Annotated in this window: 51 protein-coding genes and 3 pseudogenes (2 of these 54 running past the window's edge); 20 read left to right on the top strand and 34 right to left on the bottom strand. The window is 59.3% G+C overall.

Annotated features, from left to right (window positions below; translation table 11 throughout):
• From J2W17_RS06365 to copC, 3 genes are all read right to left on the bottom strand, one after another.
• A protein-coding gene (locus tag J2W17_RS06365; RefSeq protein ID WP_373459961.1) for an OprD family porin crosses the window boundary here: on the bottom strand, nt 1–85 show its 5' end (the start). 1,211 nt of this gene lie to the left of the window's left edge; only the first 85 of its 1,296 coding nucleotides appear in the window; its start codon is at nt 83–85; the stop codon falls past the left edge of the window.
• Between the two features lie 241 nt (nt 86–326).
• Entirely contained in the window at nt 327–1,184 is an 858-nt protein-coding gene (gene copD, locus J2W17_RS06360; RefSeq protein WP_307330904.1) for a copper homeostasis membrane protein CopD, read from the bottom strand.
• Between the two features lie 3 nt (nt 1,185–1,187).
• A complete protein-coding gene (gene copC, locus J2W17_RS06355) occupies nt 1,188–1,553 on the bottom strand; it encodes a copper homeostasis periplasmic binding protein CopC (RefSeq protein WP_307330901.1) in 366 nt (121 codons plus the stop codon).
• A gap of 146 nt (nt 1,554–1,699) precedes the next feature.
• Between copC and J2W17_RS06350 the strand changes: the two genes are divergently transcribed.
• Nucleotides 1,700–2,320 (top strand): TetR/AcrR family transcriptional regulator, encoded by a 621-nt coding sequence (locus J2W17_RS06350; protein ID WP_154848784.1) that lies wholly within the window; start codon nt 1,700–1,702, stop codon nt 2,318–2,320.
• Nucleotides 2,321–2,371: 51 nt separating this feature from the next.
• On the opposite strand, the gene J2W17_RS06345 is transcribed toward J2W17_RS06350, so the two are convergent.
• The 6 genes and pseudogenes from J2W17_RS06345 to hydA all read right to left on the bottom strand — a co-directional run bounded on the left by J2W17_RS06345 (nt 2,372) and on the right by hydA (nt 9,473).
• Nucleotides 2,372–3,430 (bottom strand): RHS repeat-associated core domain-containing protein, encoded by a 1,059-nt coding sequence (locus J2W17_RS06345; protein WP_307330896.1) that lies wholly within the window; start codon nt 3,428–3,430, stop codon nt 2,372–2,374.
• 264 nt (nt 3,431–3,694) lie between these two features.
• Nucleotides 3,695–3,914, bottom strand: a pseudogene (locus J2W17_RS06340) (4Fe-4S dicluster-binding protein); the annotation flags it as partial.
• A gap of 45 nt (nt 3,915–3,959) precedes the next feature.
• Entirely contained in the window at nt 3,960–4,964 is a 1,005-nt protein-coding gene (locus J2W17_RS06335) for an RHS repeat-associated core domain-containing protein (protein WP_307330893.1), read from the bottom strand.
• 272 nt (nt 4,965–5,236) lie between these two features.
• Nucleotides 5,237–6,511 (bottom strand): NAD-dependent dihydropyrimidine dehydrogenase subunit PreA, encoded by a 1,275-nt coding sequence (gene preA, locus J2W17_RS06330; protein ID WP_307330890.1) that lies wholly within the window; start codon nt 6,509–6,511, stop codon nt 5,237–5,239.
• Entirely contained in the window at nt 6,512–7,879 is a 1,368-nt protein-coding gene (locus J2W17_RS06325) for an NAD(P)-dependent oxidoreductase (RefSeq protein WP_307330998.1), read from the bottom strand.
• A 154-nt stretch (nt 7,880–8,033) separates the two neighbouring features.
• On the bottom strand, nt 8,034–9,473 hold the full coding sequence (gene hydA / locus J2W17_RS06320; RefSeq protein ID WP_307330887.1) for a dihydropyrimidinase: 1,440 nt from the start codon (nt 9,471–9,473) through the stop codon (nt 8,034–8,036).
• Nucleotides 9,474–10,021: 548 nt separating this feature from the next.
• Here hydA and J2W17_RS06315 point away from each other — a divergent pair.
• From J2W17_RS06315 to J2W17_RS06300, 4 genes are all read left to right on the top strand, one after another.
• Entirely contained in the window at nt 10,022–11,506 is a 1,485-nt protein-coding gene (locus J2W17_RS06315) for an NCS1 family nucleobase:cation symporter-1 (RefSeq protein ID WP_307330884.1), read from the top strand.
• 183 nt (nt 11,507–11,689) lie between these two features.
• A complete protein-coding gene (locus J2W17_RS06310; RefSeq protein ID WP_307330881.1) occupies nt 11,690–12,973 on the top strand; it encodes a Zn-dependent hydrolase in 1,284 nt (427 codons plus the stop codon).
• 192 nt (nt 12,974–13,165) lie between these two features.
• Nucleotides 13,166–14,662, top strand: a complete 1,497-nt coding sequence (locus tag J2W17_RS06305) for a helix-turn-helix transcriptional regulator (protein ID WP_307330878.1) — start codon at nt 13,166–13,168, stop codon at nt 14,660–14,662.
• Between the two features lie 191 nt (nt 14,663–14,853).
• A complete protein-coding gene (locus tag J2W17_RS06300) occupies nt 14,854–15,105 on the top strand; it encodes a DUF1652 domain-containing protein (protein WP_307330875.1) in 252 nt (83 codons plus the stop codon).
• Nucleotides 15,106–15,542: 437 nt separating this feature from the next.
• Here J2W17_RS06300 and J2W17_RS06295 read toward each other — a convergent pair whose 3' ends face one another.
• The 6 genes from J2W17_RS06295 to J2W17_RS06270 all read right to left on the bottom strand — a co-directional run bounded on the left by J2W17_RS06295 (nt 15,543) and on the right by J2W17_RS06270 (nt 20,466).
• Nucleotides 15,543–16,310 (bottom strand): SDR family oxidoreductase, encoded by a 768-nt coding sequence (locus tag J2W17_RS06295; RefSeq protein ID WP_307330872.1) that lies wholly within the window; start codon nt 16,308–16,310, stop codon nt 15,543–15,545.
• Nucleotides 16,311–16,354: 44 nt separating this feature from the next.
• Nucleotides 16,355–17,422, bottom strand: a complete 1,068-nt coding sequence (locus J2W17_RS06290) for a phosphotransferase family protein (protein ID WP_307330869.1) — start codon at nt 17,420–17,422, stop codon at nt 16,355–16,357.
• A gap of 145 nt (nt 17,423–17,567) precedes the next feature.
• Complete coding sequence (locus tag J2W17_RS06285) at nt 17,568–18,533, bottom strand: 2-hydroxyacid dehydrogenase (RefSeq protein ID WP_307330865.1); 966 nt, start codon at nt 18,531–18,533, stop codon at nt 17,568–17,570.
• 202 nt (nt 18,534–18,735) lie between these two features.
• Entirely contained in the window at nt 18,736–19,173 is a 438-nt protein-coding gene (locus J2W17_RS06280; protein ID WP_307330862.1) for a hypothetical protein, read from the bottom strand.
• A gap of 101 nt (nt 19,174–19,274) precedes the next feature.
• The gene (locus J2W17_RS06275) at nt 19,275–19,796 is read right to left on the bottom strand and encodes a DUF4822 domain-containing protein (protein ID WP_307330859.1); all 522 of its coding nucleotides are present in this window, start codon (nt 19,794–19,796) and stop codon (nt 19,275–19,277) included.
• A 286-nt stretch (nt 19,797–20,082) separates the two neighbouring features.
• A complete protein-coding gene (locus J2W17_RS06270; RefSeq protein ID WP_307330856.1) occupies nt 20,083–20,466 on the bottom strand; it encodes a tautomerase family protein in 384 nt (127 codons plus the stop codon).
• 268 nt (nt 20,467–20,734) lie between these two features.
• Here J2W17_RS06270 and J2W17_RS06265 point away from each other — a divergent pair, with 268 nt between their 5' ends.
• The gene (locus J2W17_RS06265) at nt 20,735–22,015 is read left to right on the top strand and encodes a serine/threonine transporter (RefSeq protein WP_307330853.1); all 1,281 of its coding nucleotides are present in this window, start codon (nt 20,735–20,737) and stop codon (nt 22,013–22,015) included.
• Between the two features lie 322 nt (nt 22,016–22,337).
• Here the strand turns inward: J2W17_RS06265 and acnB are convergent, their stop codons facing one another.
• Nucleotides 22,338–24,938 (bottom strand): bifunctional aconitate hydratase 2/2-methylisocitrate dehydratase, encoded by a 2,601-nt coding sequence (gene acnB, locus J2W17_RS06260; RefSeq protein ID WP_307330995.1) that lies wholly within the window; start codon nt 24,936–24,938, stop codon nt 22,338–22,340.
• Nucleotides 24,939–25,345: 407 nt separating this feature from the next.
• Between acnB and J2W17_RS06255 the strand changes: the two genes are divergently transcribed.
• On the top strand, nt 25,346–25,816 hold the full coding sequence (locus tag J2W17_RS06255; RefSeq protein WP_307330851.1) for a DUF1289 domain-containing protein: 471 nt from the start codon (nt 25,346–25,348) through the stop codon (nt 25,814–25,816).
• Nucleotides 25,817–25,915: 99 nt separating this feature from the next.
• Here the strand turns inward: J2W17_RS06255 and J2W17_RS06250 are convergent, their stop codons facing one another.
• Nucleotides 25,916–26,779, bottom strand: coding sequence for a universal stress protein (locus J2W17_RS06250; protein ID WP_307330848.1), 864 nt, complete (start codon nt 26,777–26,779; stop codon nt 25,916–25,918).
• A gap of 159 nt (nt 26,780–26,938) precedes the next feature.
• Between J2W17_RS06250 and J2W17_RS06245 the strand changes: the two genes are divergently transcribed.
• Entirely contained in the window at nt 26,939–27,553 is a 615-nt protein-coding gene (locus J2W17_RS06245) for a tRNA-(ms[2]io[6]A)-hydroxylase (protein ID WP_307330844.1), read from the top strand.
• A gap of 77 nt (nt 27,554–27,630) precedes the next feature.
• Here the strand turns inward: J2W17_RS06245 and J2W17_RS06240 are convergent, their stop codons facing one another.
• From J2W17_RS06240 to J2W17_RS06220, 5 genes and pseudogenes are all read right to left on the bottom strand, one after another.
• Complete coding sequence (locus J2W17_RS06240) at nt 27,631–29,130, bottom strand: trypsin-like serine peptidase (RefSeq protein ID WP_307330841.1); 1,500 nt, start codon at nt 29,128–29,130, stop codon at nt 27,631–27,633.
• A gap of 205 nt (nt 29,131–29,335) precedes the next feature.
• A pseudogene (locus J2W17_RS06235) lies at nt 29,336–29,825 on the bottom strand (GFA family protein).
• Nucleotides 29,826–29,972: 147 nt separating this feature from the next.
• Nucleotides 29,973–30,590: a DNA-3-methyladenine glycosylase family protein gene (locus J2W17_RS06230; protein ID WP_307330837.1), complete on the bottom strand. Its 618-nt coding sequence runs from the start codon at nt 30,588–30,590 to the stop codon at nt 29,973–29,975.
• A gap of 29 nt (nt 30,591–30,619) precedes the next feature.
• The gene (locus J2W17_RS06225; RefSeq protein ID WP_307330834.1) at nt 30,620–31,702 is read right to left on the bottom strand and encodes a bifunctional transcriptional activator/DNA repair enzyme AdaA; all 1,083 of its coding nucleotides are present in this window, start codon (nt 31,700–31,702) and stop codon (nt 30,620–30,622) included.
• A 175-nt stretch (nt 31,703–31,877) separates the two neighbouring features.
• Nucleotides 31,878–32,498, bottom strand: coding sequence for a LysE family translocator (locus J2W17_RS06220; RefSeq protein WP_307330831.1), 621 nt, complete (start codon nt 32,496–32,498; stop codon nt 31,878–31,880).
• A gap of 167 nt (nt 32,499–32,665) precedes the next feature.
• Here J2W17_RS06220 and J2W17_RS06215 point away from each other — a divergent pair, with 167 nt between their 5' ends.
• The gene (locus tag J2W17_RS06215; RefSeq protein ID WP_307330827.1) at nt 32,666–33,253 is read left to right on the top strand and encodes a LysE family translocator; all 588 of its coding nucleotides are present in this window, start codon (nt 32,666–32,668) and stop codon (nt 33,251–33,253) included.
• 5 nt (nt 33,254–33,258) lie between these two features.
• On the opposite strand, the gene J2W17_RS06210 is transcribed toward J2W17_RS06215, so the two are convergent.
• Nucleotides 33,259–34,092, bottom strand: coding sequence for an AraC family transcriptional regulator (locus J2W17_RS06210; RefSeq protein ID WP_307330824.1), 834 nt, complete (start codon nt 34,090–34,092; stop codon nt 33,259–33,261).
• Nucleotides 34,093–34,127: 35 nt separating this feature from the next.
• Nucleotides 34,128–34,238, bottom strand: a pseudogene (locus J2W17_RS06205) (VOC family protein); the annotation flags it as partial.
• Nucleotides 34,239–34,589: 351 nt separating this feature from the next.
• Here J2W17_RS06205 and J2W17_RS06200 point away from each other — a divergent pair.
• The 4 genes from J2W17_RS06200 (at nt 34,590) to J2W17_RS06185 (ending at nt 38,507) form a co-directional block, all read left to right on the top strand.
• A complete protein-coding gene (locus J2W17_RS06200; RefSeq protein WP_307330821.1) occupies nt 34,590–35,045 on the top strand; it encodes a (2Fe-2S)-binding protein in 456 nt (151 codons plus the stop codon).
• Between the two features lie 24 nt (nt 35,046–35,069).
• Complete coding sequence (locus J2W17_RS06195; RefSeq protein WP_307330818.1) at nt 35,070–37,238, top strand: xanthine dehydrogenase family protein molybdopterin-binding subunit; 2,169 nt, start codon at nt 35,070–35,072, stop codon at nt 37,236–37,238.
• Between the two features lies 1 nt (nt 37,239).
• On the top strand, nt 37,240–37,818 hold the full coding sequence (locus J2W17_RS06190; RefSeq protein ID WP_307330815.1) for a hypothetical protein: 579 nt from the start codon (nt 37,240–37,242) through the stop codon (nt 37,816–37,818).
• Nucleotides 37,819–37,892: 74 nt separating this feature from the next.
• Nucleotides 37,893–38,507 carry a GGDEF domain-containing protein gene (locus tag J2W17_RS06185; RefSeq protein WP_307330812.1) on the top strand — a complete coding sequence of 205 codons (615 nt, stop codon included), beginning with the start codon at nt 37,893–37,895 and terminating at the stop codon, nt 38,505–38,507.
• 130 nt (nt 38,508–38,637) lie between these two features.
• Here J2W17_RS06185 and fabI read toward each other — a convergent pair whose 3' ends face one another.
• The 8 genes from fabI to gloB form a co-directional block, all read right to left on the bottom strand.
• A complete protein-coding gene (gene fabI / locus J2W17_RS06180; RefSeq protein WP_077749640.1) occupies nt 38,638–39,432 on the bottom strand; it encodes an enoyl-ACP reductase FabI in 795 nt (264 codons plus the stop codon).
• Between the two features lie 22 nt (nt 39,433–39,454).
• The gene (locus J2W17_RS06175) at nt 39,455–41,065 is read right to left on the bottom strand and encodes an ABC transporter ATP-binding protein (RefSeq protein ID WP_307330806.1); all 1,611 of its coding nucleotides are present in this window, start codon (nt 41,063–41,065) and stop codon (nt 39,455–39,457) included.
• A gap of 1 nt (nt 41,066) precedes the next feature.
• A complete protein-coding gene (locus J2W17_RS06170) occupies nt 41,067–42,086 on the bottom strand; it encodes an ABC transporter permease (protein ID WP_307330803.1) in 1,020 nt (339 codons plus the stop codon).
• A 1-nt stretch (nt 42,087) separates the two neighbouring features.
• Nucleotides 42,088–43,161 (bottom strand): microcin C ABC transporter permease YejB, encoded by a 1,074-nt coding sequence (locus J2W17_RS06165; RefSeq protein ID WP_064677970.1) that lies wholly within the window; start codon nt 43,159–43,161, stop codon nt 42,088–42,090.
• 4 nt (nt 43,162–43,165) lie between these two features.
• Nucleotides 43,166–45,007: an extracellular solute-binding protein gene (locus J2W17_RS06160; protein WP_307330799.1), complete on the bottom strand. Its 1,842-nt coding sequence runs from the start codon at nt 45,005–45,007 to the stop codon at nt 43,166–43,168.
• Nucleotides 45,004–46,836 carry an extracellular solute-binding protein gene (locus tag J2W17_RS06155; protein WP_307330795.1) on the bottom strand — a complete coding sequence of 611 codons (1,833 nt, stop codon included), beginning with the start codon at nt 46,834–46,836 and terminating at the stop codon, nt 45,004–45,006. The genes J2W17_RS06160 and J2W17_RS06155 overlap by 4 nt, the downstream gene beginning before the upstream one ends.
• Before the next feature lie 397 nt (nt 46,837–47,233).
• Entirely contained in the window at nt 47,234–48,664 is a 1,431-nt protein-coding gene (locus J2W17_RS06150; RefSeq protein ID WP_307330792.1) for a transglycosylase SLT domain-containing protein, read from the bottom strand.
• A 99-nt stretch (nt 48,665–48,763) separates the two neighbouring features.
• Complete coding sequence (gene gloB / locus J2W17_RS06145) at nt 48,764–49,531, bottom strand: hydroxyacylglutathione hydrolase (RefSeq protein ID WP_307330789.1); 768 nt, start codon at nt 49,529–49,531, stop codon at nt 48,764–48,766.
• Between the two features lie 66 nt (nt 49,532–49,597).
• Here gloB and J2W17_RS06140 point away from each other — a divergent pair, with 66 nt between their 5' ends.
• The 5 genes from J2W17_RS06140 (at nt 49,598) to J2W17_RS06120 (ending at nt 54,891) form a co-directional block, all read left to right on the top strand.
• Nucleotides 49,598–50,356 (top strand): class I SAM-dependent methyltransferase, encoded by a 759-nt coding sequence (locus J2W17_RS06140; RefSeq protein ID WP_307330786.1) that lies wholly within the window; start codon nt 49,598–49,600, stop codon nt 50,354–50,356.
• A gap of 93 nt (nt 50,357–50,449) precedes the next feature.
• The gene (gene rnhA, locus J2W17_RS06135; RefSeq protein ID WP_008028618.1) at nt 50,450–50,902 is read left to right on the top strand and encodes a ribonuclease HI; all 453 of its coding nucleotides are present in this window, start codon (nt 50,450–50,452) and stop codon (nt 50,900–50,902) included.
• A gap of 194 nt (nt 50,903–51,096) precedes the next feature.
• Complete coding sequence (gene dnaQ, locus J2W17_RS06130; RefSeq protein WP_307330775.1) at nt 51,097–51,855, top strand: DNA polymerase III subunit epsilon; 759 nt, start codon at nt 51,097–51,099, stop codon at nt 51,853–51,855.
• 151 nt (nt 51,856–52,006) lie between these two features.
• Complete coding sequence (locus tag J2W17_RS06125; protein WP_307330772.1) at nt 52,007–54,262, top strand: Orn/Lys/Arg decarboxylase N-terminal domain-containing protein; 2,256 nt, start codon at nt 52,007–52,009, stop codon at nt 54,260–54,262.
• 14 nt (nt 54,263–54,276) lie between these two features.
• Nucleotides 54,277–54,891, top strand: coding sequence for a GNAT family N-acetyltransferase (locus J2W17_RS06120; protein ID WP_307330769.1), 615 nt, complete (start codon nt 54,277–54,279; stop codon nt 54,889–54,891).
• Here the strand turns inward: J2W17_RS06120 and J2W17_RS06115 are convergent.
• Nucleotides 54,857–55,750, bottom strand: a complete 894-nt coding sequence (locus tag J2W17_RS06115; RefSeq protein ID WP_307330766.1) for a LysR substrate-binding domain-containing protein — start codon at nt 55,748–55,750, stop codon at nt 54,857–54,859. The two genes, J2W17_RS06120 and J2W17_RS06115, sit on opposite strands and share 35 nt — an antisense overlap.
• An 88-nt stretch (nt 55,751–55,838) precedes the next feature.
• The gene (locus J2W17_RS06110) at nt 55,839–56,099 is read right to left on the bottom strand and encodes a hypothetical protein (RefSeq protein ID WP_307330763.1); all 261 of its coding nucleotides are present in this window, start codon (nt 56,097–56,099) and stop codon (nt 55,839–55,841) included.
• A 173-nt stretch (nt 56,100–56,272) separates the two neighbouring features.
• Between J2W17_RS06110 and J2W17_RS06105 the strand changes: the two genes are divergently transcribed.
• Both J2W17_RS06105 and J2W17_RS06100 read left to right on the top strand, forming a co-directional pair.
• Complete coding sequence (locus tag J2W17_RS06105; RefSeq protein WP_150767660.1) at nt 56,273–56,833, top strand: NADPH-dependent FMN reductase; 561 nt, start codon at nt 56,273–56,275, stop codon at nt 56,831–56,833.
• A gap of 150 nt (nt 56,834–56,983) precedes the next feature.
• On the top strand, nt 56,984–57,228 hold the 5' end (the start) of the coding sequence (locus J2W17_RS06100) for an arsenic transporter (RefSeq protein WP_307330755.1). The gene runs 1,039 nt beyond the window's last position; 245 of the gene's 1,284 nt are visible here — the first part of the coding sequence; it begins with the start codon at nt 56,984–56,986; its stop codon lies off the right edge, out of view.

Here is a 57,228-nt window from a genome sequence, read left to right as displayed (position 1 = left end):
TGAAGCTGATGAGTACCAGGGTATGACGGCGTGCGATGGCAGGACGAGGGGTGCTGACGGAGGAATTGCGGACGAGCTTGCTCACTGTGACGCTCCCGTTTACTTTTTTGTTTTTATTATTGTCATACGTCGTCGTACAACATGGGGGCGATTATTTGCGAGGATTTAAAGTGTTGTCAATCAGAAATTATACGATGACTTAACGACTTTGGTCGTATGTCGGGTGGAACCCTGTAGGTGCTGGCTTGCCAGCGAAGAGGCCCTTGGATTGTGCATTGATCTTGAGGCCGCCTTCGCTGGCAAGCCAGCTCCTACAGGGGCGCATTTCAATTCATGATCATCGGCGGCAGGGTTCCAAGCAGTGATACCGCCGCTACGGCGCCAATCCCCAGCAACCATTCCATGATCACGCTTGTTTTCAGGGTTGCCAGCCGTTGTTCGCAATCCTTGATCCGCAGTCGGTTGAACAGCGCCAGGCCAGACATGGCGGCGACCAGCACAACCTTGATCAGCAGAATCAGTGCGAAACCGGACAGCAGTGGCGTAGGCCAAAACTGCCCGGTCAGTACCCGTACATTGATCAGCCCTGTGATCACCAGCCCCGCCACCAACGCATAACCGACACCGCTGAAGCGTTGCAAGATCGCCTTGACGGAGTGTGTATCCGGTCGCAGGAGGATCATCGCCAACACCATCAAACCGCCAAGCCAGGCGCCGACGCAGGTCAGATGGATGATCTGGTTGAGGATCAGCAACCGGCCTTCATTGCCGTCGAGCATGGCGCCATGGCCCACCGGGGCCAATGTTGCCAGCAACAGGCCACTAAAGACGATTCGCCAGGGGAGGTTGTCGCGCAGCGGCGTCAGCAGCAACGCCAGCAACAGCAGATTGGCCAGCAAATGCCAGCGCCAGACCTGGCCGAAAAACGTCTTGCCCAACACCAGCCCCAGGGTCGACGGATCGAATGCCGCCGCCCAGCTGCCGGCCATGCTGGCGGTGATCAGCAGCAACCAGCCGACGCCGCTGAACAACGCCACCACGGCAAGCCACCGGCTGACCCGCGCCAGAGGCCGATCCAGCGCGGTTTCACGGCCCAACAACAAAGGCTTGAATACCCAGGCCCCAAACAGTATCAACACCACGGTGAAATGCAGGAAACGGCACAGCACCATCGCACTGATCATGAATTACTGGCCAACCTTGAAGCTGTAGGCGCCTTCGCTTTTGTGGGTGTCGACCGACACTGCATGCCACTCGACTTTGTACGCACCGGCTGCCAATGGCGCAGCCGGGGTCACGACCAGGGTCTTTTTATCGCTGCCTTCGGTAGCCAGGCTTTTCACCGCAATGTTGGCGCCGTCCTTGCGCAGGGTGACCTTGGTGAAGGTCGCTTCGATGCCTTCGGAAAACACCAGGCGCAGTTCCGCCGGTGCGCTCACCGTGCTGTCCGCGGCCGGAGTCTGGCTTTTCAGATGGGCATGGGCCAACACCGATGAGGCGGCGAACAGGGAGCCGAGGAGGGCGGCGGTGGTGAGGGCGTTCTTGAGCAGCATCGTGGATACCTCAGAGGCAGGTTCGAAGAGGCGGGCAGTTTACCTGCATGAGCATGAAACCGGGCGTAGGAAGATTCGTTTTCCCCTGTCGCCCCGCGGTAGAGCGGATGCTAGTCTTGAGCAACGCTGGGTGTCAGGGAGCCCTCATGGGCAATCACAAGATCGAGATTCGCCGCAGTAACGTCGAGAAAATTCTGCTGGGAGCCGAGAAGGTCTTCGCCGAAAAAGGCTTCGGCGGCACCGCCATGGCCGACATCGCCGCCGAGGTGCAGCTGCCACGTTCCAACCTGCATTATTACTTCAGCACCAAGAGCGAGCTGTACAGCGCCGTACTGTTCGACCTGCTCGAAGTCTGGAAGCAGGACGCCCTGTGCTTCGAGATGTTCGACGACCCACGAGTCGTACTCAGCAGCTACATCCGCGCCAAAATGAACCACTCCCGCAGCCGGCCCTACGGCTCCAAAGTCTGGGCCAACGAAATCATCCACGGCGCGCCAACCCTGGGTGAGAAACTGGATGCGAGCCTGTACGACTGGGCCAAGATGAAAGAAGCGAAAATCCGCCAGTGGGTGGAGGATAAACGCATTTTGCCGGTGGAGCCTTCGAGCTTGCTGTACATGATTTGGGCGTCGACTCAGCATTATGCGGATTTTGATCATCAGGTGAATATTTTGAATGATCATCAGCCGTTGTCGGACATGCAGTTCGAGCGGGCGGTGCAGACGGTTACGGGGGTGATATTGCGGGGGATTGGGTTGGAGCCGTAGCCGTCGCCGTCGTAATTGGATAAGAATATCCGCGGATCCTTTGGCGCAGAATTACTGCCGGATTTCTTGAAGAGCTTTCTGTATGTAATAGTCCTTCACACTGTTTTTTTTGATTTGCAGTAACAAGTCTCTCCCTATTTCTCTCTCGATTTTTCTGAGGGCATCGGACTTACTAGAATAGTAACGTGTTTTATTAGCCAGCAAGTCTTCAGCCTGTTGCATGGTAGCTACCGTCCTAAAGCCAGGACGATTCAAATTATAGTCATATGAGGCTTCGAAATTCGCCAGGTCTTGCTGCCGCGATGATAGTGCAGCATCACTACTATTGAGCGTTAAGCCTGAAGGTATAGGGTTGATGTCGACCAACTCAGAAGTTGATGTCGAAGCGCTGGGCGCTGATCGTGCAACGGTAGGGTCTGGTGCTTCTAGCAGATTCACTAGCATGGGGTTGCGCCTTGCCAGGTTACTTTGGCCAATAGTGGTTGCTGTTGGTTTAATTGTTCTAAGCGATTTGGGGGCGTTGATTGTCGTTGGGGGCAGGAGAGATGCCGTATGGCGGGCGATCCATCGAGCGAGTTTGGAGTTCCCTGTTGGGTCGGAGAAGTTGATCGGATCACCCCCGCAATAGGCATACGGATTAACTCCTCCTTTACCAAAAGGACTCAACTCATCCGGGCTGTTAAAACGCATCAACATCGGATTAAAAGCCCGCGTACCATTGCCCAATAAATAGTGACCGGTTATGACATCAGGACACTCACCATTAAATCCAAGCAAACGGCTTAAGCCGCTTTCTGCTGGGTGGTGGCCGTAGGCGGTATAGGCCAGTTGCTGCGGGTTTGTATCCCCGAGGGTCTGCAGCGGCGAATGGGCCTGGTCGGTTGCCAGCAGTGTGGTCGCGGTGACGCCGGCTGTGTTTTGTTGCTGCGCCAATGGCCGAGCTTGATGGCGGAAGATGGTTCGTTGCGCCTGCTCTCCCAGTTCGGTAGTCAGGTGATCTTGCTGGTAGAAGCGCTGGGTGCCGGTGCGTTCCAGAACCCCCACGCCTATGAGGCGATCCAGTGGGTCGTATTGATAGCGGCACAGTATCTTCAATGATGCGGTTGACATGGTGCGGTCCTTCGCTGGCGAATTGGTTGGGTGTCAGCTTCGGAGATATGGGGCGTTTCGTCTACTAGCAGAACTGATAGGTAGGAGAGCGTCGGGTGGGGTTGGAGCTTTGAGAGTTTTTTGGTGATGCTGCCGGCCTCTTCGCGGGCAAGCCCACACACAGGGTTCGTTGGTGTACATGGAATTTGTGTACACCTGAAATCACTGTGGGGCTTGTCGGATCGCCGCACCGCCGCGAAGGCGTCCGCTCAGGCACCGACGAATTCAGGTGGCAACATGGTAAGGATTCCTCGGATCATGATTCCAATCCAGAAACGGCTTGCCGTTCTCCATCGGCACCATCTCGATGCAATCCTGCACCGGGCAGGTGATCTGGCACAGGTTGCAGCCCACGCATTCCTCATTGGGTACTTCATATTTTATACGTGCCGTCCGGCTGCGTGAGACGGGACACCGCCAAGTGAGAGGCGTTCTCGAGGAAAATTGTCTGTGCAATGTATCGGGAATTCCCCTGTCCTCGAGCACTGAGTTACTGTCGGACTAGTTTGTTGACAGATTGAGATTCATGATAGGTCACGCTTTCGTTCTTGATATGCAATATTACGCCTTTCGATTTTTCGCTAATGAGCCGCTTGTCGTTAGCAGTTTTAGCCCTAGCCGCTTGCTTTCTATTGCGAAGCAGCAAGCCAATATTTTCCATGCTGGCGACAGTCTTGAAGCCGGGGGTAGATTTAAGTTGATCATATTTTAGACCGGCATCAATCAGATCTAACTCTCCAGGAGCCAGGATAGCTCTATTCGCTGGAAGAGGAGTTTTAGGAAGAGGGAAGTTTAGTTGCGCTAGGTCTGGAGTGATCATGTTGACCGTAGGTATTTTTTGTGAGGTGGAAGCGATCGCCTGGCTAGTTTGGCTGGTGATGGAGGCGGTTGTTGGCTTGATCGCGGTAAGTGCCTTCTGTGCAGGAGTAATGTGAGTGTTGGCAAGTGCCTTTATTAACTCTTTGATGTTGCCTGTCGTATCAAAAAAATTGATCGGATCTCCGCCGCAATAAGCGTATTGATTAATCCCGCCGTTACCAAAAGGGCTTAACTCATCCGGACTGTTGAACCTCATCAATACTGGATTAAAAGCTCGCTTGCCCTGACCTAATAAGTAGTGACCCGTAATCGCATCGGGGCGCTCACCATTAAATCCAATCAAGCGGCTTAAACCGCTTTCTGCCTGGTGATGGCCGTAGGCGGTATAGGCCAGTTGCTGCGGATTTGTTTGCCCAAGGGTTTGCAGCAGCGTATGGCCGTGGTCAGTTACCAGCAGCATGGTATCGGTGACGCTGGCAGTGCTTTGTTGCTGAGCCAGCGGGCGGGCTTCGTGGCGGATCATGGTTCGTTGCGTCTGCTCTCCCAGCTCGGTGGTCAGGTAATCCCCCTGGTAGAAGCGCTCAGTGCTGGCGCGCTCCAGAAGCCCCACGCCCATGAGGCGGTCCAACGGGTCGTATAGATAGCGGCACAGTATCTTCATGGATGAAGCCGGCATGGTGGGATCCTCGCTGGTGAAGTATATGAGTGTCAGCATCGAAGATATTGTGGGTGTCGTCTACTAGCAGAACTGATAGGTTGGTGGGTGTTTTGGGCGGGGATTGGGTTGGAGCTTTGAGATTTCGGTGGGGCTGCTGGCCTCTTCGCGGGCAAGCCCGCCCACAGTGGTTTTATGGTGTATACAAATCCCGAGTACACCAAAAATCTGTGGGAGCGGGCTTGTCGGATCGCCGCACCGCCGCGAAGGCGTCCGCTCAGGCACCGACGAATTCAAGGGGCAACATGATACGGATTGCGCGGATCATGATTCCAATCCAGAAACGGCTTGCCGTTCTCCATCGGCACCATCTCGATGCAATCCTGCACCGGGCAGGTGATCTGGCACAGGTTGCAGCCCACGCATTCATCCTCGATTACTTCATATTTACGCGTGCCATCCGCTTGCTTGAGGCTGGCAACGGCCTGGTGTGAAGTGTCTTCGCAGGCGATATGGCAGCGACCGCATCCGATGCAGGCTTGCTGATCGATCTTCGCAATGACCTGATAGTTCATGTCGAGGTACTTCCAGTCCGTGGTGTTGCTCACCGCACGTCCTGAAAAATCGGCGACGCTGGCATAACCCTGACTGTCCATCCAGCGTGACAAGCCATCCTTCATCTCGTCGACGATCCGAAAACCATGCAGCATCGCCGCGGTGCATACCTGCACTGCACCGCTGCCCAGGGCGATGAATTCCGCCGCGTCGCGCCAGCTGCCAATCCCGCCGATGCCGCAGATCGGCAGGCCCTGGGTCTGCGGATCGCGGGCGATTTCGGCGACCATGTTCAGCGCGATCGGCTTGACCGCCGACCCGCAATAACCGCCGTGGGTGCTCTGGCTGCCGACGGCGGGATTAGCGACCATGCGTTCCAGGTTGACGCTGGTGATCGAGTTGATGGTGTTGATCAGCGATACCGCATCGGCGCCGCCACGATGGGCGGCGCGGGCGGCGACGCGGATGTCGGTGATGTTCGGCGTGAGCTTGACGATGACTGGCAGCGAGCAATACGTCTTGCACCAGCGGGTAACCTGCTCGACATACTCCGGCACCTGGCCGACCGCTGCGCCCATGCCCCGTTCCGGCATGCCATGGGGGCAGCCGAAGTTCAGTTCGATGCCGTCGGCACCGGTGGCTTCCACCAGCGGCAAGATGGATTTCCACGACTCTTCGACACAGGGCACCATCAGCGAGACGATCAGTGCGCGGTCCGGCCAGTCCTTCTTGACCTGGGTGATTTCCCGCAGGTTGATCTCCAGGGTCCGATCGGTGATCAGCTCGATGTTGTTGAAACCCATCACTTCACGGTTGGGTCCGAAGTGTGCGGAGTAACGCGACGACACATTGACCGCCGCCGGGTCTTCACCCAGGGTTTTCCAGACCACGCCGCCCCAGCCGGCCTCGAAGGCACGGACCACGTTGTAGGCCTTGTCGGTCGGTGGCGCGGAGGCCAGCCAGAACGGATTGGGGGCTTTGATGCCGGCGAAGACTATCGAAAGATCGGCCATTTACGCAGCCTCCACGTTGAGCATGAGTTGGGCGTTGATGGTTTCGGCAGCCAGTTTGCCGTGCTGCACGGCCTGCACGGTGAGGTCCTGATCGAGGCTGGTGCAATCGCCGCCGGCATATACCCCGGGGATGCTGGTGCGAAGCTGTTCGTCGACCAGGATGCGCTCGCCCTGGCGTTTGAGTTCACGGGCCAGCGGGTCGGCGAGGGCAGCGGCGTCAAAGGCCTGGCCGATGGCTTTGAAAATGGCGTCGGCGGCCAGTTCGAAGGTTTCCCCTGTGGTTTGCAGGCGGTCTTCCACCAGGTGGGTGCGGGCGAAGCGCATGCCGCGCACCTGGCCATGGTCGTCGAGCAATACTTGTTCCGGTTGTGCCCACGTCAACAAGCGCACCTGATTGGCCTTGGCGATGTCCTGCTCGTGGCCGGTGGCGCCCATGTCCTCGACACCTCGGCGATACACCAGATTGACGTCGCGAGCACCGAGACGGGCCATTTGCACGGCCATGTCGATGGCGGTGTTGCCGGCTCCGAGGACGATGCAGCGATCGGCAAGGGGCAGCTGGCTCAGGTCATCGGCCTGGCGCAGTTCGCGGATATAGTCGGTGGCGGCAAGCAGGCCTGGTGCGTCTTCGTGCGCTAACCCGAGTTGCTTGCTGGCCGCCAGCCCGAGGCCGAGGAACACCGCATCGAATTGTTGATGCAGCTCACTCAAGCTCAGGTTCTCGCCCAGTCTTTGCCCGTGACGGATGTCGATGCCACCGATCTGCAGCAGGAATTCCAGCTCCTTCTGCGCGTAATCGTCCACCAGTTTGTACTTGGCTATCCCGTATTCATTGAGGCCGCCGGCTTTTTCCCGCGCCTCGAAGATCACCACGTCATGCCCGTGCATGGCGCTGCGGTGGGCGCAGGACAAGCCGGCGGGACCGGCACCGACCACGGCGATGCGCTTGCCGGTGGCTGCGGCACGCTGGAACGGGTGTGCGTCAAAGTGCGCGTTGTCCACCGCGTAACGTTGCAACAGGCCGATCAGTACCGGGGCGCATTCATGGGCGTTGTTGCGCACACAGGCTTGCTGGCAGAGGATTTCCGTCGGGCACACCCGCGCGCAACTGCCGCCGAGGATGTTGGCCGAGAGAATTTTCTGCGCGGCGCCCTGCACGTTGTCCTGGTGGATGTTGCGGATGAACGAGGGAATGTCGATCTCGCTCGGGCAGGCATTCACGCAGGGCGCGTCGTAGCAATACAGACAGCGCGAGGCTTCCAGATGGGCCTGGCGGTCGTTGAGTGGCGGCGCCAGGTCGGTGAAATGGCCGGCGAGGGCGGCCGCATTCTCATAGGGATGCGGGAGGTGGTTCAGGGTCTTGATCACGGTGTTGGCCTCACGGTTATTTGAGGTGCTGCCTCTGGTGGGCATTGGTTTTTCGTTGTCTGTGCCGACGCCTTCGCTGGCAAGCCAGCTCCTACAGTTGATCTGCGACGCCCCTGTAGGAGCTGGCTTGCCAGCGAAAGGCCGAAGGCCGCTCTCAGCGTTTCACTGCAATCGGCTGATTCAACTCAGCCCGCTTGCTCAGCAACTCAAACACCGCCGGATACGCCGGCCGTTCGATATACCGTCCGGCCCCACGCTCGGCCCGCAAGTCGCCATCGGCCCAGACCACCCGGCCCTGGCTGATGGTGTGGCTCGGCACGCCGCGCACGGTCTTGCCTTCGAAGATGTTGAAGTCGACCTGCTGGTGATGCGTTTTCGCCGAAATCGTCCGCGTACCCTCAGGATCCCACAGCACCAGATCGGCATCGGCACCGACCCGTATCGCGCCTTTGCGCGGGTAGAGGTTGAAGATCTTCGCGGTGTTGGTGGAGGTCAGTGCAACAAAGTGCTGCATCGACAAACGCCCACTGTTCACCCCTTCATCCCAAAGCACCGCCATGCGGTCTTCGATCCCGGCGGTGCCGTTGGGGATCTTGCTGAAGTCATCGCGCCCGGCGGCTTTTTGCTCGGCGCAGAAGCAACAGTGGTCGGTGGCGGTGGTGTGCAGGTTGCCCGACTGCAAGCCGTTCCAAAGTGCTTGCTGATGACCGAGAGGACGGAAGGGCGGGCTCATCACGTAACCGGCGGCAGTCTGCCAGTCCGGGTGTTGATAGACGCTGTCGTCCAGCAGCAGATGCCCGGCCAGCACTTCGCCGTAGACTTGCTGGCCCTTGCTGCGGGCGTAGGTGATTTCGTCGAGGGCTTCCTTGGTCGAGACATGCACCAGGTACAAGGGTGTGCCCAGGGTTTCGGCGATACGGATCGCCCGGCTCGCCGCTTCACCTTCAACCTGCGAAGGACGCGACAGCGGATGCGCTTCAGGGCCGGTCATGCCCTGGGCCATCAACTTGCGTTGCAGGTGATAGACCAGTTCGCCGTTTTCCGCGTGCACGGTCGGCACCGCGCCCAACTCCAGGCAGCGTTCGAAACTTGCCACCAGGGTGTCGTCGGCGGCCATGATTGCGTTCTTGTAGGCCATGAAATGCTTGAAACTGTTGACGCCATGCTGGCTGACCAGTTCGCCCATTTCTTCACGAACCTGCTCACTCCACCAGGTGATCGCGACATGGAAGCCGTAATCCGATGCCGACTTCTCGGCCCAGCCGCGCCACTGATGGAACGCTTCCATCAGCGACTGCTGCGGATTGGGAATCACGAAGTCGATGATCGAAGTGGTGCCACCGGCAAGCCCCGCCGCCGTACCGCTGAAAAAATCCTCGCTGGCCACGGTGCCCATGAAGGGCAGTTGCATGTGCGTGTGCGGGTCGATGCCACCGGGCATCAGGTATTGGCCGCTGCCGTCGAGCACTTCGGCGCCCGCCGGTACATCAAGGTTGTCACCGATGGCTTTGATCACGCCGTCGGCGCAGTACACGTCGGCACGAAAACTTTCATCATGGGTAATAAGGGTGGCGCCACGGATCAACAGAGACATTCCGAGTTCCTCGCAGGCAATGACCGACTGATGCCGGTTCTAAATGTTTTATATGAAGCGGAGACCAACAGGTGTATTCCTGTCAGTGCTGTCAAGAATAGACGCTAGCTGCAGTTTGGGGATTGGGCAAGAATATTTTTATAAGCTTATATATTTTTTAACATGTTGATATTTAAAGATAAAATAACAAATTCACTGAAATGGTGAGGTGCCTCACCATTTTGACGCACTTGACAGGTTCTGAAAATGAACGAGATTTCTATGTGAAATCAGTCGCTTGAGGGATGGGCTATGGTTGATGCGCCACCTTGGAAGAAACAGCTGCACCAGATTGAGTCCCGACAGTTTCCGGACAACTTGTCAGATAGTCAGCCTGAGTAGCATGGCAAGTAAACGGGAATTCATATTCTGATAACTAAAAATGATGTACATCAGTTACTTACAATTTTTATGGAACTGCCCGATGCGCAGACGGGGTGCCAGGCACAGTTATTGATGCCATCAGCCCCTGATGAGCAAACAATAATTCAAAGAACAGTGGAGCGGCCATGCAACAGATCAGATCGCAAGTGACCGAGCGCGACGGCTTGTTCGAGCTCGAAGCCGGCAGCGATGTTCTCGACAGTCCCCGTTACAACCACGACATGGCACCGACCAAGGTGCGCGAGCGAACCTGGAACAAATGGCACATCACCGCCTTGTGGGTCGGCATGGCCATCTGCGTGCCGACCTATACCCTGGGCGGGGTGCTCACCGCCTACTTCGGCCTGAGCGTGGGCGAGGCGCTGCTGGCGATCCTGTTTGCCAATATCATTGTGCTGATCCCCCTGACGCTTAACGCGTTCCCCGGCACTAAATACGGCATTCCGTTTCCGGTGCTGCTGCGTTCGTCCTTCGGCATCCTCGGCTCCAACATTCCATGCCTGATCCGCGCGTTGGTGGCCTGCGGCTGGTTCGGCATCCAGACTATGTTCGGCGGCCTGGCGATTCATCTGTTCCTGGGGTCGGTGTTCGAAGGCTGGAAGTCACTGGGCGGTACCGGCGAAGTCATCGGCTTCATGGTGTTCTGGGTGTTGAACCTGTGGGTGGTGATCCGTGGCGCCGAATCGATCAAGTGGCTGGAAACCCTGTCTGCGCCGCTGTTGGTGCTGGTCGGTGTGGGGCTGCTGGTGTGGGCGATGCCGAATGTGTCGATGACCGAGTTGCTGGCGATCCCGCCCAAGCGCCCGGAAGGGGCGAGCGTGGTCAGTTACTTCGCCGCCGGGCTGACGGCGATGGTCGGGTTCTGGGCCACACTCTCGTTGAATATCCCGGACTTCAGTCGCTACGCGAAAAGCCAGAAGGACCAGATTGTCGGGCAGATCATCGGCTTGCCCCTGACCATGTTCCTGTTCGCCTCCCTCGGTGTGGTGATGACGGCCGCCTCCGTGAAACTGGTGGGCGTCACCGTCTCCGATCCGGTCACCTTGATCGGGCATATCCAAAGCCCGGTGTGGGTCGCGCTGGCCATGGCGCTGATCATCATCGCCACGCTGTCGACCAACACCGCAGCCAACATCGTTTCGCCGACCAACGACTTCCAGAACATTGCGCCCAAGGTCATCAACCGGACCAAGGCGGTGATGCTCACCGGTCTGGTCGGGCTGGTGCTGATGGCGCATGAATTGCTGAAAAAGCTTGGGCTGATTGTTTCCGATCTGAGCCTGGAAACGGTCTATTCCAACTGGTTGCTGGGTTACTCCAGTTTGTTGGGGCCGATTGCCGGGATCATGGTGGTGGACTATTTCCTGATCAAGAAGCAGCAACTGGACCTGGCCGGGCTGTATCGCGATGACGTTTACCCGGCGTGGAACTGGTTCGGGTTTATCGCTTTCGGTGTCCCGGTGGTGTTGACGTTGTTGTCGCTCGGCAGTGATGCGTTCAGCTGGTTCTACAGTTATGGCTGGTTTACCGGGTCGGCACTGGGCGGGCTGATTTATTACGGGTTGAGTGTGATGCGGCCGAGTCCGACTGCAGTGAAATCTGCGGTGTGAGGGAGGGCCCCTTCGCGGGCAAGCCCGCTCCTACAGTTGGCCGGGGTTTACTCACTATTTGTGTCCGACACCAATCCCCTGTAGGAGCTGGCTTGTCGGGTCGCCGCATCGCAGCGAAGGCTGCCTCCAGAACAGCAAAAATTTGCCTGAAAAAACCTATAATAACTGCCTGAGGAGATCACCATGAACGCAGCCGTAGACGTTCTGCAGTCCACCCATCAGCACATCAACCGCGACCGTCTATGGCAGTCGCTCATGGAACTGGCCAAGCTCGGCGCCACGGTCAAGGGTGGTGTCTGTCGCCTGGCGCTGACCGACCTCGACCGCCAGGCCCGGGATATTTTCGTGCGGTGGTGCGAGGAGGCCGGGTGCACCGTCAGCATCGACGCCGTTGGCAACATCTTCGCCCGCCGCCCCGGACGTAATCCGGACTTGCCCCCGGTCATGACCGGCAGCCACATCGACACCCAACCCACCGGTGGCAAGTTCGATGGCTGCTTCGGCGTGCTGGCCGGCGTAGAAGTCTTGCGCACCCTCAACGATCTGGGGGTGGAAACCGAAGCACCGCTGGAAGTGGTGGTCTGGACCAACGAAGAAGGCTCGCGCTTCGCCCCCTGCATGATGGGCTCCGGTGTGTTCGCGGAAAAATTCACCCTGGAAGAAACATTGGCCAAGGTCGACGCCGAAGGTATCACTGTCGGCGAAGCGCTGAACGCCATCGGGTATGCCGGCCCACGCAAGGTCAGCGGGCACGCGGTGGGCGCCTATTTCGAAGCGCACATCGAGCAAGGCCCGATCCTTGAAGACGAACACAAGACCATTGGTGTCGTCATGGGCGCCCTCGGCCAGAAATGGTTCGACTTGAAACTGCGCGGCGTCGAAGCCCACGCCGGCCCGACACCGATGCACTTGCGCAAGGACGCCCTGGTCGGCGCCTCAATCATCGTCGGCGCCGTCAACCGCGCTGCTCTTGGCCACCAACCCCATGCCTGTGGCACCGTCGGTTGCCTGCAAGCCTATCCCGGCTCGCGAAACGTCATCCCCGGTGAAGTGCGCATGACCCTCGACTTCCGCCATTTGGAGCCGGCACGCCTGGACTCGATGATCGCCGAGGTCCGCGAGGTGATCGAAACCACCTGTCAGACCCACGGCCTGACTTTCGAGCTGACGCCCACTGCCGATTTCCCGCCGTTGTATTTCGATAAGGGTTGTGTGGAAGCGGTACGCGGTGCCGCCCAAGGGCTGGGCCTGTCGCACATGGACATCGTCAGCGGAGCAGGGCACGACGCAATCTTCCTCGCCGAACTCGGCCCGGCCGGGATGATCTTCGTGCCTTGCGAAGGCGGCATCAGCCATAACGAAATCGAAAACGCCGCCCCGGATGATCTGGCGGCTGGATGTGCGGTGTTGTTGCGGGCGATGCTGGCGGCGTCCGCTGCCATTGCATCCGGAAAACTGTCGGCCTGAAAAGCGAAGATCGCAGCCTGCGGCAGCTCCTGCATGGGCCAAGGATCTACTGGGTCAATGCAGGAGCTGGCGCAGGCTGCATTGACCTGTTCCCGGCATCCTCGGTGAACAGCCTCAGCACGATCAGGCTCGTCTGTGGTCGTAATCTTCACAGGCAGCGCGTAATCGCGCAGTCACACCCGTGGAGATGCAATGAGCCAGGACGTCCTGAGCACCGAAACCAATCGCCGGCAGTTGCAGCAAATCATCGCGGGGCTGTCCGACGGGGTGATTCTGTTGGAGCTCGACCAGACCATTCTCTGGGCCAACGAGGCCGCGTTGGCCATGCACGGTGTCAGCCGGATGGGTGAGCTGGGCGGCGATGCCAGGGAATACGCCAGTCGCTTCACTTTACGCTATCGCAATAATCATCCGGTCCCGGCCGACAATTATCCAATCGCCCGCGTGGCTCGCGGCGAGACCTTCAGTGACGTATTGGTCGAGGTGATGCCGACTGGGGACGAAGAGCGTTCCTGGGTGCACAGCGTGCGCAGCATGGTCCTGACAGACACTGCGGGCGATCCGGAGTCGCTGGTGTTGATCATGGACGATGTTACCGAATGGGCCAGCGCCGAGCAGCGTTTCGAAAAAACCTTTAACGCCAATCCGGCTCCTGCGGTGATCTGCCGTCTCAGCGATTTGCGCTACATCAAGGTCAACCCCGGCTTCCTCGACATGACCGGCTATGCCCGCGATCAGGTTATCGGCATCACGACCTATGAACTGGACGTGCTGGATGGCGCCGAAAACAAGGACCTGGCCAAACAACGATTGCGCGAAGGAACGACCATTGGGCAAATGTCGGCGCAGCTGCAAGTGTCCGACGGTGGCTACAAACAGGTCATCGTCGCCGGCCAACCCCTTGAGCTCAATGACGAAGCCTGCATGTTGTTTTCCTTCGTCGACATGGAGCCGCGACACAAGGCCGAAATTGCCCTGCGCCAGAGCGAGGAGCGTTTCGCCAAGGCGTTTCGCCTGACCCCGGTGCCGATCCTGGTGTGTAGCGCCCATGATCAGATGGTGATGGACGTCAATAAAGCGTTTCTGGATACCTTTGCGTACCCCGGTGAAGAGGTATTCGGCAAGACCATCGCGCAGATCGATTTCATCCATGACAAGGGCACACGGACCCAGCTGTTTGCGGCGTTGGAAAAAACCGCAAGCCTGGATCGCATCGATGTTCGTGTCCGTAAAAAAGGCGGCGAATTGATCGATTGTGCGGTGTCGGCCGATACCGTGGCCATTCAGGATGGCCTGTGCTACCTGCTGGTATTGATGGACGTCACAGAGCGTAAACGCACGGAGCTTGAACTGGTATCGGCCATTGAAGAGGTGATGAAAGATGCGTCCTGGTTCAGTCGCATGCTGATCGAGAAACTCGCCAATGTGAAGAACGTCAGTTCGCCGACACTGCCCAGCGTCTCCTTCACTGACTTGACGGCCCGGGAGCGTGATGTGTTAGGCCTGATCTGTGAAGGGCTGGCCGACAAGGAAATCGCGGTACGGCTGAAACTGGCGACCAACACGGTGCGCAATCATGTGTCGATGGTTTATTCCAAGCTGGATGTGCACAGTCGCAGCGAGGCGATTGTCTGGGCACGCGAACGTGGGTTGTTCTCCAGCGAGAGGCGGCCAAAGCGGCATCGTTAAGGTGCAAATGCACTAGCTGGGACGGTGCAAATGGAGGTTCTGGCCAGAGGCGACAGTTCGTAGCCTGTAAGGGTGCGATACGAGTCTTCGGAGTGTTATCGCGTCCCCTTTGGATATTCAAGGAACAGTCACATGGGCCATCATACGTTCGAGGGTGCGGTCTCCCTTGCGCCACTGCACGGTGAATCGCAATGATTTATCTGACGCAATTGCGCTCTGAACTGGAGCGCAGCTTTTCGCCATTGGCCTGCGAATGCAATCTGTCAGGTGATAGTTCGCTGACGGTGAAGCTGTATCATCCGGTGTCCGGGCAAGTGGATCTGGTGGTCAGCGGATTGAGCGTAGCGGCGCTGCGTACGCCCGAGGCGGTTGTCGCCTTGATCGAAGAGTTGCGCTATGAACTGGAGAGCAACGGCCTGCATCGTTCTGATCCGGTGGTATAGGAAACGCTCGGTTTACTGGCGTTGGCGGGCGACTGGGCTATAAGGGATACGAGGGTATTTTTTCTGTGACCGGTCCGCGGATTTGCGGTGGAGTTCCAGTGTCGCGGAAATGTGTCGATCACTTACCGCGGGTCAGCCTATGAAAAGTCTTGGGAAACGCATCGTCGCGCCACTGTCGTTCGCATTCTTTACAGCGATTCTGGGGGGCTGCGCCAGTCCGCCGCCACCCCCTCCCGCCGCACCGCCACCACCCCCTGAACGCACGTGCCAAACCTCGGAAAACACCGAGGTACAGGGCGATATGAGGGCGCAAGGGCAGGTGACCCGTCACACAACGCTTACTCGTTGCATCACGCAGTAGGCGCCGCTGTGTTTGCGGGTACCGCCAGTGACAGGTGTCACTGGCGGTTTCGCTCAAGGCGCCTCGAGCATTCGAATCAGGACAGGTAGCCGCCATCCACGTTCAGCGCTACGCCAGTGGTGTAACTGGACGCGTCGCTGGCCAGGTAAAGCACCGCCCCTGCCATCTCACTCGGGTGCGCTACGCGCTTGAGGGGAATCTGCTGCAGCGCGGTGTTCAGGATCGACTCGTTTTTCACCAGCGCCGAAGCGAACTTGGTGTCGGTGAGCCCTGGCAACAGCGCGTTGCATCGAATGCCGAACTGCGCGCATTCCTTGGCGAACACCTTGGTCATGTTGATCACGGCGGCCTTGGTCACCGAGTAGATGCCCTGGAAAATCCCCGGCGAGACGCCGTTGATCGAAGCCACGTTGATGATGCTGCCGCCACCGTTCTCGCGCATCAGCTTGCCGGCTTCCACCGACATGAAGAAGTAGCCGCGGATGTTGACGTCCACGGTTTTCTGAAAGGCGCCGAGGTCGGTGTCCAGTACATTGCAGAACTGCGGGTTGGTCGCGGCGTTGTTGACCAAAATGTCCAGGCGCCCGAACTGTTCCTTGATGCCGGCGAAGACCTGGCTGATCTGTTCCATTTCACCGATATGGCAAGCGATGGCGGTGGCTTTGCCGCCGGCAGCGATGATGGCGTCAGCCACGTGCTGGCAGCCATCGAGTTTGCGGCTCGAAACGATGACGTGGGCGCCTTGCTGTGCCAGCAGCTTGGCAATGGCTTCACCGATACCGCGGCTGGCACCGGAAACGAAAGCGATCTTGCCGTCGAGGTCGAACAACTGTGTCTTGGACATGGGATTCCCTTATGAAAAATCTTGTTATTGGGCCAGGTGCGTAGTCAAAGACTGGATGTGTGAATGACCTGCAGGCTCATCTGTTCCAGCAGTTTGTTCATATGAATGAACTGCGCGAAACGTTTGTCCTGGGTCTGACCATGGAAGAAGCGGTAGTAGATCTGTTGCACGATACCGGCCAGGCGGAACAGGCCGTAGGTGTAGTAGAAATCGAAATTGTCGATCTCGATACCTGAACGTTGGGCGTAGTAATCGACGAATTCGCGGCGGGTCAGCATGCCCGGGGCGTGGCTTGGTTGGCGGCGCATCAGTTGCACCGGCGCCGGGTCGTCGGCTTCGATCCAATAGGCGAGGGTGTTGCCCAAGTCCATCAACGGGTCACCGAGGGTGGTCAGTTCCCAGTCGAGCACGCCGATGATCTGCATCGGATTGTTCGGGTCGAGGATCACGTTATCGAAGCGGTAATCGTTGTGCACGACGCTCGACGTTGGGTGATCGGCCGGCATTTTGTCATTGAGCCAGGCCTTGACCGCCTGCCATTGCGGCGCGTCCGGAGTCAGGGCTCTTTCGTAGCGTTCGCTCCAGCCTTTGATCTGTCGTGCGACGTAGCCTTCAGGTTTGCCGAGGTCGCCCAGGCCGTGGGCGTTGTAATCGACCTGATGCAGCTCGACTAACTTGTCGATAAAGCTCTTGCACAGGGTTTCGGTCCTGGCCGAATCCAGGCCCAGCTCCGGCGGCAGTTCGGCGCGCAGGATGATGCCCTTGACCCGTTCCATCACATAGAACTCGGCGCCGATCACCGATTCATCTGTGCAGTGCACGTAGGCCTTAGGACAGTATGGGAAGCCGTTCCGGAGCTGATTGAGAATCCGGAACTCCCGGCCCATGTCGTGGGCAGACTTGGCCTTTTGGCCGAACGGAGGCCGACGCAGGACGAACTCCTGTCCGGGGTATTCCAGCAAATAGGTGAGGTTGGACGCGCCGCCAGGGAACTGGCTGATGGCAGGCTGACCACTGAGGCCCGGAATATGGGCCTTGAGGTAAGGATCGATCACCCTGGCATCGAGTTCTTCGCCGGAGCGGATACGGGTGGACTGGTCAGTAAGCGCCATGCTTATCCCTTCTGCTTATTCTGGAGGCCTTAAACTATTGGCTAATCTAATGCGCAGGCCTGACACCCACAACCACGAACAGCCCTTATAGGCGAGCGTGTTGCCGGGCAATCATTGCTTTTGATACACCTGTTTGAATGATCGCCTAAAGCGCTGCCTTGGCATGGCTGGCCGGCAGATCGATCGGCGTGAGTACCGGGTTTCCGGAAAAGAACGCCACCAGATTGCGACCCACCAACTCCACGGTTCCCTGGGTGGCCTCGGGAGACAAACCGGCGACATGCGGCGTCAGGATCACGTTGGCCAATGTTTTGAATGCATCCGGCACATGAGGTTCGGCATCGAAGACATCCAGCGCGGCACCGGCAATTCGTCGCTGTTCCAATGCGTAGATCAGATCCGCGGTGACGATGACACTGGCCCGTGCGATGTTGACCACGAAGCCTTTGGGGCCCAGGGCATCGAGCACCTGTTTGTTGATTAGGTGTTTGGTACCCAGGCCCCCGGGGGTGGCGACGATCAGAAAATCCGATGCACGCGCCAGCTCGGTTGGCGTCGAACAGAAGCTGTAGGGTACGTCGCTGCGATGCTGGCGGTTGTGGTAGCTCACCGTCATGTCGAAGCCGTGCGCCGCGCGTTTGGCAATGGCCATGCCGACAGCGCCGAGACCCAGGATGCCCAGGCGTTTGCCCGCCAGGGAAGGGCGCATGATTTTTGGCCACTCGCCGCGGCGCACGGCAGCGTCGCAGCGGGGGATGTCGCGTACCAGTGCCAGGAGCATGGCCATGGCGTGGTCGGCCACCGATGACGCGTTGACCCCGGCGCCGTTAGTCACCGTGATACCCCGGTCGGCGGCGGCTTGCAGGTCGACCTGTTCGTAGCCGGCGCCGATGACGCAGATGATCTTGAGATTGGGCAGGGCGACGATTTCATCGGCATACAGCCCCAATGGACCGCGAGTCAGCACCGCATCGATCTGACCGCCGTGGCGGGTGATGGCCGCGGCGCGCTCGGCGGGCGTCGGGGCCAGAATCAGGTGAAAGCCCTGGTGTTCGAGAATCGGCAGGTAATCATTGATGGTTTCAACCAGTACCAGAACGGTTGCGGGCATTACTCTGCTCCTGTGATCGTTACGTGTCGAGTGTGAAAACCAGTTTCAGGGTGCTGATTCCCAAGCGGATTGGCAATGGTCGTCATTGCTGTGGCGACATTTTTCAGTCTGGACCGCTTCCTGAAAGAAGCAAATTCACGCTTCAGGGCCGCCGTCACGTCAAAGTGCAGCACACTGCAAATACAGTGTGCTGCCGCAGGCGTCACTGAGCAGCTTGTGTTTGTTGTGCCTTGGTTTGTTCCGCCAGTGCGATCGCTTTGAAATCATAAGTCGGATAGAACTCGGTTCTGTAACTTCCCCACGCCGTATTTTCGAGTGCAAGGTTTACTTCTGCCAGACGGGAAGCCGGAAGGCGCAGTGTGACGACTTGTCCGATACCCATCATGATATTCCAGCTGACAACCTCTACCCCAGCGGGTGGAAAGGCCTTATAGAATCCTTGCCTGGCCAGCTGGGCCTTTAATTCGCTCAATGGTCGTGACTGATCGTGCTTTAGGAAGACGGTCAGCATGACGGCATTGTCTGGCGTGGACACGGCATTTTTTGCAGGGGAGGGCGTTGTGGATTGCGCATTGGCAACGGAGAAAGCCGAGGAGAGCAGTAGCGTAGATAACAGAAATATCTTGAGCGTTTTATGCATGTTTAAACTCCATGTTTTTTCAGGTGGCAAGCTATATTTCCCGCCCCGACGCTACTCGTGTGCAATGAATGGAATCGCTTGTGCTCGGCGGGCCGACGGGTTCAGTTGGTATTGGTGTCGGGTTTGATGGCGGACTTTGTAACTACTGTTCCGGTATAGGGCGCATGCACGACATAGATGCGCACCGGAGGATTGTTTTCCTTCATGTCGCGAGGCACTTCGCGAGAATAGGTGAACTCATTGGAGCTCAGCGTTTCCAATCGCCTGACTACGGTTTTGGTCGTCCCCATATCGGGCACTAAAACGTGGGTTTTCTGATCGCCAGTGACAAAAAAGTATCCGCCACCTCCATTGTCGTACTTTGATTCTCCCGTGTCGGTGTAAAAGAACTCATAGCGATTGCGTTCGGGGTCCCATGTCGATATTCCGACCACCCCGGGATATTTCTCTTTGACATCCGTTTGTGGCGCACCCTCGATATAGACCTTGGTTGTCAGCCACCTGGGAGAGGAGGCCAGGTCCTGAATATCGGCAGTGGCGGAGGTTTGTTGCGCAAAGACGCTGAGGGGGCACAACATGGCCGCGGCAAGCAAGAGCGTAGACGTAATATTGTTTTTTTGCATGCGTATAACTCCATGATTGATGGGTAAGTCGCGCGCTATTAATCATTCAGCATTCAGCATTCAGCATTCAGCATTCAATGCCTGAAAAATATAAGCTGGAAATGAGGGTTGTTCAAGGGTGGGTAGTTGCTTGTAACAAATCAGTATATCTGGCGTTTAAGAAATGATTTGCCGGATTTACTTATCGATACTTCGCCTGTAGGAGCTTTCCGATGCGTAATATTGCAAGATGAGCAATATCGTCATTCAGTAATCGCTCCTGTTAGCTCCGACAGGCATGCGCAGATCAGAGTGCATACTGGGCAACACCATTGCCAAACGACCAGTTCTCTTTCTTCACTTCCACCAGATTGACGAAAACATCTTCCAGTCGAACCCCCAATTGCGCATTCAAGGTGTCAGCAATGGTTTTATAAAGCAGTTTTTTCTGTTCGATGGTGCGGCCTTCGCTCAAGGTGATTTGTATCACCACCAGGTTATCGGAGCGGTGGATGCCCAGGTACCCGGGATCGAAGATGAAATGCTGTTCATCGTGCTCGGCCAGGATCTGGAAATTATCGTTCTCCGGCACGCCGATGGCGCTGTGCATGGCGGCGTAGATCAATTGCCCGACACGTTTGACGTAGGCAGGGTCTTGATGCTTTTTGATGTCGACGCGAACGAGTGGCATGGCTTGTCTCCGCGATGAGGGTTGCCGGACGGAACCTGAATGAACATACATCAGGGTGAACGGTTGGCAAATGGATTGTGGCTCGCCTGCAGGAGGGGCAAAGTCGCCCGATTAACTGATCCGAATCACCATTCCTCAGCTAAGTCTTTGCTTCTGTTCATAAATCCCGGACAATCGCGCCCCTGTTTCGGCCAGGGCGCTGCCTGTCGGATTTTTCCGACTCGCCCTGACCGGGTAGCCAGTGACCGGAATGCGGAGATCCCACCGGATGAATGATCAGGCCAATAGCGTCGACGAACGCTATGTAGCGGCGACACCAGCAAGTCTTACCCGCTGGAATCGCCATGACACCACCTGGATGCTGGGCCTGTTTGGCACGGCCATCGGGGCTGGCACGTTGTTTTTGCCAATCAATGCAGGGCTGGGCGGCTTCTGGCCGTTGCTGATCCTGGCAGTGTTGGCCTTCCCGATGACGTTTTACGCACACCGTGGCCTGACCCGCTTTGTGCTGTCCGGGCGCGAAGGCGCGGACATTACCGAAGTGGTGGAAGAGCACTTCGGGATCAGGGCCGGCGCGCTGATCACCTTGCTTTACTTCTTTGCGATCTTTCCGATCCTGCTGATCTACAGTGTGGCCCTGACCAACACCGTGGGCAGTTTTCTCGAGCATCAACTGCACATCATGCCACCGCCGCGCGCCGTACTGTCGCTGGTGCTGATCCTCGGCCTGCTGGCCGTGGTGCGTTGCGGCGAGCAAGCGATCGTCAAGGCCATGAGCCTGATGGTCTATCCGTTCATCGTGGCACTGCTGTTTCTCGCGGTGTTCCTGATTCCGCACTGGAACGGCGGCATCCTGGCCACCGCTTCCACACTGCCTGAACCCTCGGCGTTGTTGCACACCCTGTGGCTGGCGATTCCGGTGATGGTATTTTCGTTCAACCACTCGCCGATCATCTCGGCGTTTGCGGTGGACCAGAAACGTCGTTACGGCGATCACGCCCAGGAGCGCAGCTCACAGATCCTGTCCCGGGCCCACGGCTTGATGGTGGTGATGGTGCTGTTCTTCGTGTTCAGCTGCGTGCTGACACTGTCGCCGGCGCAACTGGCCGAGGCCAAGGCGCAGAACCTGTCGATCCTGTCCTACCTGGCTAACCACTTCAGCAATCCGACCATCGCCTTTGCGGCGCCGTTGATTGCGTTCGTGGCGATTTCCAAGTCGTTCCTGGGGCACTACATCGGTGCCAGTGAGGGTCTTAAAGGTCTGATCGTGAAGAGTGGCAAGCGCCCGGCACCGAAGACGCTGGATCGCATGACCGCGGCCTTCATGCTGGTGGTGTGCTGGATTGTTGCCACGCTGAACCCGAGCATCCTGGGCATGATCGAAACCCTCGGTGGTCCGATCATTGCGGCGATCCTGTTCCTGATGCCGATGTATGCGATTCGCAAGGTGCCGGCGATGGCGCGTTATCGCGGTCAGGCGTCCAACGTCTTCGTGACTGCGGTGGGCCTGGTGGCAATCTCGGCGTTGATCTATTCACTGAGCGCCTGAGCTCAAATTTACCTGGCGCACTGAATACTCTGTGGGAGCGGGCTTGCTCGCGAATGCGGTCTTACCGTCAACGAGGATGTTGAATGGGATGGCCTCTTCGCGGGCGAGCCCGCTCCCACATTTGTTCTGTGTGATGCATGGATTGTGCGCTCACGCAAATCCTTGTGGGAGCGTGGCTTGCCCGCGATGAACGATAACGCGGTCTTGCAGTTGTTTCGCGTGATGGCCATCGCGGGCAAGCCTCGCTCCCACTGGTAAACCAGGCCATAAAAAAAACGCCGCTCATCTCACGATGGGCGGCGTTTTTTATTGCGTTGCAGCGTTAGGCTTGAACGACCGGGATATTGGCGTTCGCAGCCGCTTCGCGGAACTCGGCGATCTGGTCGAAGGACAGGTAGCGGTAGACATCGGCCGCCATGCTGTCGATCTTGCCGGCGTATTCCATGTACTCCTCGACGGTCGGCAGACGACCAAGGATCGAAGCTACGGACGCCAACTCGGCCGAAGCCAGGTAGACGTTCGCGCCGTCACCCAGACGGTTCGGGAAGTTACGGGTCGACGTCGACACGACAGTCGAGTTCGGCTCTACGCGTGCCTGGTTACCCATGCACAGCGAGCAACCCGGCATTTCCATGCGTGCGCCAGCCTTGCCGTAGATGCCGTAGTAGCCTTCTTCGGTCAACTGGTGAGCGTCCATCTTGGTCGGCGGCGACAGCCACAGACGGGTTGGCAGCTGACCCTTGACCTGTTCCAGCAACTTGCCGGCGGCGCGGAAGTGACCGATGTTGGTCATGCACGAACCGATGAACACTTCGTCGATCTTCTCGCCAGCCACGCTGGACAGCAGACGGGCGTCGTCCGGATCGTTCGGCGCGCAGAGCACAGGCTCCTTGATGTCGGCCAGGTCGATTTCGATGACTTCAGCGTATTCGGCGTCAGCATCGGCAACCATCAGCTCAGGGTTGGCGATCCAGGCTTCCATCGCTTGGGCACGACGTTCCAGGGTACGCGCATCGCCGTAGCCTTCGCCGATCATCCAGCGCAGCAGGGTGATGTTGGAGCTCAGGTACTCGGTGATCGACTCTTTCGACAGCTTGATGGTGCAACCGGCAGCCGAACGTTCGGCCGAGGCGTCGGACAGTTCGAAAGCCTGTTCGATGCTCAGGTTGTCCAGGCCTTCGATTTCCAAAATGCGGCCGGAGAAGGCGTTCTTCTTGCCTTTCTTCTCGACGGTCAGCAGGCCAGCCTGAATCGCGAAGTAAGGAATGGCGTGTACCAGGTCACGCAGGGTGACGCCCGGTTGCATTTTGCCTTTGAAGCGCACCAGGATCGATTCCGGCATGTCCAGCGGCATTACGCCAGTGGCTGCGGCGAACGCAACCAGACCGGAACCGGCCGGGAACGAAATGCCCATCGGGAAACGGGTGTGGGAGTCACCACCGGTACCGACGGTATCCGGCAGCAGCATGCGGTTCAGCCAGCTGTGGATGATGCCGTCGCCTGGACGCAGGGACACGCCGCCGCGAGTCATCATGAAGTCAGGCAGGGTGTGGTGGGTGGTCACGTCGATCGGCTTTGGATAAGCCGCGGTGTGGCAGAACGACTGCATCACCAGGTCGGCCGAGAAGCCCAGGCACGCCAGGTCTTTCAGTTCGTCACGGGTCATCGGGCCAGTGGTGTCCTGGGAGCCGACGGTGGTCATTTTCGGTTCGCAGTAGGTGCCTGGACGCACACCGGCTACGCCGCACGCCTTGCCGACCATTTTCTGCGCCAGGGTGAAACCCTTGGTGCTTTCGATCGGGGCATCCGGTTTCTTGAACAGGTCGAACGCTGGCAGGCCCAGTTCGGCGCGAGCCTTGTCGGTCAGGCCACGGCCGATGATCAGCGGAATACGACCGCCGGCACGGACTTCGTCCAACAGCACAGGGGTCTTCATTTCGAAGGTGGTGATGACTTCGTCGGTACCGTGCTTGCAGACTTTGCCAGCGTGCGGGTACAGGTCGATCACGTCGCCCATGTTGATGTTGGTCACATCGAATTCGATTGGCAGTGCGCCGGCATCTTCCATGGTGTTGTAGAAGATCGGAGCAATCTTGCTGCCGAAGCAGAAGCCACCGGCGCGCTTGTTCGGCACGTAGGGAACGTCGTCGCCGAAGAACCACAGCACCGAGTTGGTGGCCGATTTACGCGACGAACCGGTACCGACCACATCACCGACGTAGGCGATCGGGAAGCCGCTGTTGCGCATTTCTTCGATCTGCTTCATCGGGCCGATGGAGCCTTGTACGTCCGGCACGATACCGTCGCGGGCCATTTTCAGCATGGCCAGGGCGTGCAGCGGGATGTCCGGGCGGGACCAGGCATCAGGAGCAGGGGACAGGTCGTCGGTGTTGGTTTCGCCGGTGACCTTGAATACGCGCAGGCTGATCTTGTCGGCCAGCACAGGGCGGTTCTTGAACCACTCGCCGTCGGCCCAGGACTGCAGGACCCCTTTGGCGTGAACGTTGCCGTTCTTGGCTCTTTCAGCGACATCGTGGAAAGCATCGAACATCAGCAAGGTGTGCTTGAGTTCTTTGGCCGCCACTGGCGCCAGTTCGGCGTCGTCCAGCAGGTTGACCAGGGTCACGATGTTATAGCCGCCCTGCATGGTGCCGAGCAGTTCAACAGCGCGTTTCTTGTCGATCAGAGGGGAGGTGGCTTCGCCTTTGGCCAGGGCGGATAGGAAACCGGCCTTGACATAGGCCGCTTCGTCCACGCCAGGCGGAACGCGATTGGTGATCAGGTCAACGAGGAAAGCTTCTTCGCCCGCCGGGGGATTCTTCAGCAGCTCGACCAGGCCTGCTGTCTGTTCGGCGTTAAGCGGCTGGGGAACGATACCCAGTGCTGCACGCTCTTCGATATGTTTGCGGTAGGCTTCAAGCACAGTTATTACCCTCATCAGTGGTCCCATCTGGGTGTCCGGGACGCTCATCCCGAAATTGCCGTACTCATGCGCTGCGTGGCGTTGTGGGCCACTTAGCCAGAATTACCGACAATTCCTTACAGAAGCTGCTTTCAAAGTTTTACGCCTGCAGAAACGGGAGCTGATGAGGGTTGGCGTTGGGTTTTTCCCCGCTGGAAAAACCCTTCGCCAACACCGCTCTGAAGGAACGACTGTGCTCGTGACGCTTTGAAAACAGCTTCTAACGGACATTGGCGCCTTAAAAGGCAGGCTGATTCTACGGGAAAAAAAAATTAAAGGTAAGTTAGGGCCTGCATTTTGAGGGGTGATGAATGTTAGACAAAGGGCTAACATGCCCGCCTGTCCTGCTTTCCCGTGCCCTCCTGACTATGCCCAATCAGACCATCAAGACCCCCTGCGTCGGCCTTTGCTCCACTGTTTACGGTGATCTGGTGTGCCGTGGCTGCAAGCGTTTCCACCACGAAGTGATCAACTGGAACGGCTACAACGAGGAAGAAAAACGCGCGGTGTGGTTGCGACTCGAGCAATTGCTGTCCCAGGTGATGGCCAGCAAGGTGGAGATTTTCGATCCCCAACGCCTGCGATTGCAGCTGGAGCAGCGCAAGATCCGCTTTGTGCCGCATCAGTCGCAATATTGCTGGGCTTATCAGCTGATCGCCCGTGGCGCGCGGGTGATCAACAATCTGGAAGCCTACGGAATGGTGCTGATGCCGGAATTTCGCGACTGGAACCTGCCGGAACTGCGAGATGCCATTGATCGGGAGTTCTTTTTACTCTCGGAGGCGCATTACCAGCGCTACATTGCGCCGGGCTTTCTCAGGGATGCGTTCGGCGGTTGATTTTAAAAGCTTCGCCGGCAAGCCAGCTCCTACAGTTGACCGCGCATCCCTGTAGGAGCCGGCTTGCCGGCGAAGGCTATCTACCCGGCAGCGCGGATCTCAATGCTGGGTCACAATCTCCTCCAGATGATCCATGATCGTATCCGGCTTCAATACCAGCACATCACTCTCCACCGCATCCAGCACCACTTCCGCCGTATTCCCGATCAACGCGCCAGACAACCCGGACCGTGCCACCGTGCCGATCACGGTCACCGATGCACCCAGCTTGTGCACCATGTACGGAATCAACACATCCGCCGGGCCTTCTGCGATATGCAGGTGCTCGTCATCAATATCGAACTCGGCCTGAAAGGCCTTGCACTGCTCGCGATAACGCGCCTCGATGGTTTCGCTCAGTTGCAACGTCGGATCGGCCGCCGAGAGCATCGGCGACGGATGGGCACTGACCACATGCAGGTGGGCCTTGGCCAGGCTGGCGATGTCATAACCGTGATCGACGATGGCGGCGTGCAAGGTGCGGTGTTCGCCATCGGTATTGCCAACGTCGATCGCCGCCAGGATGACCCCGCCGGTCCAGGGTTTCGAGGTTTTGACCAACAGCACCGGGGTTGGGCAGTAGCGCAGCAGTTTCCAGTCCGCCGGGGTCAACAGGGCCTTTTTCAGCGGGCTGTCGGGATAATGCTGTTTGATCACCAGCCCGCAGCCTTCCGCCTGCTGCACGTCGACGATGGTTTCGTGCAGGCTCTCATTCCAGGCCTGCTCGGTGGTGACGCTGAAACCGTCCTCCAGCAGCGCGGCCTTGAGTACGCCAAGCATGGCGCTGTGGTCATGCTTGCGGTCACAGACCAACAGGTGCAGATGGGCCTGGGTCACACCCGCAATCAATTTGGCCCGTTTGAGCGCCAGGCTTTCCGAGTGTTCGGGTTCGATGACCACCAGGATGCTGCGAATGGCTTGCATGATCGGGATCTCCAGGAAGGTAAAAATACTGCGTTGGACAACTATAGTTGCTTGCCGGGCATTCGGGACTTGATGCATATCAACGGTCGCGGCTGGTGGTCTGCCGACAGGCCGGTATAATCGGCGCCCTTCGTTTTGAACCTCTTATCCGTGAGCCCCATGATCCTTCCCGAAATTCACGAGTTCCTCGGCTGCCGAACCCCCGACGGCTGGATCCAGGCCGCGCTGGCCGATCAGGAAACCCTGCTGATCGATCACAAGAACTGCGAATTCAAGGCCGCCAGCACGGCATTGAGCCTGATTGCCAAATATCACTCCCATGTCGATCTGATCAACCTGATGTCGCGCCTGGCCCGGGAAGAGCTTGTGCACCACGAACAGGTCATGCGCCTGATGAAAAAGCGCAAGATCGAGTTGCGTCAGCTGTCCGCCGGGCGTTACGCCTCGGGCTTGCGCAAAGCGGTGCGTAGTCACGAACCGGTCAAGCTGGTGGACACCCTGGTGGTGGGGGCGTTTATCGAGGCCCGCAGTTGCGAGCGTTTCGAGGCGCTCGTGCCGCACCTGGATGAAGAGCTGGGCACGTTCTACTTTGGCCTGCTGAAAAGCGAGGCGCGGCATTTCCAGGGTTACCTGAAACTGGCCTGTCAGTACGGGGACGCCAAGGACATTGCGCAGGTCATCGACAGGGTCCGTGCGGCCGAGCAGGAGCTGATCGAATCGCCGGATGTGGAATTCCGATTCCACAGTGGTGTGCCAACGCTTGCAGTCAATTGATCGGCACTGAAATCAATCCCGCCAGCCGCGGTCAGGCTGGCGGGGACCATTTACAAGGATTGCTTAACGTGATCCATTCACGGCAAAGCCAACAGGTCAGAGCGAACATCCGAATAGCGGTCGCTTAGATCGTTGTTTCGACTACACAGCGTCAAGGGAAGTTGCTCGGCTTCAAAAGTAATGGGTTCAAAGGTTTTAGCGTAGTCTTCGATCGGTATTTTATGACAGTCTGTCTCGTGGGGCGGGCCAGTGTAATAGAACGTGCCAAAATACTGTGGAACTGAATAACGCCATTTAACCTGATAATTCCAGTCTGCGCTCAATGTGATAGTCGGCTCGGGCATTCGCACTGGCGCTCTTCCGATAAGTTGTGCAGGGGTCACCCAGGCGCTTTTCATCAACTCGATACTGGGTCTGTGATCTGCAGACTCGACGCCTATGATGCACAGAAAATACATGCCAGGCTCTCTACTGATAGGCGCATTGATAAAAGCGTTGGACGCATCGATGGGCGCGCTGTAATTATGGGCTGACGAACATTGTGTAACATCACGTGCGGTTTTGAATCGGTAGTAGGGTGTGCTCAAGGAAAATGTTGCCTGTAAAACCGGATCCGGACTGGTTTCATTTTCTGGCATTGCCACATATTGTGTAGGCCACGTCGTGTCGGTCACCTGGAACGTACGGTGAAGGGTGCAGGCGTTTGAGGCGCTGGTGAAGACACCCTCGCTGAAGCAGCTTGATAAATAATCCACTGGATTACTATAGTGCGTATCGGATGACCACTCGGGCTGCCCGTTCTTCACTTCGCACGGGGCATCGTCAAAACATTGCTGGTCAATCGTCGCGCCATGGGTACTCGTTGCCATCACACTGAGGATATGCCCGCTTTGTCGGTCTAATACGGGACTTCCCGAAGAGCCAGTCCGTATGTCCCTGCAGCGGTTTTTCAAGGTGTCGAGATATGAGCGATCGCCCTCAACCAGGGCGGCGCCTGTGGGTTGCTGAGAACAGGCCGCCAACCGCAGTCCTGACTCCGGGAGCTCGTCGGGCGCGCCGACAATCAGTACGTCGGCCGACACTTTCGGCCATGCCGATGCCAACTTCAGTGGAGTCACTCCATCTTTGAGCACCGTGGCCAGTGCAGCATCCAACGTGACGATCGCAAGATCGGTATGCTGATAATCCTTCCAGACCGTGGTGTTGATTTTGTAGCTTTTATAAGCGTGCGGTGTATCGTTGAAGTAATTGAACTTCACAACTTGTTCAAATGGCTCGACGGCCTGGAGCTCACTGGCGTTGAATGCACAATGTGCAGCGGTGAGCAAGTAAGCCGGGCCGACAGCGTTATTGTTTTTGTCCCGTGTATCCAGCAGGCTTGAGGTGCAGGCGGGGTCATCACCCCAAAATATCTTGCCAACGCCATTCCAGTGACTGTAGTTGTTGTTTTGATTTTTTAGCAATATCGAATCGGACTCGTTGGCCAGTCCTTTGCCGAGATCGGCGGCAGCAATGCATGTCGATATAAATAGTATTCCCATCAACGGACATAATGTTTTCAAGTGTGTGTTGTTCATAACCATTCCTTGGTTAATTTTCGATGTTGACGCTAAAGGGTGAATATCTAAAACGCAGGTGTGCGCAACCCAGACAGTAAGAGCTTCGACTTTACGCGGCAAGTGTCAAAGGCAAGCACAGTGGAACGAATGATGTCGGTCCTTCCGGGCCGGGCAACGATGCTACGTGTGTTCACTGCTCTCGCTGCAGTCAGGCACGCTCGCTTCAGCAGCTCAAACCCAGACGATCATGCCACTGGGCGATCGACTCTTCAGGATACACATCGAACTGCTTGTCACCAGGACGCACTTCGACTTCCACCCACGTTGCCCTGGAATCGAGCAACAAATGCGTGTGTTCCGGTGGAACCGGCAGCGGGGTGTCGATGGCTGAGGCGAATGGGTGGATCAATTGCGGCCATTCGGAGCTGTATAACCACAAGCCGGAGCTGCACAGGGAGCAGAAATGCCGTTCGGCCGTGCTGCGGTGGGCTCGCTTGGCGCCTTTTTCCTTGAGTAGCGCGTGGTAGATCGCAATGTGTTTGCGGCCGCGCACTTTCAGGCTGGCGGATCTCGCCTGCAATATTGATCGAGTAACCGCCGCCGCCCTGGGTCTTGCGGCAGATCGAGCAATAGCAACGCTGGTAAGGGTAGGGGTGGGCGCTGGTCAAACTGAATGACACGGCGCCGCAATGGCAGGAACCTTCGAGCTGCATGGCATCCTCCGACAGGTCTTTGGCTTATCCTGGACAGCCTAGCGGTTTGTGGTGAATGTGCCGGCCTCTTCGTGGGCAAGCCCGCTACCACCGGGGATCGCGGGCAGGGAGCGAGACCGGCTTGCCGGCGAAGAATGACTATGCGGTCTATCGCCCAGGCACCCGCCACAAATACCAGGACGCCACGGTCCGAAACGGACTCCACGCCAGCCCGATCTCAATCATCTGCTTGCGTGTCGGCTGCACCTGCAGCCCCTTGAGCCGGCGATAGCCCTCACGCACGCCAAAGTCATCGGCCGGCAGGATATCCGGCCGTTCCAGGCTGTAGATCAGCAACATCTCGACGGTCCAGCGCCCGACCCCGCGCAATCTGATCAAGCGTTCGATCAACGCTTCGTCGTCCATGGCCAGCGCCGTGGCGTAATCGGGCACCACGCCGTCCAGTGTCGCTTGGGCAATGCCCTGGATGGTCGCGATCTTGCTCGCGGAAAACCCGCAACTGCGCAGCTGATCGAAGTCTGTCGCGACGATCTGTTCAGGCCTGGGAAATGGCCCGCCAGGAAACAACGCCAGCAACCGCCCGACGATCGCGTCCCCGGCCCGGGCGTGCAGTTGCTGGTAGGCAATTGCCCGCACCAGCGACTCATAAGGATCGCGAGCCGCATGGGGCTGATGCAGGCAGGGCCCGATGGCGGCAATGTGACGGCGCCAATCGTCGTCGAGGGACGCCAGAAATTCGGTGGCGGGCAGGTACGGGGCGGGCATGGACGTGAGCTTGTCCTTCCTGATGGTGTTCAGAATGCAAGTTGTTCGGTGAGCTGCACGGCGGCCTTTTCCAGCCGGAGCAGAAACGCCTTGCGCGGTTGTCCTCCACCATAGCCGGTCAGCGAGCCGTCTGCACCGATCACCCGGTGGCAAGGCAAGACAATCGAAAGGCGATTGTGTCCGTTCGCCAGACCCACGGCGCGGCTCGCGCCAGGTTTGCCCAGTTTCACGGCGATGGTGCCGTAGGTGCTGGTCTGGCCGTAAGGGATCTTCGCCAGTTCGGCCCACACCTGGCGGGCGAATTCGCTGCCCGGCAGGTGTAATGGCACGTTGAAGCCGGTCAGTTTGCCGGCGAAATACTGCGCCAGTTCCTCTTCGATCTGGTGCAAATGGCCGTTGTGCCCGGGCGCCACGGCGTAGCCGTAACGGTGCTGCAATTCTTCGACTTCCCGGGTCAGCGCCGGCCGGTCAAGAAACTCCAGCAACACCAGCCCACGGCGTTCGGCCATGGCGATCATCGGCCCCAGGGGCGTGGTCAGGCGAGTGAACAGCAGCGGCTCGCTGTCGATGGCGCGGCCGGGGGTGATGTGAAAGGATTTTTGAAACGCATCGCGAAATCCGCTGAGGGATTCGTAGCCTGAGTCGAATGCCGCGTGATCGATGGAGTGGCCCTGTCTGATACCCCCCAATGCCATGCCGAGGCGGCGGGTGCGCAGCCAGGCGTGGAAGGTCATGCCGAAATGCTGCTTGAACCAGCGCCGCAGTTTCAGTGGCTCGATGCCTTCTGCGAGCAACTGCGCGTCGCTCCAGCGCAGGTCGGGATCGGTGTCCACCGCAGCGAGCAGCTTTTGCACCCAGTCCGGAGCGATCGCCGCCGCGTCCAGCGGTTTGCAACGCAGGCAGGCGCGGTAGCCGGCCGACAGGCAGTCATCGGCATGGGCGAAGAACTCGACGTTCTCCGGCTTGGGCTTGCGTGCGGTGCAGCCGGGGCGACAGAAGATGCCGGTGGTCTTGACCGCGGTAAAGAACACCCCCTCGTAGGCGGTGTCTCGTTCGAGCATGGCGCGAACCATCTCGGCGTGGGGCGGCAGCAACGTGTTTTTCATGTTCATGGGCTGAGCATAAGGCGCGTCAGCCGAAGCCTCCACCGGAAAATCGACAGGGAATTCCACAGATTTAATGTGGGAGCGAGCGTGCTCGCGATAGCGGTGTAGCAGTCAAAATTGATGGTGAATGTAACCGCCTCTTCGCCGGCAAGCCGGTCTCCCACAATTGAAGCCCGGTTATTCAGGCCCGCCGCGCCATCAGCAATACCGAAGCCGCCGCCGACAACAATCCCGCGCAGCAACGGTTGAAGATCCGTTTGCCCCTGGGCTCGGCAAACCAGCGGCGCATGTGCAGGCCCATATAGGCGTAGGCGCCGATCGCGATCCATTCCAGCATCAGGAACAGCGCGCCCAACACCGCAAACTGCGGGGCGACTGCCCGGGTCGGGTCAACGAACTGTGGCAGGAACGCGGTGAAGATCAGGATCGCTTTCGGATTGCCGGCCGCCACCAGAAACTCCTGTCGCGCCAATCTCAGCGTGCCCACCGGTGCCCCCGCAACACTGTCTTGCGTCCCGGGATCGGCGCGCCACAACTGCCAGGCGAGATAGAACAGATACGCCGCGCCAAGGATCTTGATCCCGTAGAACAGCAGTTCCGAGGTTTGCAGCACCACCGCCAGCCCCGCCGACGCGAGGGCGATCATCCCGGCGAACGCCAGCAGCCGGCCGATGCCGGCGACACAGGCCGTGCGGTAGCCGTAGCGAGTCGAGTTGCTGACCGACAGCAGGTTGTTCGGGCCTGGCGCCATGTTCAGCGCGAAGCAGGCGGGGAGGAAGAGGGAGAGGGTGGCGAGGTCCATGACGGGGCTCCTGAAACAAGAGCGATATTTTTATCACAGGCGTGCAAGGCTCGACCCGTACAGTGGTGAACGTCAGGCGCGGTACAGGTGAGGGGCGTTTTGTTCAATACAGCCCTCGAGCGGCTCTCTACCTTGGGGCCTGGTTCAACTGTATGGAAGAAAGTGCGATGAGTCTGATTATTTCCATGGCGGCGTTTGCCCTCGCAGCGTCGATCACCCCAGGGCCGGTGAATATCGTGGCGTTGAGTTCGGGGGCGCGTTTCGGTTTTCGCGCCAGTCAGCGACATGTGGCCGGTGCGACGCTGGGCTTTGTATTGCTGCTGGTGCTGATGGGATTGGGCTTGCATGAGCTGTTGCAGCTTTGGCCCGCGTTGACGCAGGTGGTGCAATGGGCCGGCGTGGCGTTCCTGTTGTACATGGCCTTCAAATTGGCTGCCGACCAGGGGCAACTTGAAGCGAAGGAGTCAGGCCGGGCACCGTCGATGCTCTACGGCGCCGTCATGCAATGGCTCAACCCGAAAGCCTGGCTGGCCTGCGTGGCCGGCATGGGGGCGTTTGTAGCCGATGGCGAGGCGCGGCTGGTCTGGCAGTTTGCCGCGGTGTACCTGGTGATCTGCTATGTGTCCGTGGGTTGCTGGGCGTATGCCGGAACCTTTTTGCGCGACTATTTGCACAATCCGGCGGGCATGCGCTGGTTCAACCGGATCATGGCGTCGTTGCTGGCGGTGAGTGCGGTTTACTTGGTGTTGCCCTAGCTGAGTCAGCGGCGATACTGTCCGGGTGTCGCCGCCAGGTGTTGCTTGAACGCCCGTTGAAAATGCGCCTGATCGGCAAATCCCGCTTCCAGCGCGACATCGGCGATCAGCATGCCGCTGCGCAGTCGATTCTGGGCAAACTGAATCCGCCGGTTCACGAGAAACGCATGGGGCGTCATGCCGTAATGTTGCTTGAAGGCGCGGATCAGGTAAGACGGCGACAATTGAGCGGCCGCGCAGATGTCTTCGAGCTTGAGCATTCGCGTGCAATTGTCGCGGATGTAGTCGGCGGCCTGTTCCAGCTTGAAATTGGGCTCGCGTAGCGGCGGTGCGACAGGATTGAGCCGCAGCTGCACCTGGGTAAAGAACTCCACCGCCGTGCTGTGTTTATGCAGCACGTCCTGCTCTTGATCGACCAGCACTTCGTATAACGCCTTGAGACCATCAAACAGCCGTGCGTCGCGGTTGTGGGTGATAGAGAACCGGCGAAAGGCCAGATCATGGCTGAACCCGAGCTGGTGTTGCAAATCGGTAAGCCAGGGCGTGTCGACGTACAGCATCAGGTATGACCAGGGCTGATTGTCGATGGGATTGCAGGCGTGTACATCGCCGGGATTCATCAGCACCACGGTGCCGGCATCGACTTGGAAGTGCGATTGCTCGTGAATATAGGTACTGCGCCCGGCCGTGATCGCACCAATGGAAAAGTGCTCGTGGGCATGCCGGGTGTAGCAGACTTTGCGGCCGTCGGCGATGGAACGGGCTTCGATGAAGGGCAGGGCGTCATCGCGCCAGAAACGCGGGGCCTTGTCAGCGTCTTTGGCGACGGAGTGCTTCATGGTCAGCATTCTCTGAAGGTCAGCTTCGCAGTGTATTAGCTCTCGCCGTCAAAGGCTCGTTGCAGCGTGGCGATGTCGGGTTTTTTCATTTGCGGCATCACTTCCATGGCGCGCTGGGATTTCTTCGTGTCGTGATCCTTGCGCATCTCCAGCAGAGGTGGAAAGCAAAACAGTACGCCGATCCATTGTGGGAGTGAGCCTGCTCGCGAAGCTGTTGATGTCCATTAATACGGCCATCAAGTGACCGGTGGTCGATGAACCTGTCCCGCGGGCAAAATTGCGCTTAGCTGTAGGGATAACCCGAGGCTTGTGCTGACAAATTATTGTAGGAGCGAGCTTGCTCGCGATGGACGTTAACAAGGACGCGTTTTTTCTGAATGAACGCGTCGCCCTTGAGACTATCGCGAGCAAGCTCGCTCCTACACGATGGCGCCATGAGAATGAGGGCGTCATGCAGAGAGCCCCTTCAGAACACCGTGAGTCAGAGGACAGTTGCCATGCTGACCCTTAACATCAACGGCAAGGATCAGGAGCTGGACGTTCCGGCGGACATGCCGCTGCTTTGGGTCCTGCGCGATGTCGCGCACCTGACCGGCACCAAGTTCGGTTGTGGCATGGCCCAATGCGGTGCCTGCACCGTACACGTCGACGGTGCGCCGTTGCGCTCCTGCGTCACGCCCGCCACGGCCGTGGCCCACGGGCAGAAAATTCTTACCATAGAAGGCCTGTCCGCCGACGGCTCGCACCCGGTGCAGCGAGCCTGGGCCGAACTCGATGTGGTCCAGTGCGGTTATTGCCAGTCCGGGCAGATCATGTCGGCGGCCGCTTTGCTGGCGAAGATTCCCCAACCCACCGACAGCGACATCGATCAGGCGCTTTCCGGCAATATCTGCCGCTGCGGCACCTACCCAAGAATCCGTGCCGCGGTCAAACGCGCTGCCGAAATCGGTTGATGCCCTGTTGACGGAGCCTGAGCCATGAACAGCATCAAGCCGTTATCACGCCGCGGTTTCCTCAAGGGCAGCGCATTGCTGGGCGGCGGTCTGGTGGTGGCGTTTGTCATCCCCGGTGCCCATCGCTTTGCCAGCGGCGCCGAGAACCAGGGTAAGGTCTTCGCCCCCAATGCCTTTCTGCGGATCGGCAATGACGACAGCGTCACCGTGCTCCTCGGTCATTCGGAGATGGGCCAGGGCATCTGGACCGGACTGACCATGCTGATCGCCGAAGAGCTGGACGCCGACTGGTCGAAAATCCGCGTCGAACATGCACCCGCGTCGGCCGCCGACTATGGCCTGGCCGGGTTTGGCGGAATGCAGATTACCGGTGGCTCTACCTCGACCTGGATGGAGTTCGATCGTTACCGCCAGGCTGGCGCCACGGCGCGGTTGATGCTGATCGAGGCCGCCGCCAAGCGCTTCAATGTCGCGCCTTCAGCGATTCGCACCGAATCGGGCGTGGCCATTGCCGGCGATAAACGCGCCACCTACGGCGAGTTGGCCGATGACGCAGGCAAGCTTCCCGTGCCGGACCCGTCTTCAATCAAGTTAAAGGAGGCCAAGGACTGGAAGGTGATCGGCAAGCCCACCAAGCGCCTGGACACCCCGGAAAAAATCACCGGCCAGGCGAAGTTCGGCATGGACGTGCAGTTCGATGGCCTGATGACCGCCATGGTCGCCCGTTCCCCGGTGTTCGGCGGCAGCGTCAAATCCTTCGAGGGCGCCGAAGCGCTGGCGATTCCGGGCGTGCATAAGGTGCTGCAGGTGCCCACGGGCGTCGCGGTGATCGCCGACCACTATTGGGCGGCGAAGCTGGGACGCGATGCACTGAAGGTCGACTGGGACCTGGGGCCCAATAGCGGGCTCGACAGTCAGGCATTGCTGGACAGTTTCCGCACACTCGCCACCACCCCTGGCGTTTCAGCCGCCAAGGCCGGCGATACCGACGGCACGTTGGGCAAAGCGGTGAAAACCGTCGACGTCGAATACAGCGTGCCGTATCTGGCCCACGCGCCGATGGAGCCGCTGAACTGCACGGTCAAAATCACCCAGAACAAATGCGAGATCTGGACCGGCACCCAGTTCCAGACCCTGGATCAAATGATCGCGGGGAAAATCACCGGGCTCAAACCTGAACAGGTGGAGATTCATACCCAGTTCCTGGGCGGCGGTTTTGGTCGTCGGGCCAATCCGACCTCGGATTTTGTCGCTGAAGCCGTGGAAGTCGCCAAGGCCGCGGGTGGGCCGGTGAAAACCGTCTGGTCGCGCGAGGATGACATCCGGGGCGGTTATTACCGCTCGGCGTTCCTGCATCACGCACGCATCGGCCTGGATGCCGCGGGCCTGCCCATCGCCTGGAAGCATGTCCTGGTCGGGCAGTCGATCATGGCCGGCACCTCATTGGAGGCGACCATGGTCAAGGACGGCATCGACAAGACGTCTGTCGAAGGAGTCGCCGACAGTCCTTACCTGGTGGGGCTGGCCCATCACCAGGTGGATCTGCATTCGCCGAACACCGGGATCAGCGTGCTCTGGCTGCGCTCGGTCGGGCACACCCACACCGCGTTCGTGATGGAATCGCTGATTGACGAACTGGCGGAGGCGGCCGGCAAGGATCCGGTCGACTATCGACGAACCCTGCTCAAGGATCATCCACGGCATCTCGGCGTGCTGAATCTCGCGGTCGAGAAAGCCGGCTGGGAGGCGACTCTGCCAAACGGCCACGCCCTGGGTATCGCGGTGCATGAGTCGTTTGGCAGTTACGTTGCCCAGGTCGCCGAGGTGTCCCAGGAGAATCTGGCGATTCGCGTGCACCGAGTGGTGTGCGCGGTGGATTGCGGCATCGCGGTCAACCCGATGAGCATCGCCGCGCAAATGGAGTCGGCGATCACGTTCGGCCTCGGATTTACCTTGCACAGCAAACTGACCTTCAAAAACGGGCAGGTGCAGCAATCCAATTATCATGACTATCAGGTGCTGAGGCTTAATGAAATGCCGCTGGTCGAGGTGCATATCGTGCCTAGCAGCGAGAAGCCTGGCGGTATAGGCGAGGCCGGCGTACCGCCCACGGCACCGGCGGTGGCCAATGCGGTGTTCGCTCTGACCGGCCAACGCTTGCGGGAACTGCCGCTGGACCTGTCGGGGGTATGAGATGAAACGACATCTGCTGCTGGGCACGGTGGTGTTGATCGGTCTGATCGCCTATGCCGAGCATGTGTTGGCTGATGAAAAGGAGGCGGTCAAGGCGTTCGATACCGTGCAAAAGGTCTTCCAGAGCCCGCGCTGCCAAAACTGCCATATACCCGGTGATTCACCGTTGCAGTTCGACGCCGGCATTCCCCACGCGATGAATGTGGTGCGGGGCATGGACGGCAAGGGCGCTGCTGGTTTGCCCTGTGCCACCTGCCATGCCGAAAGCAACCCGCCGGCCAGCTATGGCGCGGGCATGCCGCCGGGGGCGCCGCACTGGAGCCTGCCGCCGCAGGCCCACAAAATGGCCTGGATCGGCCTGCCGGCCGACAGGTTGTGCGTCATGATCAAGGACCGCGCCAGCAATGGCGATCGCGATCTTGCCGCGCTGATCAAGCATGTCAGTGAGGACAAACTGGTGCTCTGGGGCTGGAATCCGGGCGTGGGACGCGCGCCGGTGCCGGTGCCGCACGACATTTTTGTCAGCCAGTTCAAGCGATGGGCGGACGCGGGAGGACCCTGTCCCATCGAGGGCGGTTGACCGGCGGTCTGTTAATCGTGAGTCAAACCCGGTATGCAGGACTCTAAAGGACATACCCGTCACAGGAGTGAGTCATGTTGGTTTCAGGTAAATCGGTCAAGACCGGCCAGCTCGCAGACAGCCTCCACGGTCTGAATGTACTGGAAACCGCTGTACAGGAGCGCGAAACGATGCGCGAGATGGCCCGCGAGTTCGAACAACAGTTGACTGCCGTGCAAGTGGCGAGCATGGACCCGTTGACGCTGCTGACCAACCTTCATGGCTTTCAGGTACTGGGCCAATTGTGGCTGGACGCCTGCCAGCAATTGGCAAAACCGGCGAGCCTGTTGTTTTTCGACCTCGACTATTTCAAGCGCATCAACGAACTCTACGGCCGCAGCGAAGGTGACAGCGCCCTGAAAACCTTTGCCGATGTGTTGCGCATCGCGTTCCGCGAGAGCGACGTGGTGGGGCGGGTCGGAGGGGATGAATTCGCGGTTTTACTGACGGGGTCAAGCGCAGTGGACGTTGCCGGAGTCCGCGCGCGGCTTGAAGAGATGCTCGACGAGCGCAATGCCACGGTCCATCGTTGCTATGATATTCAGTTCAGTGTCGCGCAGGTGGAGTTCGATCCCTTGCGTCATAAAACGGTCGAGGGGTTGATGGAGGCGATTGGTCATGTACGGGGTCAGGGTAGTGTCGGCTTTTGAAAAGCGTTCTTCCCAGCCTGATCTTTTGGTGACAACTGATCCCTGCACAGGGGATTGGTGTCAGGGTTGAGAATTACGGGCATAAAAAAACCCGCCACAAAAGGCGGGTTTTTTTATGGTAAGTCGAAGATTACTCTTCGAGGCTACCCATGGCCGTGGTGTTGAAACCACCGTCCACGTACATGATTTCGCCGCTGATGCCGGACGCCAGGTCCGAGCACAGGAACGCGCCGGCGTTGCCGACTTCGTCGATGGTGACGTTGCGACGCAGCGGGGTTTGCGCTTCGTTGGCGGCCAGCATCTTGCGGAAGTTCTTGATGCCGGAGGCGGCGAGGGTGCGGATCGGGCCAGCCGATACGCAGTTCACGCGGGTGCCGTCCGGGCCCAGGGAGCCGGCCAGGTAACGCACGCCAGCTTCCAGGGAAGCCTTGGCCATGCCCATCACGTTGTAGTTAGGCATGGTGCGCTCGGCGCCCAGGTACGACAGGGTCAGCAGGCTGCCGTTGCGGCCTTTCATCATTTCACGACCGGCCTTGGCCAGGGCCACGAAGCTGTAGGCGCTGATGTCGTGAGCGATGCGGAAACCTTCACGGGTGGTGGCTTCGGTGAAGTCGCCATCCAGTTGGTCGCCCGGGGCGAAGCCGACGGAGTGCACGATGCAGTCCAGGCCATCCCACTTTTTGCTCAATTCAACGAAAACCTTGGCGATTTCTTCATCGCTGGCCACGTCGCACGGGAAGCACAGGTCCGGGTTGGAGCCCCAGCTCTGTGCGAACTCTTCGACACGACCCTTGAGTTTGTCGTTCTGATAAGTGAAGGCAAGCTCAGCGCCCTCGCGATGCATGGCGGCAGCGATGCCGGATGCGATGGACAGCTTGCTGGCGACACCGACGATCAGTACGCGCTTACCGGCGAGAAAACCCATGTGTTGCTCCTCTCTTTTCAGGTTATTGCGCAGTGGCTGGTGCCAGGAAAGCGGCTTCCAGCAACTGCTGTGTATACGGATGTTTGGGGGCGGCAAAAATACTTTGCGCGTCCCCCTGTTCGACCACTTGGCCCTGCTTGACCACCATCAGCTGGTGACTCAGCGCCTTGACGACAGCCAGGTCATGGCTGATAAACAGATACGTCAGGTTGTACTTGGTTTGCAGTGATCGTAAAAGCTCCACCACCTGGCGTTGCACGGTGCGGTCGAGGGCCGAGGTCGGCTCGTCCAGCAGAATCAACGCCGGTTTTAACACCAATGCCCGGGCAATGGCGATTCTCTGCCGTTGCCCGCCGGAAAATTCGTGGGGGTAGCGGTTCCGGGTTTCCGGGTCCAGCCCTACCTCCTTGAGTGCCGCAATAATCGCTTGTTCCTGTTCTGCCTCAGTGCCCATCTTGTGGATACGCAGGCCTTCGCCGACGATCTGGCTCACGCACATCCGCGGGCTCAAGCTGCCGAAGGGGTCCTGGAACACCACCTGCATCTCCCGGCGCAACGGTCGAACCTGTTGCTGCGTCAGGCAGTCTAGCTGCTTGCCTTCGAAACGGATCCCGCCTGTGCTAACGATCAGCCGCAGAATCGCCAGGCCGAGGGTCGATTTGCCGGAACCGCTTTCTCCCACAATCCCCAGGGTCTGGCCCTGGGGCAGGCTGAAATTGATGCCGTCGACCGCCTTGATGTGATCCACGGTCTTTTTCAGCAAGCCTTTCTTGATCGGGAACCAGACTTTCAGGTCCTCGACCTGCAGCAATGGCGGGCCAATCACATTGGTCGCCGGCGTCCCGCTGGGCTCCGCTGCCAGCAGTTCCCGTGTGTAAGGATGCTGCGGCGCGCGGAACAACTCTTCGCACGATGCCTGTTCGACGATGCAACCACGCTGCATGACACATACGCGATGCGCAATTCTTCGCACAAGGTTCAAATCGTGACTGATCAACAGCAGCGCCATGCCCAGACGGGCCTGCAGTTCCTTGAGCAATTCGAGGATTTTCAGTTGAACCGTCACATCCAGCGCGGTGGTCGGTTCGTCGGCGATCAGCAATTCCGGCTCGTTGGCCAGGGCCATGGCGATCATTACCCGTTGGCGCTGGCCGCCGGACAGTTCATGGGGCAGGGCTTTGAGCCGCTTCTCGGGCTCCGGGATGCCGACCATCTCCAGCAGCTCCAGGGTGCGTTTGGTCGCGACTTTGCCGATCAGGCCTTTGTGGATGCCCAGCACCTCGTTGATCTGCTTCTCGATCGAATGCAGCGGATTGAGCGAGGTCATCGGCTCCTGGAAGATCATCGCGATCCGGTTGCCGCGGATGTGGCGGATGGTTTTTTCTTTCAGGCTCAACAGGTTTCGCCCGGAATACTCGATAGTGCCGGACGGATGCCGGGCCAGCGGGTAGGGCAGCAGGCGCAGTATCGAGTGCGCGGTCACCGATTTGCCTGAGCCGCTTTCGCCCACCAGGGCCAGGGTTTCGCCTCGCTTGATGTCAAAGCTGACGCCTTCGACCACCCGCTGGACGCGCTCGCCGACGACAAATTCGACGGCCAGGTCGCGCACTTCGATCAGATTGTCCTGATTCATTTCACTTCCTCGGGTCGAAGGCATCGCGAGCGGACTCGCCGATGAACACCAGCAAACTCAACATCAACGCCAGTACTGCAAACGCGCTCATGCCCAGCCACGGCGCCTGCAGGTTGGATTTGCCCTGGGCCACCAGCTCACCCAGGGACGGCGCGCCCGGTGGCAAGCCGAAGCCCAGGAAGTCGAGGGCGGTCAGGGTGCCGATGGCGCCGGTCAGGATGAACGGCATGAAGGTCATGGTCGAGACCATGGCGTTGGGCAGGATATGGCGGAACATGATCGCACCATTCTGCATCCCCAGGGCTCGCGCCGCACGCACGTATTCAAGGTTGCGCCCGCGCAGGAACTCGGCACGCACCACGTCCACCAGGCTCATCCACGAGAACAGCAGCATGATCCCCAGCAGCCACCAGAAGTTCGGCTGGACGAAACTGGCAAGGATGATCAGCAGGTACAGCACCGGCAGACCGGACCAGATCTCGAGGAATCGCTGCCCGGCCAGGTCTACCCAGCCGCCGTAGAAGCCCTGCAGTGCGCCGGCAATCACGCCGATGATCGAGCTCAGGATCGTCAGGGTCAGGGCAAACAACACCGAAATCCGGAAGCCGTAAATCACCCGGGCCAACACGTCGCGGCCCTGGTCGTCGGTGCCGAGCAGGTTGTCGGTCGAAGGCGGCGCCGGGGCCGGGACTTTCAGGTCGTAGTTGATGCTCTGGTAGCTGTAGGGGATCGGCGCCCACAGCACCCAGGCGTCCCTGGCCTTGAGCAGTTCGCGGATGTAGGGGCTCTTGTAGTTGGCTTCCAGCGGGAATTCGCCGCCGAACGCGGTTTCCGGATAACGCTTGAGTGCCGGGAAGTACCAGCCGTCGTCGTAGTGCACCACCAGCGGCTTGTCGTTGGCGATCAGCTCGGCACCCAGGCTCAGGCCAAATAGCACCAGGAACAGCCACAGCGACCACCAGCCACGCTTGTTGGCCTTGAACAGTTCGAAACGCCGGCGATTGAGCGGGGACAGGTTCATCTCAATGCTCCCGGCTTTCGAAGTCGATGCGCGGATCGACGAAGGTGTAGGTGAGGTCGCCGATCAGTTTCACCACCAGTCCCAGCAGGGTGAAGATGAACAACGTGCCAAAGACCACCGGGTAGTCGCGATTGATCGCCGCTTCAAAACTCATCAGCCCGAGGCCGTCGAGGGAGAAGATCACTTCCACCAGCAACGAGCCGGTGAAGAAGATGCCGATGAACGCCGACGGGAACCCGGCGATCACCAGCAGCATGGCGTTGCGGAACACGTGGCCATAGAGCACCCGGTGGTTGGTCAGGCCCTTGGCCTTGGCGGTGACCACGTACTGTTTGTTGATTTCATCGAGGAAGCTGTTTTTGGTCAGCAGGGTCATGGTCGCAAAGTTGCCGATCACCAGTGCGGTCACGGGCAAGGCCAGGTGCCAGAAGTAGTCGAGGATTTTGCCGCCCATGCTCAGCTCGTCGAAGTTGTTCGAGGTCAGGCCGCGCAACGGGAACCAGTCAAGGTAGCTGCCACCGGCGAACAGCACGATCAGCAGGATGGCGAACAGGAAGGCCGGGATCGCATAACCGACGATGATCAATGAGCTGGTCCAGACGTCGAAGTGGCTGCCGTGGCGCGTGGCCTTGGCGATCCCCAGGGGGATCGACACCAGGTACATGATCAGCGTGCTCCATAACCCGAGGGAGATCGACACCGGCATCTTTTCCTTGATCAGGTCGATGACCTTGGCGTCGCGGAAGAAGCTGTCGCCGAAATCAAGGGTGGCGTAGTTCTTGATCATGATCCACAAGCGTTCCGGTGCCGACTTGTCGAAACCGTACATGTGCTCGATTTCCTTGACCAGTGCCGGGTCCAGGCCTTGCGCACCACGATAGGCCGAACCGGCCACCGAGACTTCGGCGCCGCCGCCGGCGATGCGGCTGGTGGCGCCTTCGAAGCCTTCGAGCTTGGCGATCATCTGTTCCACCGGCCCGCCGGGGGCGGCCTGGATGATCACGAAGTTGATCAGCAAAATGCCGAGCAAGGTCGGGATGATCAGCAGCAGTCGCCGAAAAATATACGCCAGCATCTGATTACTCCGTGCCCGCAGGGTCGGCTTGCAGTTTGGTTTCGATTTCTACCGCAGGTTTCGCGTAGGGCTTGACCCACCAGGTGGTGATGCCGATGTCGTACTTGGGCGAGGTGTCCGGGTGGCCGATGTGGTTCCAGTAGGCCACGCGCCAGGTCTTGATGTGCCAGTTGGGAATCACGTAGTAGCCCCATTGCAGCACCCGGTCCAGGGCGCGGGCGTGGGCCACCAGGCTTTGCCGCGAGTCAGCGTTGATCAGTTGCTCGACCAACTGGTCCACCACCGGGTCTTTCAGGCCCATGGAATTGCGACTGCCGGGTTTGTCGGCGGCGGCGGACATCCAGAACTCGCGCTGTTCGTTGCCCGGTGAGTTGGACTGAGGGAAGCTGCCGACGATCATGTCGAAGTCCCGCGAACGTACCCGGTTGATGTACTGCGAGACGTCGACCCGGCGGATCACCAGGTCGATGCCCAGATCGCTCAGGTTGCGCTTGAACGGCAGCAGCACCCGCTCGAATTCGGTCTGGGCCAGCAGGAATTCAATCGTCACCGGTTTGCCGGTGGCGTCCACCATCTTGTCGTCGACGATCCGCCAGCCGGCTTCTTGCAACAGTTGATAGGCTTTGCGTTGCTGCGCGCGGATCATGCCGCTGCCATCGGTGACCGGGTTCTCGAACGCCTCGCTGAAGACCTGCTCGGGCACCTTGCCGCGGAACGGGTCGAGAATTGCCAGTTGATCGGCGTCCGGCAGGCCGCTGGCGGCCATTTCCGAGTTTTCGAAGTAACTGCGGGTGCGCGCATAGGCGCCGTTGAACAGTTGCTTGTTGGTCCATTCGAAGTCCAGCAACAGGGTCAGGGCCTGGCGCACTCGCAGGTCCTGGAACACCGGGCGCCGCAGGTTGAATACAAAGCCTTGCATACCGGTGGGGTTGCCGTTGGGAATCTGTTCCTTGATCAAGCGGCCCTCGGTGACGGCCGGGATGTTGTAGGCGTTGGCCCAGTTCTTCGCGGCCATCTCCAGCCAGTAATCGAACTGCCCGGCCTTCAGTGCTTCCAGGGCCACGGTGTTGTCGCGGTAATAGTCGGTGGTCATGACGTCGAAGTTGTAGAACCCGCGGTTGACCGGCAGGTCCTTGCCCCAGTAATCCTTGACCCGCTCATAGCGTACCGAGCGTCCGGCTTTCACTTCACTGACCTTGTACGGGCCGCTGCCCAGCGGCAGTTCCAGGTTGCCCTTGTTGAAGTCGCGACCGGCCCACCAGTGCTTGGGCAGCACCGGCAACTGGCCGAGGATCAGCGGCAGTTCGCGGTTGTTGTTGTGCTTGAATTTGAACAGCACCTTGAGCGGGTCTTCGGCGATCACTTCGGCAACATCGCTGTAGTAACCGCGGTAAAGCGGCGCGCCGTCCCGGGTCAGGGTTTCGAAGCTGAACACCACGTCTTCGGCGCGGATCGGATGGCCGTCATGGAAGTGCGCTTCGGGACGCAGGTAAAAGCGCACCCAGCTGTTGTCCGGGGCTTTCTCGATCTTGCCGGCGACCAGACCGTACTCGGTGAACGGTTCGTCCAGGCCCTGTTTGGCCAGGGTGTCATAGATCATGCCGATGTCGTCGGCCGGGACACCCTTGCCGATGAACGGATTGAGGCTGTCGAAGCCGCCGAACCCGGCCTGGCGGAAAATCCCGCCCTTGGGCGCGTCCGGGTTCACGTAATCGAAATGCTGGAAGTCGGCCGGGTATTTTGGCGGCTCGTTGTACAAGGTCAGGGCATGTTGCGGGGCGGCGCAGGCCAGCCCGGCGAACAACAGGCCGCTGGCCTGCACCAGCAGGGCATGTACGGATTTCATCGATCCTTCTCCGAAGATTTCAGCCACCACGCGCTCAGGCCCAGGGTGTAGGGCGGCGTGGTGACAAAGGCTAACCGGTTGCGGTAGGCCAGGCGGTGATAATTGAGGTACCAGTTGGGAATGATGTAGTGCTGCCACAGCAGCACCCGGTCCAGCGCCTTGCCGGCGGCGACCTGTTCGTCGCGGGTCTTTGCGGCAAGCAATTGTTCGAGCAAGTGGTCGACCACCGGGTTGGCGATGCCCGCGTAGTTTTTGCTGCCCTTGACACCGACCTGGCTGGAATGAAAGTACTGCCATTGCTCCAGGCCCGGGCTGAGGGTCTGGTTGAGGGTCATCAGGATCATGTCGAAATCGAACTGATCGAGGCGTTGCTTGTACTGGGCGCGATCGACCGTGCGCAGGCGGGCGTCGATGCCGATGCTGGCGAGGTTTTCCACGTAGGGTTGAAGGATGCGTTCCAGGTTCGGGTTGACCAGCAGGATCTCCAGGCGCAACGGTTGACCGGCGGCGTTCTGCAGCCGTTGGCCATTGAGCTTCCAGCCGGCCTCGGCCAGCAGGCTCAGGGCCTTGCGCAGGGTTTCCCGAGGGATGCCACGGCCTTGGGTCTGCGGCAAGCTGAACGGCTCTGTGAGCAGCCTGGCCGGTAGCTGCTCGCGATACGGTTTGAGCATCAGCCATTCATGGCCGACCGGCAGGCCCGTGGCCGAGAATTCGCTGTTGGGGTAGTAGCTCAGCGCGCGCTTGTAGGCGCCGCTGAACAGCGTGCGATTGGTCCACTCGAAATCGAACATCATCCCCAGGGCTTCACGGGCCCTGGCGTCGGCGAAGGTCGGGCGCCGGCTGTTCATGAACAGGCCCTGGGTCTGGGTCGGGATCTGGTGCGGGATCTGCGCCTTGATTACCTCGCCGCGGCGCACCGCGGGGAAGTTGTAGCCGTTTTGCCAGTTTTTCGCCTGATGTTCGATGTAGATGTCGAACTCGCCGGCCTTGAAGGCTTCGAACGCGACGTCGCTGTCACGGTAAAACTCGACTTCCATGCGGTCGACATTGTACTTGCCGCGATTGACCGGCAGGTCCTTGCCCCAGTAATCCTTGACCCGCTCGAACACGATCTGCCGTCCGGGCGTGACCGCGGTAACGCGATAGGGGCCGCTGCCCAGGGGCGGTTCGAAGGTGGTGGCCTTGAAGTCGCGGCCTTTCCAGTAATGTTGCGGCAGCACCGGCAACTCGCCCAGGCGCAGGATCAGCAAGGGGTTGCCGGCACGCTTGAAGACAAAGCGGATGCGCTGCGGGTTGAGGATGTCGACTCGCAGCACTTCCTGAAGGTTGGTGCGGTACTGCGGATGACCTTCCTTGAGCAGCAGGCGGTAGGAAAACGCGACGTCGTACGCGGTAATCGGCGAGCCATCGTGGAAGCGCGCTTGCGGGCGAAGGTTGAACACTACCCAACTGCGGTCCTCGCTGTATTCCACCGATTGCGCGATCAAGCCATAACTGGACGTCGGTTCGTCGCCGGAAGGCGCGTACTGGCCGGTGCCGACCATCAGTGTTTCGTTGAGCTCGTTGATGCCGTATTGCAGGAAATTCGGCGTGGAGACCGGGCTCGAACCCTTGAAAGTATAAGGGTTGAGCGTATCGAAAGTGCCAAACGCCATCACCCGCAACGTACCGCCCTTGGGCGCTTGCGGGTTGACCCAGTCGAAGTGGGTAAATCTGGCCGGGTACTTGAGCGTGCCGAACTGCGCATAACCATGGCTTTCGCTGATTGTCGCGCTTGCGGGGGAGCTCAAGGCCAGGCTGATCAGGAACAGGAGGAGGGGACGCTTCAAGTCAGAGATCCGATCCAGGCGGCTTGGGCTTTGTGGGCCGTACAGTAACAGCTTGTCTGGGCAGGAAAAAGACGGGGATTTGATGGGTGGCTAATTGCTGGTTGTAGGAGCGAGCTTGCTCCGGGGGGCGGTCCGACGATGGTCGTTAACGATAACGTGTGTGCTGGTTAAACGCGGAACTCTGTAGGAGCGAGCTTGCTCGCGATGGTCGTTAACGATAACGGGGGTTTACTGGTTAAACGCGGCGCTCTTGAATCCGTCGCGAGCAAGCTTGCTCCTACAAGAACGCGGCGCTCTTGAATCCGTCGCGAGCAAGCTTGCTCCTGCAAGAACGCGGCGCTCTTGAATCCATCGTCGCAATGCCGCCCCGGAGCAAGCTCGCTCCTGCATTCCTACATTAACGTGGCGAAGCCACCGTCAACATCTGTCCCGGCTTCAGCGCCCGGCCAATCCGGGGGTTCCAGCGCTTGAGGTGCTGCATTTCAACGTTGAACCGCTTGGCCACCATGTACAACGAATCCCCTTGCTTGACCTTGTACTGGGTCTGCTGCTTCTTGCTGGTGGCCGCCACTACGGTGTTGACACGCCCGGAGCTGCGCTTGGTAGTGTCCTGCATGACCAGGGTCTGGCCGGCCTTGAGGTTCTTACCGGTCAGCTTGTTCCAGCGCTGCAGGTCCTTGACCTCGACATTGTTGGCCCTGGCGATGGTGCCCAGGTTGTCGCCGCGCTTGACCCGGTAGGAGCGTTTGGCGCCGGCCACGGCGGGACTGTCGGCACCCTCGAAGACCGGCTTGAGCGGCTTCTTGCTGATCAACTCGTCGGGTCGCATCGTCGACAGGCTGGTGGTCAGCAACTGCGCCTTGGACGTCGGCACCAGCAAGTGCTGGGGGCCATCGATGGTGGTGCGTTGTTTGAACGCAGGATTGAGCTGGAACAGTTCGTCTTCATCGATGTTAGCCACCGCGGCAACCTTGGACAGGTCCATGCGCTGGTTGATCTCGACGACCTGGAAGTAGGGTTCGTTGGCGATCGGGTTAAGGTTCACGCCATAGGCATCCGGTGCGAGCACTACTTGCGACAGGGCCAGCAGCTTCGGCACGTAGGCCTGGGTTTCGGCGGGCAGTGGCAGGTTCCAGTAGTCGGTCGGCAGGCCAAGCTTTTCGTTGCGTTCGATGGCTCGGCTGACGGTGCCTTCACCGGCGTTGTAGGCGGCCAGGGCCAGCAACCAGTCACCGTTGAACATGTCATGCAGGCGGGTCAGATAGTCCATCGCTGCGGTGGTCGAGGCGGTGATATCGCGCCGGCCATCATAGAAGCGCGTCTGACGCAGGTTGAAGTAGCGGCCGGTGGACGGGATGAATTGCCATAGGCCGACCGCGTTGGCCCGGGAATAGGCCATCGGGTTGTAGGCGCTTTCAATCACCGGCAGCAGCGCCAGCTCCAGAGGCATGTTGCGTTCTTCGAGGCGTTCGACGATGTAATGGATGTACAGGCTGCCGCGCTCGCCGGCGCTCGCGAGGAAGGACGGGTTGCTGGCGAACCACAAGCGTTGTTGTTCGATGCGCGGGTTGACGCCAGCGGTGTCCTGCAGCTGGAAGCCCTGGCGCATGCGCTCCCAGACATCCTGGGGTATTTCCGGGGTCGGTTTCACGCTGAGCAGCACAGGTTTTGGCTTGGCTCGAGCGGCGAGGTTCGGAACGTGCGTCGCTTCGGTCTGCGGCGCATGGCTGGAACAGCCCGCCAGCGTGGCGGACACAGCCACCGCGATGGCTTGAGCCAGGCGGGTCAATGCGTCTTTATTGATGGTTTTGCGAATGGATGACGACATTGGCTGGAAGTAAGTTCCGGGCAAAAATGTCGGGCGATTCTAGAAAGCGTACCCCCCAAGGTCAACCATTCAGAATTTTTATACCATCGCCAAGGTGGCCTAGAACTTATCTTTCCAGGCACGAAGAGCAGCAAAGACCGCACTCGGAGCCCGGTTATGAGTTCCCTCCCGTTCGTCCACTTTTTCTTTAACGGATGTTTCCCCGGTACGTAAAAATGGATTGGTGAGCTTTTCCTGGGCCAGGGTCGAAGGCAGCGTGATGACGCCTGCTTCCCGTTGTTCAGTGACGGTTGCCAGGCGTTCGGCGATTGCCTTGTTGCCCGGTTCGACCGCGATGGCGAAGCGCAGATTGCTCAGCGTATATTCATGACCGCAGTAGACCCGCGTATCTTCGGGAAGGGCCGCCAGGCGTGCCAGCGAGCTGTGCATTTGCTCGGGCGTGCCTTCGAACAGACGCCCGCATCCGGCGGCGAACAGGGTATCGCCGCAAAACAGCAGGCCCGGGTGATACAAGGCGATGTGGCCCAGCGTGTGGCCAGGAATTGCGATGACCTCGAATTCACAGCCCAGCACGTTGAAGCGGTCGTTGTCCTCGAGGGCGACGTCCCGGGCCGGGATGTTTTCACTGGCCGGGCCGTAGACGGTCGCGCCTGTCGCTTTTTTAAGCTGCTCGACGCCGCCGACATGGTCATGATGATGGTGAGTGATCAGAATATCGCTCAATATCCATTCGGGATGCGCCGCGAGCCAGGCCTGGACCGGCGCGGCATCGCCCGGATCGACGACCGCACAGCGCCGGGAATGGGAGTCTTGTAACAACCAGATGTAGTTGTCGGTGAAGGCGGGCAGGGCACTGATCTGTATCATCGTCGGATTCGCCAAGCGGAAAACAATGGCGCATCTTAGAACGTCCTGGCGCGTTGGAGAAATGCAATGACAGATAAAGCGTTCGCTCAGGCCGATCCTGAGTGGCTGACGTTGATCAGCGCGGCCCGTGAATGGCTGTCCGGCCCGATCGGGCAATTTCTGCTGGATGAAGAGCGCCTCATGCTCGAAGACGAGTTGGGGCGCTTTTTCGGCGGCTATCTGGTGCATTACGGTCCTTCGGCCCAGACACCGCCGTCGGCGCCGCAGGTGCAGCGCAATGTACGGCTCGGCGCGCCGTTGCCCGGTGTCGAGATCGTCTGCGAAGAACAGGCCTGGCCGTTGAGCGAGCATGCCGCCGACGTGGTGGTGCTGCAACACGGGCTGGATTTCTGCCTGTCGCCTCACGGTTTGCTGCGCGAGGCGGCCAGCAGCGTACGCCCCGGCGGCCACTTGTTGATCATCGGGATCAACCCCTGGAGCACTTGGGGCTTGCGCCATGTATTCGCTCATGATGGCATGCGCAAGGCACGCTGCATTTCCCCGTCCAGGGTCGGCGACTGGCTGAACCTGCTGGGCTTTGCGCTGGAGAAACGCCGCTTCGGGTGCTATCGTCCGCCGCTGGCGTCCCCCGCCTGGCACACCCGCCTGGCCGGTTGGGAACGCAAGGCCGGTGACTGGCAGCTGTCGGGTGGCGGCTTTTATCTGCTGGTCGCGCGCAAGATCGTGGTGGGCCTGCGGCCGCTGCGCCAGGAACGGCGCGAGCCGATGGGCAAGCTGATTCCATTGCCGATGGCCAAGGTCAACCGTCGCCGTATCGAGCCGTAATACACATTCATATTCCCGGCCGGGTTTCCCCCGGCCTCGGGCATCGTCGGTCATGGATCGGCGGGCCAACCGCATTTTTCTGGATAGATTGGCATGAGCGATAGCGTAGAACTCTTCACCGACGGCGCCTGCAAAGGCAATCCTGGCCCTGGCGGCTGGGGTGCATTGCTGGTGTGCAAGGGCGTTGAAAAAGAACTCTGGGGCGGCGAAGCCAACACCACCAACAACCGCATGGAACTGATGGGCGCGATCCGCGGCCTTGAAGAACTCAAGCGTTCCTGCGACGTGCTGCTGGTCACCGACTCCCAATACGTGATGAAAGGCATCAACGAGTGGATGGACAACTGGAAGAAGCGCGGCTGGAAGACGGCAGCGAAGGAACCGGTAAAGAATGCCGATCTGTGGAAGCTGCTGGATGAGCAGGTCAACCGGCACAACGTCACCTGGAAATGGGTACGCGGGCACATCGGCCATCATGGCAACGAACGGGCTGACCAGTTGGCCAATCGTGGGGTGGATGAAGTGCGTGGGTACAAGCAGGCCTGACTCCCACTGTCGATGCACCGCGTCGTGGCATTCGCCGGCAAGCCGGTCTCGCTCCCACACTTGAAATGCATTTCCCCTGTGGGAGCGAGACCGGCTTGCCGGCGAATGGGTGCGACACGGTGTTTCTGAATGCCCCGGCGAGCGTGATAACATCGCCGCTTTTGCAAGAACGACCCGTTGAGAGCTGAGCACTGATGGCCACCAGATCCGTTGTACTCGATACCGAAACCACCGGCATGCCGGTGACCGATGGCCACCGGATTATCGAAATCGGTTGTGTCGAGTTGATCGGTCGGCGCCTGACCGGCCGGCATTTCCACGTTTACCTGCAACCGGACCGCGAGAGTGACGAAGGCGCTATCGGCGTCCACGGCATCACCAACGAATTCCTGGTGGGCAAGCCGCGTTTCACCGAAGTGGCCGACGAGTTCTTCGAGTTCATCAAGGGCGCGCAGCTGATCATCCATAACGCGGCGTTCGACGTTGGCTTCATCAACAACGAGTTCGCGCTGATGGGCCAGCACGATCGCGCGGACATCACGCAACACTGCTCGATCCTCGACACCTTGATGATGGCCCGGGAGCGTCACCCCGGGCAGCGCAACAGCCTCGATGCCTTGTGCAAACGCTATGGCGTCGACAACTCCGGCCGTGAGCTCCACGGCGCCTTGCTCGACTCCGAGATCCTTGCCGACGTCTACCTGACCATGACCGGCGGCCAGACCAGCCTGTCCCTGGCCGGTAATGCCTCCGATGGCAATGGGTCCGGCGAAGGCGCGGACAATTCGGCCACGGAAATCCGCCGCTTGCCGGCCGACCGTCAACCGACGCGTATCATTCGCGCCAATGAAGACGACCTGGCACGGCACATTGCACGTCTCGAAGCCATCGCCAAGTCCGCCGGAGCGCCGTCGTTGTGGCAGCAACTGGCGGAGGCCAAGGCGCAGGCGTAGGGATGGTGTAGGCCCGATCTTTTTGATCTTCAATCGGGCATACCTCGCCCAATGACCCATTTCAGGGCGCCGCACTCGCCACATGCGCCCGAACCCTCTACCCTGAGGTGATTGGCAGGCCACGGCCCGCCGCCTCAGGACACTGAGCCTCATGTATAAAGATTTGAAATTCCCGGTCCTGATCGTACATCGCGACATCAAGGCCGACACCGTCGCCGGTGACCGTGTGCGAGGCATCGCCCGGGAGCTGGAGCAGGAAGGTTTCAGCATCGTTTCAGCGGTCAATTACACCGAGGGGCGCCTGGTTGCCTCGACTCATCACGGTCTCTCGTGCATGTTGATCGCCGCCGAGGACGCCAATGCAGACTCGCACCTGCTGCACAATATGGCCGAGCTGATCGGCCTGGCACGGGTACGTGCGCCGGACCTGCCGATTTTCGCCCTGGGTGAACAGGTGACCCTGGAGAATGCCCCGGCCGATGCCATGGCTGAACTCAATCAACTGCGCGGCATTCTGTACCTGTTCGAAGACACCGTGCCGTTCCTCGCGCGCCAGGTGGCCCGCGCCGCGCGCAAATACCTCGACGGTCTGCTGCCACCGTTCTTCAAGGCCCTGGTGCAACACACCGCCGACTCCAATTATTCCTGGCACACCCCCGGTCATGGCGGGGGCGTGGCGTACCACAAGAGTCCGGTCGGGCAGGCGTTCCACCAGTTCTTCGGGGAAAATACCCTGCGTTCGGATTTGTCTGTGTCGGTGCCGGAACTGGGTTCGCTGCTCGATCACACCGGTCCCCTGGCGGAAGCGGAGGCCCGTGCCGCCCGCAACTTCGGTGCCGACCATACCTTCTTCGTCATCAACGGCACCTCGACCGCCAACAAGATCGTCTGGCATTCGATGGTCGCCCGGGATGACCTGGTGCTGGTGGATCGCAACTGCCACAAGTCGGTGCTGCATTCGATCATCATGACCGGGGCCATTCCGCTGTACCTGTGTCCGGAGCGTAACGAACTGGGGATCATCGGCCCGATTCCGTTGAGCGAATTCAGCCCCGAGTCGATCCAGGCCAAGATCGACGCCAGCCCGTTGACCAAGGGAAGGGCGCCCAAGGTCAAGCTCGCGGTGATCACCAACTCCACCTATGACGGGCTCTGTTACAACGCCGAGCTGATCAAGCAGAACCTGGGCAACAGCGTCGAGGTCTTGCACTTCGACGAGGCCTGGTACGCCTATGCGGCGTTCCATGAGTTTTTCGCCGGGCGTTATGGCATGGGCACTTCCCGTAGTGAAGACAGCCCGCTGGTGTTCACCACCCACTCAACCCACAAGCTGCTGGCCGCATTCAGCCAGGCCTCGATGATTCACGTCCAGGACGGCGGCGCCCGGCAGCTGGACCGGGATCGCTTCAACGAAGCGTTCATGATGCACATCTCCACCTCGCCGCAGTACAGCATCATCGCGTCACTGGATGTTGCATCAGCGATGATGGAAGGGCCGGCCGGCCGGTCGCTGTTGCAGGAAATGTTCGACGAGGCCCTGAGCTTTCGGCGGGCCCTGGCCAATCTGCGGCAGCACATTGCTGCTGATGACTGGTGGTTTTCCATCTGGCAGCCTCCGTCGGTGGAAGGCATCGACCGTGTCGTCACCGAAGACTGGTTGCTGCAACCCGAAGCTGACTGGCACGGTTTTGGCGGCGTAACCGACGATTACGTATTGCTCGATCCGATCAAGGTCACGTTGGTCATGCCGGGCCTGACCGCAGGCGGAGCGCTTAGCGAACGCGGAATTCCGGCGGCGGTGGTCAGCAAATTTCTCTGGGAACGTGGCCTGGTGGTCGAGAAGACCGGGCTGTATTCATTCCTGGTGCTGTTCTCCATGGGCATCACCAAGGGCAAATGGAGCACACTGCTGACCGAGTTGCTGGAATTCAAGCGCAGCTACGATGCCAACGTCAGTCTCGCCAGCTGCCTGCCGTGCGTGGCGCAAACCAATACCACGCGCTATCAGGGCATGGGCCTGCGCGATCTATGCGATCAGTTGCATGCCTGCTACCGCAGCAACGCCACGGCCAGACACCTCAAACGCATGTACACCGTGCTGCCGGAAATCGCCATAAAGCCATCTGACGCCTATGATCAGTTGGTGCGTGGCGACGTCGAAGCGGTGTCGATCGATGATCTGGACGGGCGGATCGCCGCGGTGATGCTGGTGCCGTACCCACCGGGGATTCCGTTGATCATGCCCGGCGAACGTTTTACCCAGTCGACGCGCTCGATCATCGATTACCTGGCGTTTGCCCGTACGTTCGACAGTAGTTTCCCGGGATTTGTCGTTGATGTGCATGGCTTGCAACACGAAGACGAGGGCAATGGACGGCATTACACCGTCGATTGCATCAAGGAATGAGGACCTTTCCCAGTATGCAACCGGTCATGAATCCGCAATACCCAGGGCTGTCGGTGCGCGTTGCCGACGATGGTTTCGCTGCCTATATCTGGGGCAGTGATTTCAGTTTTGAAGTCGCCGCCTATGGCGCCGCCGACATCGGCAAGCCGGTGGAACGCTGGCCGGTGACGCCCATAACGCCTTACCGCAAGTGCTACGGCATCGATCCCGAAGAGTTCGGCAGTTACCGCGAGGCGGCCGACAGCGAGATTTTCATGGCTTATCTCGATGACGAGCCGGTGGGGCATCTGGTGGTGAGCACCAACTGGAACGGCTTTGCCCATATCGATGAGTTGGCGGTGCACGCGCCAGCCCGCCGACATGGCGTGGCCAAGGCGCTGCTGGATGTGGCGCAGTTCTGGAGTCGCAAGAAAAAACTGCCGGGCATCATGCTCGAAACCCAGAACAATAACCTGGGCGCCTGTCGGCTCTATGAGCGCTGCGGCTTCGTGGTGGGCGGGATCGATCATCTGCGCTATCGCGGCATCGATCCGAACACCGCCGAAGTCGCACTGTTCTGGTATCGATTGTTCGACAACCCGCTGGAAAATCCCTCTAACTGGCCAGCATCGCCGCGGCTTGTTCCGTAATGATGTCCAGTAATGCCTGAACCGCCAGCGACGGTTCGCCGTTTTTCAGGGTCAGGGCATAGAGGCTGATCGGCACTGCGGGTGCCAGCGGACAGGCATCGAGCCCGGTTGTCCTGGCGCCGAGCGCGGTAAACGGGTCGACGATCGCCAGGCCTTCGCCGGCCTCGACCATGCTGCGCATCATCTGGTGAGTCTGCACCCGGGTATGAATCACCGGTGACGGGCGTAACGCGTGCAGTTTGTGGTCGAGCGCCGGGCTCAACGGATCATGACCTTCCAGCCCCACCATCGATTGACCCGCCAGGTCCTGCAGCGAGATGTACTTCTGTTTCGGTTGCAGCCAGCCATGGGGGGCGAGCAGCTGAAGTTTGCCCTGGGCAATCGCCTGGCAATGGATGTCGGCATGATCGGGGTCGTGCAGGCTCAGGCCCAGATCGCTTTCGCGCAGCAGCAGGGTTCGGACGATGTCACGGGTGGGTTGGCTCAGCAGGCTGCAAGGCGCGTCGGGCAGGCGTCGGCGCAAGATCGCGATACTCTGTGGCAACAACTGTTGTGCCAGGGGCGGGGTGCAAATGATGCGCAGGGGCGGGGCTTGATATTGCTTGAGGCTGCTGGCCAGGCGCTGGACCGGCTCGAGCGCGTCATAGACGTGGGCGATTTCCACCTGCAGCGCCCGCGCCTCGCGCGTGGCCTGCAGGCGTCCACGCACGCTGGAAAACAGCATGAAGCCCAACTGATCCTCGGCCTCGCGCAAAATGCGTTCAACCTCGGTCACCGGCAACTGCAGCCATTCGGCGGCGGTGCCCAGGTGACCGGTCTGCAACAGCGCCTGGATCACTTCGATATGACGTAAACGCATGCGTGAAGTCCATGTTCGGCAGGTGAAGGAGTCAGTGACTGAATCCTAACCCAAGTGCGCGCATATGACTTCTGCTCATAACGGCAGGTTATGAGGCGACGGTGGGTTCCGGCAGCTGGCCGACATAAGTGTCAGGTTCGCGGGTGATAGTGACGTCCGATTGAATCAGCTGGAATCGGTTGTCGTCGATTTTTTTCATTCGATCGCCAATGGCCAGCTTATAGGTGGTGACAGGCACCGAGCCGGTAAGACCGTCTGCCGACGGGGTGGAGTCCTGGAACTCATGCACGAGATAAACGCGGCCTTCCGCGTCTCTTGCATGGAACTGACCGACGAGTACTGCTGCCATCTGCTTAGAACCTCTGGAGAAAAATCACTCAATTGCGGGTTGGTAGACCGTGGTTGGGCGAAGTAAGTTTTCCTGCTGGAAAAAAATAGTCAGGGGCGGTGTTTTAGTGGCCCGCTGCTTGAATCGTCATCTATAACTACTAGCTCTTTCTATCGGACAGTCGAGAATCTTCCATGAGCAATGTCTACACGATCGCCGTACTGGTCGGCAGCTTGAGAAAGGAATCGATCAATCGCAAGGTCGCTTTGGCTTTAGCCGACCTGGCGCCAGCGAATCTCAAGCTGAACATCATCGAAATCGGCGACCTGCCGCTCTACAACGAAGACATCGATGGCGCTTCACCGCCGGCAGCCTACAGCACTTTCCGACAACAAGTGAGCTCATCCGACGCGTTGCTGTTCGTGACCCCCGAATACAACCGTTCGGTACCGGCGCCGTTGAAGAACGCGATCGACGTCGGTTCGCGCCCCTATGGCCAGAGCGCATGGGGCGGCAAGCCGGGGGCGGTGATCAGTGTTTCACCGGGTGCGGTGGGTGGTTTCGGCGCCAACCATCACCTGCGCCAGTCCATGGTGTTCCTCGATGTACCCTGCATGCAGCAGCCGGAAGCCTACTTGAGCGGCGCCGGTTCGGCGTTCGACGAGGCGGGGAAGCTGTCCGAGACGGTCAAGCCGTTCCTGCAGAAATTCATCAATGCCTACGGAAAATGGGTCGAGCAGCACAAGAAATTGTGAAGAACCCTGTAGGAGCCAGCTTGCTCGCGATCGTGTGTCAATCGACACCTATGTGGCTGACACACCTTCGCGAGCAAGCTTGCTCCTGCATCAGGAATGGGGTTGCTCCCGGAATCAGCGCTTTAGCCCCCTGTTTGAAGGCCGCTGTGCATGCTCATTGCGTCATTGATTTTCCTGCTGACCATCACGCTGGTGATCTGGCAACCCAATGGCCTCGGCGTCGGCTGGAGTGCGGTATTGGGCGCAGTGCTGGCGTTGATTTGCGGCGTGGTGCACCTGGGCGATATCCCGATTGTGTGGCAGATCATCTGGAATGCCACCGGCACCTTCGTCGCGCTCATCATTATCAGCCTGCTGCTGGACGAAGCGGGGTTCTTTGCCTGGGCGGCGCTGCA

This window comes from Pseudomonas lini, from assembly GCF_030812475.1.
Lineage (GTDB): Bacteria > Pseudomonadota > Gammaproteobacteria > Pseudomonadales > Pseudomonadaceae > Aquipseudomonas > Aquipseudomonas lini_A.
Note: the sequence above shows the minus strand (reverse complement) of the source record. Positions and strands in the feature narration are given on the sequence as shown.

Bases quoted from the DNA above. Each gene is read 5' to 3' on its own strand.
- copD (WP_307330904.1), bottom strand. From the start codon at position 1,184: ATGATCAGTGCGATGGTGCTGTGCCGTTTCCTGCATTTCACCGTGGTG.
- copC (WP_307330901.1), bottom strand. From the start codon at position 1,553: ATGCTGCTCAAGAACGCCCTCACCACCGCCGCCCTCCTCGGCTCCCTG.
- J2W17_RS06350 (WP_154848784.1), top strand. From the start codon at position 1,700: ATGGGCAATCACAAGATCGAGATTCGCCGCAGTAACGTCGAGAAAATT.
- J2W17_RS06345 (WP_307330896.1), bottom strand. From the start codon at position 3,430: ATGTCAACCGCATCATTGAAGATACTGTGCCGCTATCAATACGACCCA.
- J2W17_RS06335 (WP_307330893.1), bottom strand. From the start codon at position 4,964: ATGCCGGCTTCATCCATGAAGATACTGTGCCGCTATCTATACGACCCG.
- preA (WP_307330890.1), bottom strand. From the start codon at position 6,511: ATGGCCGATCTTTCGATAGTCTTCGCCGGCATCAAAGCCCCCAATCCG.
- hydA (WP_307330887.1), bottom strand. From the start codon at position 9,473: ATGTCTCTGTTGATCCGTGGCGCCACCCTTATTACCCATGATGAAAGT.
- J2W17_RS06315 (WP_307330884.1), top strand. From the start codon at position 10,022: ATGCAACAGATCAGATCGCAAGTGACCGAGCGCGACGGCTTGTTCGAG.
- J2W17_RS06310 (WP_307330881.1), top strand. From the start codon at position 11,690: ATGAACGCAGCCGTAGACGTTCTGCAGTCCACCCATCAGCACATCAAC.
- J2W17_RS06305 (WP_307330878.1), top strand. From the start codon at position 13,166: ATGAGCCAGGACGTCCTGAGCACCGAAACCAATCGCCGGCAGTTGCAG.
- J2W17_RS06300 (WP_307330875.1), top strand. From the start codon at position 14,854: ATGATTTATCTGACGCAATTGCGCTCTGAACTGGAGCGCAGCTTTTCG.
- J2W17_RS06295 (WP_307330872.1), bottom strand. From the start codon at position 16,310: ATGTCCAAGACACAGTTGTTCGACCTCGACGGCAAGATCGCTTTCGTT.
- J2W17_RS06290 (WP_307330869.1), bottom strand. From the start codon at position 17,422: ATGGCGCTTACTGACCAGTCCACCCGTATCCGCTCCGGCGAAGAACTC.
- J2W17_RS06285 (WP_307330865.1), bottom strand. From the start codon at position 18,533: ATGCCCGCAACCGTTCTGGTACTGGTTGAAACCATCAATGATTACCTG.
- J2W17_RS06280 (WP_307330862.1), bottom strand. From the start codon at position 19,173: ATGCATAAAACGCTCAAGATATTTCTGTTATCTACGCTACTGCTCTCC.
- J2W17_RS06275 (WP_307330859.1), bottom strand. From the start codon at position 19,796: ATGCAAAAAAACAATATTACGTCTACGCTCTTGCTTGCCGCGGCCATG.
- J2W17_RS06270 (WP_307330856.1), bottom strand. From the start codon at position 20,466: ATGCCACTCGTTCGCGTCGACATCAAAAAGCATCAAGACCCTGCCTAC.
- J2W17_RS06265 (WP_307330853.1), top strand. From the start codon at position 20,735: ATGAATGATCAGGCCAATAGCGTCGACGAACGCTATGTAGCGGCGACA.
- J2W17_RS06255 (WP_307330851.1), top strand. From the start codon at position 25,346: ATGCCCAATCAGACCATCAAGACCCCCTGCGTCGGCCTTTGCTCCACT.
- J2W17_RS06250 (WP_307330848.1), bottom strand. From the start codon at position 26,779: ATGCAAGCCATTCGCAGCATCCTGGTGGTCATCGAACCCGAACACTCG.
- J2W17_RS06245 (WP_307330844.1), top strand. From the start codon at position 26,939: ATGATCCTTCCCGAAATTCACGAGTTCCTCGGCTGCCGAACCCCCGAC.
- J2W17_RS06240 (WP_307330841.1), bottom strand. From the start codon at position 29,130: ATGAACAACACACACTTGAAAACATTATGTCCGTTGATGGGAATACTA.
- J2W17_RS06230 (WP_307330837.1), bottom strand. From the start codon at position 30,590: ATGCCCGCCCCGTACCTGCCCGCCACCGAATTTCTGGCGTCCCTCGAC.
- J2W17_RS06225 (WP_307330834.1), bottom strand. From the start codon at position 31,702: ATGAACATGAAAAACACGTTGCTGCCGCCCCACGCCGAGATGGTTCGC.
- J2W17_RS06220 (WP_307330831.1), bottom strand. From the start codon at position 32,498: ATGGACCTCGCCACCCTCTCCCTCTTCCTCCCCGCCTGCTTCGCGCTG.
- J2W17_RS06215 (WP_307330827.1), top strand. From the start codon at position 32,666: ATGAGTCTGATTATTTCCATGGCGGCGTTTGCCCTCGCAGCGTCGATC.
- J2W17_RS06210 (WP_307330824.1), bottom strand. From the start codon at position 34,092: ATGAAGCACTCCGTCGCCAAAGACGCTGACAAGGCCCCGCGTTTCTGG.
- J2W17_RS06200 (WP_307330821.1), top strand. From the start codon at position 34,590: ATGCTGACCCTTAACATCAACGGCAAGGATCAGGAGCTGGACGTTCCG.
- J2W17_RS06195 (WP_307330818.1), top strand. From the start codon at position 35,070: ATGAACAGCATCAAGCCGTTATCACGCCGCGGTTTCCTCAAGGGCAGC.
- J2W17_RS06190 (WP_307330815.1), top strand. From the start codon at position 37,240: ATGAAACGACATCTGCTGCTGGGCACGGTGGTGTTGATCGGTCTGATC.
- J2W17_RS06185 (WP_307330812.1), top strand. From the start codon at position 37,893: ATGTTGGTTTCAGGTAAATCGGTCAAGACCGGCCAGCTCGCAGACAGC.
- fabI (WP_077749640.1), bottom strand. From the start codon at position 39,432: ATGGGTTTTCTCGCCGGTAAGCGCGTACTGATCGTCGGTGTCGCCAGC.
- J2W17_RS06175 (WP_307330806.1), bottom strand. From the start codon at position 41,065: ATGAATCAGGACAATCTGATCGAAGTGCGCGACCTGGCCGTCGAATTT.
- J2W17_RS06170 (WP_307330803.1), bottom strand. From the start codon at position 42,086: ATGAACCTGTCCCCGCTCAATCGCCGGCGTTTCGAACTGTTCAAGGCC.
- J2W17_RS06165 (WP_064677970.1), bottom strand. From the start codon at position 43,161: ATGCTGGCGTATATTTTTCGGCGACTGCTGCTGATCATCCCGACCTTG.
- J2W17_RS06160 (WP_307330799.1), bottom strand. From the start codon at position 45,007: ATGAAATCCGTACATGCCCTGCTGGTGCAGGCCAGCGGCCTGTTGTTC.
- J2W17_RS06150 (WP_307330792.1), bottom strand. From the start codon at position 48,664: ATGTCGTCATCCATTCGCAAAACCATCAATAAAGACGCATTGACCCGC.
- gloB (WP_307330789.1), bottom strand. From the start codon at position 49,531: ATGATACAGATCAGTGCCCTGCCCGCCTTCACCGACAACTACATCTGG.
- J2W17_RS06140 (WP_307330786.1), top strand. From the start codon at position 49,598: ATGACAGATAAAGCGTTCGCTCAGGCCGATCCTGAGTGGCTGACGTTG.
- rnhA (WP_008028618.1), top strand. From the start codon at position 50,450: ATGAGCGATAGCGTAGAACTCTTCACCGACGGCGCCTGCAAAGGCAAT.
- dnaQ (WP_307330775.1), top strand. From the start codon at position 51,097: ATGGCCACCAGATCCGTTGTACTCGATACCGAAACCACCGGCATGCCG.
- J2W17_RS06125 (WP_307330772.1), top strand. From the start codon at position 52,007: ATGTATAAAGATTTGAAATTCCCGGTCCTGATCGTACATCGCGACATC.
- J2W17_RS06120 (WP_307330769.1), top strand. From the start codon at position 54,277: ATGCAACCGGTCATGAATCCGCAATACCCAGGGCTGTCGGTGCGCGTT.
- J2W17_RS06115 (WP_307330766.1), bottom strand. From the start codon at position 55,750: ATGCGTTTACGTCATATCGAAGTGATCCAGGCGCTGTTGCAGACCGGT.
- J2W17_RS06110 (WP_307330763.1), bottom strand. From the start codon at position 56,099: ATGGCAGCAGTACTCGTCGGTCAGTTCCATGCAAGAGACGCGGAAGGC.
- J2W17_RS06105 (WP_150767660.1), top strand. From the start codon at position 56,273: ATGAGCAATGTCTACACGATCGCCGTACTGGTCGGCAGCTTGAGAAAG.